The following is a 55,288-nucleotide window of genomic DNA, read 5'->3' on the forward strand; positions in this document are numbered from 1 at the left end:
GGGCTGAAGTAGGTCCCAAGGGTTTGGCTGTTCGCCAATTAAAGCGGTACGCGAGCTGGGTTTAAAACGTCGTGAGACAGTTTGGTCCCTATCTACCGTGGGCGTAGGATACTTGAGAAGAGCTGTCCTTAGTACGAGAGGACCGGGATGGACGTACCTCTGGTGTTCCAGTTGTGCCGCCAGGCGCAGTCGCTGGGTAGCTATGTACGGAAAGGATAACCGCTGAAAGCATCTAAGCGGGAAGCCTCCTTCAAGATTAGGTATCCCTGGGTGTAACAACCCCTGTAGGCCCGTTGTAGACCACAACGTTGATAGGCCGGGTGTGTAATCACAGCAATGTGTTCAGCTTACCGGTACTAATCGGCCGTGAGGCTTGACCATAAAAATAAAATACGGTCAGGGGGAAGGTTCTCCTTCCCCCGGGCCGGATATAAATCGACAAAACAACAAACCTAAACCACAATGCAATTGATAACGATTCGCATGGACGCATGAGAATGCATCCTTGCCAACGATTTCTCGGTGGCTATGCCGAGGGGGTCACACCCGTTCCCATCTCGAACACGGAAGTTAAGCCCCTCAGGGCCGATGATACTGCACGGGTAGCTGTGTGGGAAAGTAGGTCGCCGCCGGGAATAAATAGCAACGAGCCCTTCAGGAACAATCCTGAAGGGCTCGTTGCGTTTATACACTCCAAGCTCCATAAGACTCGACACGAAAAGGCTGCCGCTGCTTTACTCCCCCCACACCACGGAGGACACGGAGGACACGGAGGAAGCCACAAGACGGTACCGGATGCCGTTGTTCCCGCCGCTCCCCTCGTTGTGATTCTCCTCCGTGTACCTCCGTTAAAACACCTGTCGAAAGAACGCTTCAGTAGATGATGATGTAACCGTGGAGCTCCGCTATGCCACGTACCTCGTCCTTGTCCTTGAGCGTGTAGCTTTTCCCCTCCAGCGTAAAAGTATAGCCGCCCGTGCCGTCAGGAACCGCGTCCGCCAGGAGCGCCTCGAATGTCGCCGTCTTCACCATGATTCCCTCCTCCCATGTGTCCTTGCCGTTACCGTTCCCCACACGTTTGCCGGACCGCTGACACCAAATTTCGTACATCCTGCTCCGTGGTCAGCCATGAGCACATGAAGCGGGCGCCGCCGGTGCCGATGAAAGAATAAAAGTGCCAGCCGGCTGCGCGCAGCGCCGTAGTGGCCTGTTCCGACATCTCCGTGAAGACCGCGTTGGCCTCGCAGGGGTACATCAGATTTACCCCGGGGATCTTGGCCAGTTCGTCGGCCAGAAGCCGGGCCTGGCGGTTGGCGTTTGCTGCATTGCGCAGCCAGGCACCGCTCTCCAGCATCCCGATCCAGGGCGCGGAGATGAAGCGCATCTTGGAGGCCAGTTGCCCCGCCTGCTTGCAACGGTACTCGAACTCCTCGGCCAACCCACGGTCGAAGAAGACCACCGCCTCGCCGATAGCCATGCCGTTCTTGGCCCCGCCCAGGCAGAGCACATCCACACCGGCCTGCCAACTCGTTTCCGCCGGCGTTACCCCCAGGGTTGCCACGGCGTTGGCAAAGCGCGCCCCGTCCATATGCACCCGCAGGCCGTGGGAGTGGGCCAGGTCGCAGGCGGCGCGGATCTCGCCGGGGGTATAGACGGTCCCCAGTTCCGTGGATTGGGCCATGCTCAAGACCCGCGGCTTGGGGTAGTGGATGTCGCTGCGCCGGGTGATGGCGAGTTCCACCGCATGCAGATCCAGCTTGCCGTTGGTGCCGGGCGTGTGCATGATCTTCGTGCCGTTGGAAAAGAACTCCGGGGCGCCGCACTCGTCGGTCTCGATGTGGGCCATGTCGTGGCAGACAACGCTATGGTAGGAGCGGCACAGCGAGGCCAGTGCCAATGAATTGGCCGCCGTGCCGTTGAAGACGAAAAAGACCTGGCAGTCGGTCTCGAACAGGCGGCGGATGCTCTCGCAGGCGCGTTCGGTCCAGCAGTCATCTCCATAGGACGAGACAAAGCCGTGGTTGGCCTCCTCCATGGCGCGCCATGCTTCCGGGCAGATGCCTGCGTAGTTGTCGCTGGCGAATTGGTTGAAGATCGGTTGCGAGGTATGCTGGTCGTCCGATGGCATGGATGCCCTCCTATATAACCGCTTGTTTGGTGAACTAAATAGCATGGAGAACCGCCGTGCCGCCAGATATTTATTGTCCAACGGGCAGCAAGGGGTTGAATATCTGACGGTAAGCGAATATTATAGTTATTTTACGTTTCTAGAATGGAAGGATTTCCCATGCGTCCCAGCCGAATGCGGCTTTCCCACAAAATAGTGCTGGTATTCCTGTTTACCTCCCTGCTGGTAGGATTCACCGTGTTGCGTACCCCGTCAGAAACCAGCGAACCGGGCGCTTCGCCGGCGGACAAGGCGATGGAGGACCTTTCCCGGGTGGAGTACCCCAGCCTCAAGGCCATCAAATGGCACCCCCATTTCATTCAGCCGAACCAGACCCTGGAAACGCTCTTCGGCAACGACTGGACCTGGGTTGCGCGTTTCAACCGCATCGACCGGCGTCACGTGTACCCCGGCATGACGATCAAGGTGCCGGACAACATGGCCGATATCCGCGGCTATACGCCGCTGCCGCGTTTCTACGAACCGGCCCGGCGCCACGACAAGTATATCCTGGTGGACCTCACTGAGCAGTGGCTGGGGGGGTATGAGCACGGCAAACTGGTCATATCCGTTCCCGCCGCCACCGGCAGGGCCGAAGCGCCGACCCCCACGGGGCAGTTCCGCATCAGCGCCCGGGATCAGAACCATACGTCATCCCTCTACAAAACCCAGGACGATTCGGAGCAGTATCCCATGGACAACGCCATGCGCTTCCATATCGACGAGAAGAGCGTCGGCTACTGGATCCATGCCCGGGATCTGCCGGGCCGCCCCGCCTCCCACGGTTGTATCGGGCTCTATGACGAGGCGATGCAGAAGCGGGTTTTCGGGTTCCCGGACAAGCCGGTGTTGCTGGATTCGGAAAAGGTGTATGCCTGGGCCGTGGGGGAGGCGGATTACGAGGACGATAGCGGGAACCTGGAGGAGTTGGAAGATGCTCCGGAGGTCGAGGTCCGCGGGGAGTTGCCGCGGTATCTGCCCCAGAGTCCGTTCCGGCGGTAACGCCGTGGCGGAAGATAATCCTGAATGCGGGGGGTAATATGATGCGGATGATTATTGCGGCTCTGATGTTGTTGGCCCTGGCGACGCCTTCCCTGGCGGCCAGGGTCTACCTGAAGGATGGCGGCAGGATCGACGCACAATCGGTCTGGCGTTCCCCGGGGAAGGTTCATGTGCTGGTCAACCGGGATACCCTTACGGAGTATGCGCCATCGGAGATCGACATGAAACGGACCTTCCCCAAGCGGCATCATCGCGCCGTGCGTCGGCAGCCCCATGCCGCGATACCGCACAAGGGCACGGCAGCGGCGCCAACGCCCGCAGCACCGGTGCAGGCGGCCGCCGCGCAGAAGCCCGCCGGCAGGGGCCTGTCGCTTCCCAAGCTGCCGTCGAAGCTGCCGGAGATGAGCCCCCCCTCTCTTGGTGGAAGAGAGGAGGGGACCATCAGGAAGCAGAAGAAGGAGATGCAGGAGCGGCTTAACGACAGTAACTAGTTGTAGTCGTTCTTGCTTACCGCTGCTTCAGCCAGCGGGCCACATCCTTGGCGTGGTAGGTGATGATGATGTCGGCGCCGGCGCGTTTGAAGCCGAGCATGGTTTCCATGACGACCCGCTCTTCGTCGATCCAGCCGTTCAGGGCGGCGGCCTTTATCATGCTGTACTCCCCGGAGACGTTGTACACCGCCAGGGGCAGGTTGTAGTCGTTGCGCAGGTCCCGGAGGATATCCAGGTAGGGGAGGCCCGGCTTGACCATGATGATGTCGGCCCCCTCCTCGATGTCCGACGCCGCCTCGCGCAGCGCCTCGAGGCGGTTGGCCGGGTCCATCTGGTAGGAGCGGCGGTCGCCGAACTGAGGGGTGGAGTCTGCCGCCTCCCGGAAGGGGCCGTAATACCCCGAGGCGTACTTCACCGCATAGCTCATGATCGGGATGCCGTCGAAACCGTTGTCGTCCAGGATCTCGCGAATGGCCGCAACCCTGCCGTCCATCATGTCCGAGGGGGCCACCATGTCCGCGCCCGCCTTGACATGGGAAAGCGCTTCCTTGGCCAGGAGTTCCAGGGTGGCGTCGTTGTCCACGTCGCCGTCCTTGATGACGCCGCAATGGCCGTGGTCGGTGTATTCGCACATGCACACATCGGTGATGACCGCCAGCCCCGGCACTTCCTTCTTCAACGCCCGAATCGTCTCCTGAATGATGCCCGTATCCGAGTAGGCGTCGCTTCCCACCGCATCCTTTGTCTCCGGGATCCCGAAGAGAATCACCGCCGGGATGCCCAAGGCGTACACCTCCCGGGCCTCCGCAACGATATCCGCGATGGACTGCTGGTAGATGCCCGGCATGGAGGAAATCTCCTTGCGTGGCCCGTTGCCGAATGCCGAAAACATCGGGTAAATCAAATCGTTCACCGACAGGCTCGTCTCGCGGACCATCCGGCGGAATATCTCGCTGCCGCGAATCCTGCGTGCCCTGAACTGGGGGAAAAACATGGTTGCCTCCCTTTCCTCGACAAGATGTATCCAAAAATAATACTGCAACGCCCGGGCATAATGCAAGCGGCACGACCCATCACCGGGGCCGGCAGCGAAAAATAATCCTCCGCTTGCCATGGGGTGATTTCGCGTTACACTTAATGATAACCCCGGTGTGGTGTAAGGGATTGAAATTGTCTTTTGGGTTGCGTCGCACCGCAGTTAGTGGTAGATACTATTCTTTTATTAATTAATGCCATGAAAGGAGAGCACATTTATGATGAGGAAAAGACTCGCATTGATCGTGGCCGGTTCCATCGCAGCGATGGCAACGGCTGCGTCGGCCGGAAACAAGGAGGGGACGTTCTCCCTCTCCCCCGTGATCGGCGGCTATACGTATGACGGGGTACAGCATCTTGAAACCAGCCCGGTGTACGGCGCCCGGGCCGGCTACAATTTCACCAAGGCGTTCGGCGTGGAGGCGCTCTTCGATTACGCCCATACCGAGGGGACCAAATCGACGAAGAAATACGACATGTACCGTTACGGCGGCGAACTGCTGTACCACTTCTTCCCGGACAACACCCTCGTTCCTTACGTGGCAGCGGGTTACGCGGGGCTCAACTTCAACGACAACAAGCCCCAGGGGGCCTTTGACTACGGTGCCGGCCTGAAATACTTCCTGACCGACAACTTCGCGCTGCGGGGCGATGTCCGCCATATCATCTACAAGTCCGGCGGCGTCAACAGCACGACCGACAACAACGTCGAATACACGGTCGGCGCCTATATCCCCTTTGGCGGGACGGCACCGGTCGTCAAACCGGTCGAGGCCCCGGCAGCACCTGCGCCGGCTCCTGCTCCGGCGCCCGAGCCTCCCAAGGCGGTGGAGCCTGCGCCGGCTCCCGCTCCGGCACCTGTCGCCCCTACGAGCACCTTGGCGGTTGCCCCAGCAGCCGTCACCAAGGGAGAGCCCGCCACCCTGAGCTGGACCTCCCGCAATGCCACGGCCTGCGATATCCAGCCCGGCATCGGGGCGGTTCCGCCCCAGGGTTCCATGAGCATCACGCCTGCCGATAACACCGACTACACCCTGACCTGCAACGGCGAAGGGGGCAGCGTCACGAGCGCGGCCAAGATCGCGGTCACTGCGCCGGTGGTGGTGCCCAAACCGGTTGCCAAGCTGTGCAGCCCCACCACCCTGGAGATTCAGTTCGACACGGCCAAGTCCGACATCAAGCCCAAGTATCACGACGAGCTGAAAAAGGTGGGGGATTTCCTCAAGGAAAACCCTGGTGCCAAGGGTGTCATCGAAGGGCATACCGACAACGTAGGTGGCCTGAAGATGAACATGGATCTCTCCCAGCGCCGCGCCGAGAGCGTACGGGCGTACATCATCAAGAACTTCGGCATCGCCGCGGAGCGGATCAGTGCCAAGGGGTACGGCCCCACCAAGCCGGTCGCCAGCAATAAGAACGCCGCCGGCAAGCAGAAGAACCGCCGCATCGACGCCAACTTCACCTGCAACGGCCAGTAATTCCAGAGCCTGCGGCCATGACCCGGCCGCTGCATGAACGCACAAACGCCCTTCCGGGATTTCCCGGAAGGGCGTTTGTGCGTTTGCAGGCTGAAAACCGCGGGGCGGATCAGAATGGTGCCACCGGGAGCACGCTCCCCCCCTCGGGCATGACCAGGGCGCGCCATGGGGACGGCAGCAGGGCTTCGGCCTTTTCCATGGCCGCCGCCAGCGAGGGGGCGGGCACCAGGCCCATCTCCTCAACCTGGCGGTCGGGAAGCCGGGACACCAGGATGATGGTGAAACGCTGCGCCTTCTGCAGCAGGGAATAGGCGGTCTGGCCGTTGATCTCGTACCGTTCCCGCAGGGCGGCCTCGAACCGGTCCAGGGTACGATGGCGGAACCAGTCGAAGAACGTGGCATTGCCGAAACCGTCCCGGCATTCGGCCAGGAGGATCATCACCCCACCCGGCTTGAGAGCCTGGGAGGCGTACTCCATGGCTTTGTGAGCCTGGATGAGGTTGATGTCCTTGGGGAAGCCACCGCAGGAAACCACGACCAGATCGGCCCTGGCCGCCACCGGGTAGGAAAACTGCTCCCGATAAAAGCGGCAGCCGCGTTCGTGGGCTTCGCGCCACTGCCCGGCAAAGGCGGCAATGATGCGCTTGTCCGGGGAGAGGACCGTGTTGAGGAGCAGGTCCGGTTCGACCATGGCACAGGCCTCGACCATGGCCTGGTGCACCGGGTTCCCCTCCAGGTTGCCGGTGGTCGCCAGCGGGTTCTTGCCGCTGCCCGGCTGGGGGTTGAGCACGCAGAAGTGGCTCGCCATGCAGGCCTGGCGGCTGGCGATGCCGGGCAGGACCGCCTTGCGCCCCCCGCCGAACCCCGCGAAGTAATGGAAGCCGATCACCCCGGTAAGGATGAGCCGGTCGGCCTCCACGGCCCGGCGGTTGATACTGACCTCGATGCCGGCAGAGGTTTTTCCCACCACGACCAGGCCGGCGGGGTCGTCGCAGTCGTGGTCGCTGACCTTGATGCGGCCATGGAGGGATCCCAGAATCTTTTCGTGCTCATGGGCGCTCTGCTTGCGATGGATGCCGAGGGCGATGAGGATCTCGATGGTGCGGTCCGGTATCCCCCGGCGGTTGAGCCGTTCCACCAGCAGGGGGAGATAGATCTCGCTGCCGGTATAGCGGGTGATGTCGGACGTGATGATGACGACCCGGTCCCCCGGCTCAAAGCCCGCAAGCGTGGGCTCGCAGGCGTCGAGCGCCGCGGAGACGGTCTCTTCGGGGGGGTGGGCTGTCGGGGGGATGGCCGGTTCGATGATGCCGGCCAGGCGCTCCGGCGGGAGTTGGAGCGGGAACGAGGTTGAACCGTACTTGAGATCCACGGTAGGGGCCTCCTTTGCAGGGAACCGTCGTCGAGAGGGGATGAATCCCCATAATCAAACGGGGATGAACGGGAGAACGGGACGTCTGCACATCCCCCTCATCCGGTTCATCCCCGTGGTGTCGTTCCCCTCCGGCGCAGAGGCCGGAAGGAGGCTCAGATCCAGGCGTCGCCGCCGTCGTACTGGAAGTCCCCGTTCTTTGCCTTGGGCGAAACCTTGAATTTCGCCTCCCGGGCGAGGCGGCGCATCTTCTCGGCAGCGCTTTCCCCCAGGTCGGTCAGTTTCTCCCGCACCTCGCGGCCCGGTTTCGGGGTGAGGAGAAGCGCGGCGGCAGCGCCGATGACGGCGCCGGAGACAAAGGCTATGACGGCTGCTGCGGCATTATCGTTGTTGTTTGACATGGCAGGCTCCTTTATCGTGTGGCAATCGTGATTGCGGAAATAGTCAATGGATCGACTCCATATCTAGCACAGTGGGCGTTGCAACATAAAGCAAAATTTTCCGGTGCCGCGAAAAAGCGCATCCCGGAGCCGCCCCCCTCGGATCGCTTGGGAGACGGCTTTCACAACGTCCGTGCCAGGTGCCTTCTCACCATCTCCTCGAAATCCGTGTCCCGGTTGCCGGTGTAGACCAGGGACGAGCCGATCTCGGCGGCCAGGATCGCGCAGAGGTATTTGCGGGGCAGGTTCCTGATGCGCTTCCGAAAGGCCGGCGTCTCCCGCAGGAGCTGGGGCAGATGGTTGAGGACCGCTTTCCGGAAGGGGGGCTGCAGGCAGAGTTCCGGCCGGGCGGAGAAAAAGTCGAACAGCCGGGTGTAGAAGCTGTTGATGTTCAGGCTGATGGTATCGGAAATCTCGGTGTAGAGCAGGCTGTCGCCGGATTCGCGCCGCCGCCGCAGGATCAGGCGCGCCTCGTCCTCGGTCCTCTTCTCCAGGATGGCCAGCACGTCCCTGACGTACGCCTCCTTGTGATCCAGGAACTCCTGCTCGGACAGGAGCAGGTTGGCGATGATCTCGTAGGAGGAGGAGATAACGCCGCACTTGTTGGCCGCTGCGTCGCGCATGATCACCACCCCGCTCTTCTGGAGGTTGACCCGGGCCTCGGGGGTGATGAAGGAGTTGGCCCCCTCCACGATCACCCGGGCCGAAGGCGCTCCGGTTGCGTCGAGGAAGGAGCGCCAGTTCTGGCCGTCGATGGTCTCGGGCCGTCCTCCGGCTGGGATGAAGAGATCGGTTTTTACCGTAAAGACGAGGCTGTTGTACTCGCGGTGGAAGTCATCCACATCGAGCCATTCCTCCACGAGGCCACCCGTGGTCCGTGCCACCTTGCGGTGGGTCTCCTTGAGTCCCTCGATCCGCCGGCCGGTGCGGTAGATGATGAAGCCCCCTTCGCCTAGGGCATTGGGGTTGAAGGCGTCCAGATCGTGGGCCAGGACGATGCGCCCCAGTTCCTTGCGGTCGATGCCGCTGGGGTCGTACAGGGCGGCGGTGCCGTCCAGGATCAGGCGCACCTGCATGAGCGGGCAGCGCTCCAGCATGATGCGCAGGGCATTGCCCGCCACGTCGCCGCCCGGGCCGCCGGTCATCTTTAGGGAGAAGGGGGCGGCGTCCAAAGGGATGCCGGCCGCCTCGGCCATGGTGATCTCGGCGAATTTGACCACGCCGGTGGAGGTGACGCCGTACTCCTTGTGGTTGATGCCGATCCGCTTGCTGGACATGATGCCGATGCCGAGCAGGTACCCCCGCTTCTTGGACAGGCTGGCAATGGCTTCGATCATGCCGTCGTGCATATTCTCGTCCGGGCCGATCTCGATCGGCTCGTCGTCGCCGTAGTAGTCCACCACCCGCGGGTCCCGGGCCCGGCCGTCGTCGGTCACGAAGATGTCCAGAAAGGCGTTGGCGATGCCGTATTGCAGCTTGTAGAGCCGGCAGTTCTCCGCTTCGCCCCCCGCCTGCTCCAGGTCGGAGGCGTCCAGCACCAGGGTCATCTTGGAGCCCCCCTCGTAGATGTCCTTGTTCTTGAAGTGCTGGGTGTTGGCCAGGACGTACACCTCGCGGAAGAGGGTGTTGGCGGCGGTGATGTAGTCGTCGGCGCTCCGGGCGATGACCGTGCGCCACCCCCCCGGGCGATGTCCGAGAACCCCACGTGGTAGCCGGCGCCGTAGCGGCTGAAAAAGAACGTCACCCGGAAGGGGAGGGCCTCGGGCAGGTCGGCGGTGAATTCGTGCCCCAACTCGCGCAGGTAGGCGGGATCGAGGCGGAAGGCCAGGGCCTGCTTGGCCACCACGAAGAAGTTGGTCTTGAGGGTGTGGGTGACCAGCAGCAGGCAGCAGCGGTAGACGGCCCGGCGGATGTCGTCCAGCCAGCGGTGGCCGGTGTTGTATTCCTCGGCCGCTTCGCGGGTCTCGGCCAGGAGGTGGTTGTAGACCGCCTCCCGCCCGGCCAGGTCGGGGTCGAAGCGCGCCCGGAACAGGCTGATGAATCGCTGGGCCATCTCGGGATGGTCGTAGAAAGCCTTCTGTACGTCATCCAGGCCGAACCGGTCCGGCTGGCTGTGGGCCAGGCTGGTGTGGCAGAAGGCGATGCAGGCGTTGACCAGGGCCGCATCCTCGCCCGACATCTGCCCTTCGGTGACATAGTCCCGGTAGGCGGGCGAGGAGGTGGCGATGATCTGGGTGGTGCACAACTCGCGCGTCAGGCGCGCCGCCAGTTCGCCGTCCGGCCTAAGGGGGGTGCCCTGGCGGTTGATGACGAAGAAAGCCCCCAGGAAGTACGGATGGATGCCGTTGGAGATGGTGTGGCAGTAGGCCCGGCGGATACCGATATCCAGGCGGTTGAAGATTTCCAGCACCTGGAGCAGGAACTCGTCCTGGGGCGGGTTGCCCACGGCGAACAGGACCCGGGTTTCCGGGCGCTCTTCACGCATGACTTCGCTGATGTCCAGGAACAGGCCGCCCGCGGCGTTGCCCCGTTCGAAGAGCCAGATGAGCCAGGCCAGCCGCGCCGGCGGCGTCATGCGGACAAACTCCTCGTCGTTGAGCCAGAGAATTTTCAGCAGGGGCTCGAGCTTTTTCGGGTCGAACTCCGGAAAGGAACAGCGCAGTTCGGTGCGGATCTTGCGCGTCAGCGCCGGGGGGATTGTCACCTGACGGTTCAGGTCGATCTCGTGGTTCTGGCGGCGGTCGAACTCGAAGCGCTGTATTTCCAACTCGTGTTCCATGCCGGGCATGGGGGCGTTGGAATGGGAAAACATGGCATAGGAAATCTCCTGCTCGCCCACCCGGCGCAGGGTCTCGTAGAGGGAGCCGGGCTGGTTGACGCAGGCGATCACCAAGCGTTTTTGCCGATCCGTCAGGATCAGGCTGCGGTTGTCGCGCAGTCTGCCCATCTCGCGGGCCAGCAAGGTCAGTGCCTCTTCCTCGTCGGCCATGGACTGGAAGAAGTAGGGACTCATGTGCCGCTGGAGCCAGTCGGCGTTTTGCCCGGCGATTTCCCGTTCGGACCTGGCCGAGCGGCGGATAACGGAAGGAAGGTTCATGGGGGTGCTCCTGGTGCGTGGGATGGTGGGCCGTGCCCCATAGTATACCGTTTCCGGGCCTCCGCGCAATGCCCTGGCCGCAATTGCCGCGGCAATCCTTTGCTTGACCGCGCCGGGCCGAATTGCTATAGTCAAACACCGTTGTTTTATTCTGCTGTAATCGCAAAGAGCCCGGCACCAGCGGGGCTTGGCGGGATTCGAACCGGGAGCGGCGCATGATGTTGGAGCGGGGCTGCATACAGGTGTACACCGGCAACGGCAAGGGTAAGACCACCGCGGCTCTCGGCCTGGCCCTGCGGGCCATAGGCCGCGGGCTCAATGTGTGCGTCTTCCAGTTCATCAAGGGAGGCGGCCCCTACGGCGAGCACTTGGTCGCTGGCAAGCTGGCCCCCCTGTTCACCATCATCCAGACCGGCCGGCCCGGCTGGGTCAACACCAAGGATATCGCCGAGGACCGCAGGGCGGCCCAGGAGGCGTTGGAACGGGCCAAAGAGATCCTCGCCTCGGGCGAGTACGATCTGGTGGTCCTGGACGAGATCAACGGCGCCGTGGGCTTCGGCCTGGTGGATGTGGAGCAGGTGCTGGAACTCATGAGCCTCAAGCCGGAAAGGACGGAACTGGTCCTGACCGGCCGCAACGCCCATGAAAAGGTGATCGAGGCCGCCGACCTGGTGACCGAGATGCGCGAGGTCAAGCACTACTACAAGGCGGGGGTGCCGGCCCGCACGGGCATCGAGATGTGACCACGAATCAGGGAGATGTCCATCGAGCTTTTGCGAATTCTTAATCTATGCAGATCCTGGCGCAGGGGCGCATTGCATGCGCCCTGTGTTTCATGCGCCCTGGTTGGGCGAACGGCAGTTCGCCCCTACGATTCAGATATGTAGCCACCACAACAATAACGATGAACGGCTTCTGTTTATAAATTTCAAGTCGGAGGTACCTTTCATGGCTTCAAGAACATTACGCGTGCTTGTGGGCAAACCGGGGCTGGACGGTCACGACCGGGGGGCGAAGATCATCGCCCGCGCCTTCCGCGACGCCGGTTTCGAGGTCATCTACACCGGCCTGCACCAGACGCCGGAGCAGATCGTCTCGGCCGCCATCCAGGAGGACGTGGACTGCGTCGGCCTGTCGATCCTGTCCGGCGCCCACAATACCCTGCTCCCCCGCGTTTGCCAGCTCTTCAAGGAAAAAAACGCCGACGACATCAAGGTCTTCGGCGGCGGGGTCATCCCCGAGGACGACATCCCGGGCCTCAAGGCGGCCGGCATCTGCGAAATCTTCACCCCCGGCACCTCCACGGACGACATCGTCTCCTGGGTGAAGGACAACGTGATACCGCGGGCATAACGGTCGCTGGAACTCTTTTGTGTGAAAAAGCCGCCCTGGATTGCCGGGGCGGCTTTTTCGTCGAACGGGCCGCGCTCATGCCGCTTGATGTTGTCGTAAAAGACTACTATAGTCTTATTATGATGCATCACCGATTCCCATGTCCATGATCGGAGGAAGACATGAAGCTCGAAAACAGAACCATTCTGGTAACCGGAGCCAATAGAGGCATCGGCAAGGCCCTTGTTGAAGCGCTGCTCAAGCAGCCGGTCGGAAAAATCTATGCAGCGGCCCGCAAGACTGAAGAACTCCCGGCATTTGGCGACAGCCGCGTGGTACCGCTGAAACTGGACATCACCGACCTGGATCTCGTCAGAAAGGCGGCCGCCCTGGCGCAGGATGTGGACCTGCTCATCAACAACGCCGGTGTTGCCACCTTCTCGTCCGTGGTTTCCGCCGAGCCGGCCGCGCTGAAACACGATCTTGAGGTGAATTATCTGGGCACGCTCAACGTGGTGCGTTCCTTTGCGCCGGCGCTGGAGAAGCGGGGCGGCGGCGCCATCGCCAATGTCCTCTCCGTTCTCGGCCTCGCCAGCATGTCCGCCGTAGGCGGCTATAGTGCTTCAAAGGCGGCGCTCTTTTCCGCAACGCAGGCGATGCGTGGGGAGTTGAAGGCCAAGGGCATCTCCGTCCACGCTATCTTCCCCGGCCCGATAGATACCGACATGTCCCGCGATTTTGACATGCCGAAAACCAGCGCCCGGGAAACGGCGGAAAACATCATCAAAGGCATCCTGGCGGATCATGAGGATATCTTTCCCGATCCCATGTCCGCGCAGGTAGGCGAATTGTGGGTGAAGGACCCGAAAGGACTCGAACGACAGTTCTCGGCCATGTAGCCGGCGGCCGGTTCATACATAAAAAAACGCCCTGGATCACCGGGGCGTTTTCTTTCGAGTGCATACCATACACGCATGGCAGCCCACGCGGGGCCCTTCTGATCATTTTACAAAACCACCCGTTCGGACTTCTCTAAGACATCCTTGATAAAATACCAAAATATGTTGCAGTGAAGAGCCCTCAGTGTATGTCCATTCTACATATGGCTCCTTTTTCAGCCAGGCATACGGTTCACCACTTTTATAGCAAGGGTTCACTTCCGGATTAAAATGCATCGGGGCACTCATGTCATTAGTTTTGAAAGCTGGTGGATCGCATTTAGCTTCCACGGTGGTGATTTTGTCTCCGGTCGAGACAATATTGTCGTTGGGGCAGCTAAAGTTGTCGGCATAGGCCTGCAAGACTGAGAAATAGAAAACAGCGGCTACAGCAATACTTGTCCATTTCATGCTTTCCCTCACACTATTGTCACCAATGTATGATTTGACTGCCCATCAGCAATCATATACCATAAGAAACAGTTACGACATATTTTGTCCAATCTGAGGTCTCCTCAAAGGGTTGTTTCGGTGATGAATCGTTGGTGCGAACGGCTCTTCGCCTAATCAGGGCGCATGCGATGCGCCCCTACACCGGGATTTGCATTATGTAATTGCGAAGCATCACCTAATCAAACGTCTTCCTCAGCAAATGGGCGAACAACGCCAACAGCAGCATGGCCGAAACCACAGCCGCCCCGGCGATCTTCCGTTTCTGGCGCGATGCGTCCAGGGCCGTGAGCTGGGCCTGGATCTTCTTCAGGTCCGCCTGTATCCCGGCCGACTCTTTCTTCACCATGTCCACGTCCACGTTGTGGAACAGGGTGTGGAAGCGGTTGCGCACGGCAAACAGCCCCTTTTCCAGCTTCTCCGTATCGGTCCCTTCACCCTTGTAGGCCGCGATCCGCTTATCCATGGCGACGATCATGGCCTCGGTTTCCTGCATGGCGCCACGGATCACCTTGGCCCGCTCGAAGCTGTGGCACTGGCTGCAGCGCTTCTCGTTGATGATCTCCAGGGACGCCTTGACCACCAGATGATTGCTGTGGCAGGTGACGCAGGTCGGTCCGCCCTTGCCCAACGCCTTGCCGTGGGCGCTGGCCAGATAGTCCTTCAACACCCCCACATGACAGCGGCCGCAGAAGGCCGGGATGGCCGCCTCCTTGGGGGCGCCCAGGAAACCCCGGGCCGGGCTCATGGCGTTGGCCGCGTCCTTGGGGTCCCCGCCGTGGCAGGCGTTGCAGGCGATGCCGTTTTCCGCATGGATGCTCCCCTTCCAGAGCTTGACCGGTTCGCCGATCTTGCCCGGCATGGCGCCGTGGCACTGGATGCAGACGATCTCCTGCGGTTCCGCAGCGAAGGAGGCCACCGGCGGCAGGGCGGCCAGGGGCCAGAGCAGGATGAGCAGGCTTCCCAACAGATTCATGACAGTCTCCCGGTGTCTCATGAGTAGTGCCCCCAGATGCCGAGTCCGATCCAGAGCAGGATTCCCCCTACGGCGCAGACCATGAACAGGGGGCGTTTCAGGGGGTGGCGCTCCTTGCTTCTGTCGATGAAGGGGAGCAGGGCCAGGAAGGTCATGGCGGCCCCCTGCACCGCGAGGCCGATGAACTCGCTGGGGAAGATCTTCAGGGTCTGGTAGTTGGCCAGGAAGTACCATTCCGGCTTGATGTGGGCCGGGGTCTGGAGCGGGTTGGCCGGGAGAAAGGAATCACTGGTGAAGAACAGGTTGGGGGCGAAGAACACCACCGCCAGGAAGCAGGCCAGGTAGATGAAGATGGAGCGCAGGTCTTCCAGCGCATAGTTGGGGAAGAAGGGGATGCCCCCCGGATGGCTCTCGTAGCGGTAGCCGTCCCCCTGCCATTGGTTGGCGGTCTCCTGCCGGCCGAAGGGAGGGGTGGAGACGCCGGTGCGTTGCAGGAGGAACAGGTGGGCGCCCGCCACGGCCGCGATCCCCAGGGGGATAAGGGCCACGTGCAGGGCGAAGAAACGCCCCAGGGTCGGCGGGCCGACCAGTTTGCCCCCCCGCAGGAACTCCACCAGGTACTGCCCCACCACCGGGATGGCGCTGACGCTGTTGGTGGCCACGGTGGTGGCCCAGAAGGAGAGCTGGCTCCAGGGGAGCAGGTAGCCGGTCAGAGAGATGCCCTGGACCAGGGTGAACAGGATGAAGCCGGTGACCCAGTTCAGTTCCCGCGGGCTCTTGTAGCTGTTCATGAAGAGCACGGAGAGCATGTGCAGCAGGAGCACCAGCACCATCATGTTGGAGCCGATGGCGTGGCACGCGCGGATGAGCCAGCCGAAGGGGACCTGGTTCATGATGAAGGCCACGCTTTTGAACGCCTTGTCCGCGTCCGGCACATAGTAGATCAACAGCAGGATGCCGGTGACCACCTGCATGGCGAAGATGAAGAGCAGGATGCTCCCCATGGAGTACCAGGCGTTGATGTTGCGGGGCAGGAGATAGCCGGTCAGTTCCTTCGCCACGATCTCCCGGGCGCCGATGCGCACGTCGATCCAGTCCGTAAGCCGTTTGAAGAGAGCCATGCAGCCTCCTGGTGTTTCAGCCGACGGTGATGGTGCCGTTGGCCACGCTAAAGGGAAGTTTTGTGAGCGGTTTGGGCGGGGGGCCGGCGGTGACCGCCCCCTCGGGGCTATAGTGGCCGCCGTGGCAGGGACAGAGGAAGTCCTGCTTGTCCTTCTCCCACTGCACGATGCATCCCAGGTGGGTGCAGACGGCGGAGAGGGCGATCAGGCCGCCCCCCCGTTTCCGCACCACGACCGCCGATGCGCCGTTGAATTCGAAGAACCTGGCCTCCCCTTCCGGGACATCCTTTTCCGGGATATCGACCCTGGCGGCCGTGGCCCCGGTGGAGCGGGGCGCCAGGTAGCGGTACACCGGCCAGGCGGTCACGGCGGCAACTGCCGCCGCCAGGCCGCCCAGGCAGACTCCCAGGAAGGTTCTCCTGCCGTTACGTTCCATAGCTTCCTCCCGAGTGAGACATGGATGATTACTTATAGCAATCCTGTCGTTTTTTTCAAGGCGAGAGTTGCGGTACCGGCCCGATTTTGCCGCGTTGGCGGTGCCGCCGGGGAGGAGAGGCAAAAATGTTTACATAAAATTGCGTGTCGGACACTTTACAATTGTGAGCCTATATTGTTTATGCTAGAATTATTTATATTAAAATCATTGCAATGTTAACTGTTTTTTATGAGCGAAGGGAGAAGTATGGTCAAGACGGTCAAAGTGGCAGAGATCATTAATAATATTCGCAGGGTATTCCAGGTTTTCAACGACTACTCCAAGAAGGCCAAGCGGGAAACCGGCCTGACCGGGCCCCAGCTCTGGGCGATCAAGATGATTGCCGAGAACGCGCCGGTCAAGGTGTCGGACCTGGCGCGGCTGATGTTCGTTCAACCGGCCACCGTGGTGGGCATTCTCGACCGCCTTGAAAAAAAGGGGCTGGCAGAGCGGACCCGCTCGCGGGAAGACCGCCGGGTGGTGACCATCGAGTTGACCCAGGCCGGCAAGGACCTGGTGGAACAGGCCCCGGAGGTCGTCCAAGGGCATCTGGTCAAGGGGCTGGAAACCCTGTCGGCTCACAAGCTCCTGCTCATCGAAGACGGCATGGAGCAACTGGTGAAGATCCTGGGAGCACAGGAGATTCCCCCCAGGCTGATCCTGGCGCGGGAGGAGGAACTGCCCCAGGCGAAAAAGGAACACAAAAGCTGACGATGCAGAGGGGGATGTCCCCCGCGGGACAGGGAGCAAACCGGCGGTACCTTGAGCCACGTCCCTAAAATCAATTCGAGAGGGAACCAGGATGAAAGGGAAGAGGATTTACCAGCATCTTTATTTTCAGGTTCTGGCGGCGATTGCCGCTGGCGTGCTGCTCGGCTACTACTACCCGGAAAGCGGCGTGGCCATGAAGCCCTTCGGCGACGGGTTCATCAAGCTGATCAAGATGATCATCACCCCGGTGATCTTCTGTACGGTCGTCACCGGCATCGCCGGCATGGAGGACATGAAGAAGGTCGGCAGGGTCGGGGTCAAGGCGCTCTTCTATTTTGAGATCGTCACCACGGTGGCCCTGGTCATCGGCCTGGTCATCGTCAGCGTGATCCAGCCGGGGGCTGGCTTCAACGCCGACGTCAGCAAGATCGACACCAAGGCCCTGACCGCCTTCACCACCCAGGCCCACTCGGCCTCTACCGCGGATTTCCTCATGAACATCATCCCCACGAGCGTGGTGGACGCCTTTGCCAAGGGTGACATCCTGCAGGTGCTCCTCTTCGCCATCCTCTTCGGCTTTGCCCTTTCGGCCCTGGGCGAGCGGGGCAAGGTGGTGTGCAAGCTCGTGGAGCAGATATCCCATATCCTGTTCGGCATCGTGGGCATCATCATGAGGCTCGCCCCCCTGGGCGCCTTCGGCGCCATGGCATTCACCATCGGCAAATTCGGGGTCGGCTCCCTCTCCAAGCTGGGGATGCTCATGGGGAGCTTCTACCTCACCTGCATCGTCTTCATCTTCCTGGTCCTCGGCACCATCGCCAAGGCCACCGGTTTCAACATCTTCAAGTTCATCCGCTACGTCAGCGAGGAGATTCTCATCGTACTCGGCACGTCGTCGTCCGAATCGGCGCTGCCGCGCATGATGGCCAAGCTGGAGAACCTGGGGTGCCGGAAATCGGTGGTGGGGCTCGTCATCCCCACCGGCTACTCCTTCAACCTGGACGGCACCTCCATCTATCTGACCATGGCGGCCCTGTTCGTGGCCCAGGCCACCAATACCCACCTGACCATGACCCAGACCCTGACCATGCTCGCCATCCTCCTCTTGACCTCCAAGGGGGCTGCCGGGGTTACGGGGAGCGGTTTCGTGACCCTGGCGGCCACCTTTGCCGCCATCCCCACCATTCCGGTGGCCGGCCTGGCCCTGATACTGGGGATCGACCGCTTCATGTCCGAGGCGCGCGCCATCACCAACCTCATCGGCAACGGCGTCGCCACCGTGGTGGTTTCCAAGTGGGAGAACGAACTGGACGTGGAACGGCTGCACTGCGTCCTGAACCGGGAGGCGTGCCCGGAGGCCGACGAGGACGCCCTTGCGGAGGAGGATGCATCTTTTCTTGAGCAGGTGCCGGTTAAAGAGTAAGATGGGGCCGGAGCCGGCATTCAGTGGCGCGGAAAGGGCGCCTTGAAACTTCTGTCCGGCAGGGAAAGCGGAGCGTACATGAATATTCTGACCCTGAGTTGCCGGACCCATTCCATAAAATACCATCTCTTCACCTGGGGGGGCGGGGCGCTCCTCGCGGCGGGGGACGTGAAGCGGGTCGGGCTTGGCGGAACCTCCATCAGCCTGAAGGTGCCGGGCCGGGAGGAGGAGACCCGGAAGGTGGAGTTTGTGGATCACCGGGGGGCCGTGTCCCAGATCCTGGCCATTCTGAACGATGCCCGGCACGGCGTCAGGGAGCAGGCGGCGCAGATCGGGGCTGTGGGCCACCGGGTGGCCCACGGCGGGGAAAAGTTCAATCGTTCCATGGTGATCGACGACCAGGTGCTGGACGCCATCCGGGATCTCCAGCAATTGGCGCCGCTGCACAATGCGGCCAACATCGCCGGCATCGAGGCCGCCAGGGAGTTCCTGCCCCGTATCCCCCACGTGGCCATCTTCGACACCGCCTTCCACGTCACCATGCCGGATTACGCCTACATCTATCCCCTGCCCTACGAATGGTACAAAAAATTCGGCATCAGGCGCTACGGCTTCCACGGGCCGTCCCACATCTATCTTTCCCGGCGGGCCGCCGGGCTTCTGGGCAAGCCGGCCGACGCCTGCAACCTGATCACCATCCATATCGAGAAGGGCGTGTCCCTGTGCGCCATCAAAAACGGCAGGTCCATCGATACCAGCATGGGGCTCACCCCCCTGGAGGGGGCGGTCATGGAGACGCGCAGCGGCGATTTCGATGCCGGCATCACCCCTTTCATCATGCAGCAGCTGAATCTCTCGGCGCGGGAGATGGAGAGCATCCTCAACCAGAAGAGCGGGATGTTGGGCATCACCGGGTTGAACAAGGACCGGCGGTATATCCTGGAGGCCGCCTCCACCGGCCACGCCCGCTGCCGGCTGGCCCTGGAGATGGAGGCCTACCGCCTCAAGAAGTATATCGGCGCCTACCTGGCCGCCGTGGGGCCGCTGGATGCCGTGGTTTTCACCACCGGCGCGGGCGCGGAGGAGTGGTTCGCCCGGGAGCTGACCCTGGCGGGGCTGGAATGCTTCGGCATTCTCCCCGACCCGGAGAGAAACCGCGCCGCCCGCCCGGAGCGGGAGGAGGCGCTCATCACCACCGACGCATCGCCGGTCAAGGTCTTCGTCATGTCCACCGATGAAGAGTTGGTCTTTGCCCAGGACGTGACCGCCATCCTTGCCGGGGAATACAGCGACCACCTGCACTACGACTATTCCTTCACCCGCCCCGATTTCGTCCCCGTCCGGCCCGCGGCATAGCCGCGAGGCCGGTGCCCGGCTTCCTGCCCCCTGCTATGTTTTCCGTTTTTTTGCGCTATAATTAACACGTCGATAAGCAGCGATCTCCCGTTGAACCCTTCTCCCAGTGGGAGAAGGTGGCCGAAGGCCGGATGAGGGGATATCCGTCCCCCGCCCCTCTCCCCGGGGCGGGGAATTTGCCTGCAGGAAAGCCCCGGCCGCGGCCGCCCAAGGATGGATGCATGTCGAACGTTCTGATCATCGACAACGACGACGGGACCGGCTCTTCGCTCTGCCGGGCGGTGACCGGCCTGGGACACGACGCCTCCTGGAGGAAGAGCCTGCGGGAAGGGGTGCCGCTGGCCGTCTCCCGCCCCTTCGACGTGGTGTTCCTCGACATCCACCTGCCCGACGGCAACGGGCTCGACCTGCTGCCGGTCATCCAGGCGGCCCCCTCCAGCCCGGAGATCATCATCATGACCGGGGCGGACGAGCCGGACGCCGCCGAAACGGTCATCAGGAGCGGGGCCTGGGATTACGTGACAAAGGGGGCGCCCCCGGAGGAGATCAGGCTGCCGCTGGTCCGGGCGATCCAGTACCGTCAGGAGAAGCTCTTTTGCTCCCGGAAGAACGTGACCGCCCTGAAGCGGGACGGCATCGTGGGGAGCAGCCGGAAGCTGACCGCCTGCCTCGATCTGGTCGCCCAGGCGGCGGTGAACGACACCACCGTCATGATCACGGGCGAAACCGGCACCGGCAAGGAGCTTTTTGCCCGGGCCATCCACCACAACAGCGGTCGGGCGGGGGGCAATTTCGTGGTGGTGGACTGCGCCGCCCTTCCGGACACCCTGGTGGAAAGCCTCCTGTTCGGCCACGAGAAAGGGGCCTTCACCGGCGCGGAACACGGCCGCGACGGCCTGATCCGCCAGGCCCACGGCGGCACCCTGTTCCTGGACGAGGTGGGGGAGCTTTCCGTCTCCGTGCAGCGGGCTTTCCTGCGGGTGCTCCAGGAGCACCGTTTCCGTCCCCTGGGGGGGAGCGGGGAGGTGGAGAGCGATTTCCGGCTCGTGTCCGCCACCAACCGGGACCTGGACGCCCTGGTGCAGGGAGGGCAATTCCGCAGCGACCTCCTCTTCCGGCTCCGCTCCTTCACCATCGAGATCCCGCCGCTCAGGGACCGGCTCGACGACGTCAAGGAACTGGTGCGCTACCACATGGACCGGCTATGCGAGCGCTACGGCCTGGCCCATAAGGGGTTCGCCCCCGAGTTTCTCCAGAGCCTGGGCGCTTACGCCTGGCCCGGCAATGTACGGGAGCTGATCAACACCCTGGACCGGGTCATCGCCTCGGCGCGCTACGAACCGACCCTCTTTCCCAAGCATCTTCCCAGCGACATCCGCATCCAGGCGGCGCGGGCCGCCGGCGGCCATGTCCGGCAGGGCGACGCCTCCCCGGCTCCCGTGCGCGGACTCCCGCCGCTGCACGATTTCCGGGATGAGGCGGCGCACCGGGCCGAAAACAACTACCTCCATGAACTGATCGCCATCACCGGGGGGAACATCACCGAGGCCTGCCGCATCTCCGGGCTCTCCCCGTCGCGCCTCTACGCCCTGATGAAGAACCACCATATCCACCGCCGCTATTTCGATCCCGATGCCGAGACCGAATGACACGGTGATTTCCTGCCGGACAACATATTTTCCTGTCTCGCAGTAATTTTCCTGTCCCGCAGGAAAAGACTTCCCCGCCTACCCGTCACCCCTGCCTGCAACAATCCGGAATCATTCGAGATCGTTCTCCCGGCGCCTGCGAATTTTTCCGGTACGCCTGATGCTAGGGCTCACGGTAGCGGGCCTGCGCCCCTGGCATGCCGGGCGGGGGTGCCGCGACAAACGGATCACGGTTACATGCGGAGGGGCTATGGGAACCAACGGCAGAGGTCTGGCGCGGGGGTGTTTCCTGGCGGTACTGGCGACGCTGTTTTTCGGGCACGCCGCCTTCGGCGCGCGGGACAACGGGGAGTGCCTCGAATGTCACGGCGAGCAGTCCATCATCCGGCAGGGGGGCGCGCGCCTCTATATCGACCCGCTGCAATACGCCGACACCAGCCATAAGGTCGTGGGCTGCACCTCGTGCCACGATGCGGTGACCGACCGGCATCCCGACGATGGGACCAAGCCGTCCCGCGCCACCTGCACGGAGTGCCACGGCGCGGTCGCCAGGGAGTATGCCCAAAGCCTGCACGGTAAGAACGCCACCTGCGCCGACTGCCACGACCCGCACCGGGCAAGGAAATCGGCCTATGTGTCGGGGGTGGAGATCAACGCCGTCTGCTCCCGCTGTCACCTGCCTCCGGCAACCCTGAAAAGCCATGAAAAATGGCTCCCCCAGACCGGGCTCCACCTGGACAGCCTGCCCTGCATCACCTGCCACACCGGGTCCAAGGGGTATTACATCAATCTGTTTGTGGAAAAGGGGGACCCCAAGGGCGGGTTCCGCCTGGCCACCTACGACGACCTGGCGCGGCTGACCGGCGAGAACGGCCCCGCCTCCCTGATCGATACCAACGGCGACAATTACATCTCGCTGCAGGAGCTGCGGCGATTCAACAAAAAGGCCCGGGACGACGGGATGCGCCTGCGGGGCATGATGATGCCCGAGGTGGTGACCCACAGCTACCAGATCCTGGACAATCGCTGGGATTGCACCTTCTGCCACGTCTCCGGGACCCGGGCCCTCCAGACCGGCTTCGTCTCCTTCCCCGGCAAGAGCGGGGCCTACAGCCGGGTGGCCGTGGAAAAGGGGGCGGTCCTGGACGTTCTCTACGGCACCCCGGATTTCTACATGACCGGCGCCACCCGTAGCAAAGCGTTCAGCATCATCGGCGGCCTCATCATCGCCTGCGGCATCGTCATCCCCCTGGGCCACGGGTTCATCCGCTTCCTGACCCGCAGGAAGCGGGAGCACGGACACGACCCGGCCGCCCACGAGGTGATCGTCTACCTGCAGCCGACCCCGGTCAGGATCTGGCACTGGATTCATGCTCTCAGCATCGTCACCCTCTGCGTCACCGGGGTCCAGATCCGTTTCCCCGAGGCGGTCAACCTGTTCGGCAGCTACCGGGCAGCGGTGACGCTGCACAACGTGGCCGGGGTCGTGGTGGCGCTCTCCATGGTGTACTGGGTCCTCTATTACGTGGTCATCTCCCATGCCATCGGCAGGATCTACTTCCCCACCGGGGACGAGGTGAAGCACGGACTCATCCGGCAGGCGGTCTTCTATGCCTTCAACTACTTCCGCGGCAAGCCGAACCCCTTCCACGCCACCCCGGAGAACAAGTTCAACGCGCTCCAGAAGATGGCCTACCTGGTGATCATGCTCGTCTTCATGCCGCTGGTGATCGTCACCGGCTTCCTGCTGCTGGATATCCGGCCCCTGCGGGACATGCTGTTCCTCTTGGGGGGGATCAAGCTGATCGACGGGCTGCACTTCTTCACCGCCTGCTGCCTGTGCGCCTTTACCTTCTTCCATTTCTATCTGACGACCCTTGGTCCCACCCCATTCTCCGAGATCAGGACCATGTGGACCGGGTGGGAGAAGGAGGAGGAAGCGGAGGAGGGCGGGGCGCCAACGCCCGAGTGATTCCGTAGAGAGGAGGTCGAGTACTATGGGAACGACCAGCAGGAGACAGTTTCTCAAACTGCTCGGGGCGACCGGCGCCGGGCTTCTGACCGGCCGGCCGTGTGCCGCCCGGGAGGGGCGGAGTGTCAACAACGACGAGTTGGGCATGCTCTACGACGCCACGCGCTGTGTGGGGTGCAAGGCGTGCATGGCGGCCTGCAAGCGGGTCAACCGCGATTCCGGCGGCCTCGCCTACGAACGGGCCCCCTTCGATCAGGACAAGCTGTGGGACGCGCCGGCCGACCTCTCGGGCAACACCCGGACCCTGATCAAGCTGTACAAAGGGCTGCAAAACCGCTGGTCGTACATAAAATATTCCTGCATGCACTGCCAGGAGCCTTCCTGCGTATCGGTCTGCCCGGTGAGCGCCATGACCAAGGACGAGGCGACCGGCATCGTGGATTACGACAAGAACAAATGCATCGGCTGCCGTTACTGCCAGATCGCCTGTCCTTTCAGCATCCCCCGCTTCCAGTGGGAGCGGAAGGCCCCCGGATCGTCAAGTGCGACCTGTGCCGCAGCACCAACCTGCGGGGCAAGGGGGTGCCGGCCTGCGCCGAGGTCTGCCCGACCGGGGCCATAGCCTTCGGCAAGCGCGGCGACCTGCTGCGGGATGCGCGGGGCAGGATCGACGCCAATGGCGGCCGGTACGTCAACTACATCTACGGCGAGCGTGAGGTGGGAGGGACCAATCACCTCTACCTGGCGGGGGTGCCGTTCATCAGGCTCGGCCTGCCCCGGCTGCCGGCCGAGGCGCCGGCCGAGTTCTCCGAGCGTATCCAGCACACCATCTACCGGGGGTTCATCGCCCCGGTGGCGCTCTATGCCATGCTCTGCGCCATCGCGCTCAGGAACCGGAAGAAACGGGAACAGGCCGGAATCCGGGAAGAGGAGGAGTGACCATGAGGGAACACGAACACAGCAAGGAATTCGTCCGGGTACACCGGCCGCTTTTCACCAAGCCCTTTTACTTCTTCCTGGCGCTCTCCCTGGTGGGGGTCTACTTCATCATCCTCAGGTTCGTCAAGGGGATCGGCGCGGTTTCCAACCTGAGCGACGGCTATCCCTGGGGGATCTGGATCGCCTACGACGTGGCCACCGGCACCGCCATCGCGTGCGGCGGCTACGCCATCGCCATCCTGGTGTACATCCGCAACCGCTGGCAGTATCACCCGCTCATCCGCTCCGCCATCCTGACCAGCCTGTTCGGCTATTGCCTGGCCGGCTTTTCGGTCATGGTGGACATCGGCCGTCCCTGGAACGCCTACGGTTTCTTCATGCCGTCCCGCTGGCAACCCAATTCTGCCATGTTCGAGGTGGCGCTCTGCATCATGGGGTACTGCATGGTGCAGATCATCGAGTTCTTCCCCTCGCTTTTCTGCGTTCTGGAGCACAGCAAGATGACATGGCTCCAGAAAGCGATCTACCATTTCCATCCGCGCCACACCCCCCAGGACGAGACCCTGGTGCGGACGACCGTGGCCTGGGTGCACTCGGCCGTGGCCTGGTTCCATCCCAAGTTCAACAATATCCTGATCTTCATCGTGGCGCTCGGCCTCGTCCTGCCGACCATGCACCAGTCGTCCCTCGGCTCCCTGATGCTCATCGCCCCCACCAAGCTGCACCCCCTCTGGCATACCGGGTTCCTGCCGCTGCTCTTCCTGATCAACTGCATGTACATGGGGTATGCCATCGTGATTCTGGAATCCCTGGTCTCATCCTACCTGCTCAAGCGGGAGTACGAGGTGGATGAGTTGTCCGGGCTGGCCCACATCATCCCCTGGCTGGCCGCAGTCTGGCTGTCGGTCCGGCTGGGCGACCTCATCCAGCGCGACCAGATCGCCCTCATCTTCAAGGGGGACAAGTACTCCCTGTTCTTCCTGCTGGAATTCCTGCTCCTGGCCGGCGGCTCCCTGCTGCTCTTCGAGAGCAAACGGTGGCGCTCGCCGCGCTGGCTCTTCGCCACTGCGGTCATGATGCTCCTGGGAGGCGCCCTGTACCGTTTCAACGTCTACCTCATCGGGTTCATCCCGGGTACCGGCTGGCGCTATTTCCCCTCCTTTGCGGAGTTGATGATCTCGGTCGGCATCGTCTCCATCGAAATCCTGGGCTACCAGGTGCTGATCAGGTATCTGCCGGTGCTCCCCAACCCCCACATGCACCGCGATATCGCCCATGTGAAACCCGTCAAGAGCGCCGGGGCCGTTGCCAGGGCGTGATGGGCGCCTGTGTGAAAGGACCGCGCCATGCAGATACTCCTGTTCGCACGGGACGGGGTCGCCGACCACATCCGCGACGCCGTGACCCGGACCGTACCCCAAACCGAGGTCATAAGCGCCATGGACGACCTGGTCGGCCGGTTCCGGCGCCCCTCCGGGGAGCCGGTGGTGGCCGTGCTCATCGCCGGCTCCCTGGGCGAGCTTGCCGCCCTGCGGCAGATGAAGGGGATGCTGCACGATTGCCGCACCGTCCTGATCCTGCCCGATAGGGAAGCGGAGACCGTGGCGGCGGGGCACCGCCTCCACCCCCGGTTCCTCGGCTGCCTGGATGACGCCGGGGAGGAAATCGCCGCCGTGCTGTGCAAGATGCTGAACCAGCAGAAGCGGGACCGGGCGGAATACCACGCCGGGTAATGACGTGTCCGCAGGGGAGCCGCCATGGAACAGGACATCCTGAATACGGTATTCGAGGTGGAGCGGGAGATCCGGGAGACGGTCGCCGCCGAGCAGCAGCGAGCGGATGGGGCTCTGGCCGCCCTGCGCCGGGAGTGCGCGGAGCTGGCGGCAGGGGAGGAGGCCCGGCTGCGGGAGGAGATGGCTGCCGGGGTGGCGGCCGTGGCTACGGGCGAGGCACGCCGGCAGGCCGACGTCGCCGTGGGGCAGGCCGAGGCGCGGGCCGGGCGGCTGGCCCGGCTGGGGGACGACCGGCTCGCACGGCTGGTGCGGCACGGGATCGGGACCATACTACCGGGTGAATGACATGATCGTCGCCATGTCCAAGGTTGAAATCATCGGCCCCATGGAGTTTCTGCTCCCGGTGCTGGACCGTGTCCGGGCCCTGGGGCTGTTCCAGGTGGAACAGGAGATGCGCGGTTTTGTGGGCCGGGAGGACGAAAAGGCGTTTCGGTCGGTACGGCTGGACAAGAAGACCCTGGCGGAACGACTGTACTTCGACGATCTCCTGGCAAGGATCGGCCAACTGGCCGCATTCCTCCCCAAGCTGCCCACCCGGTGCAGCTACCTTGAGCCGCACAGCGCCGTGGGGATCGTGGCCGATGTGGTGGACAAGCATACTGCCCTGTGCAGCGGGCTCTGCCGCCGGCGGGACGCCCTGGAGGAGGAGCGGAGTGAACTGCTTCGGCAGACCTCTTTTCTCGACGCCCTGGAGCCGCTCTTCAAAACGGCCGGGGAGGGGACCGGGCTGGATTTCATCGGGGTATCCCTGAAAAACGGCGAAGCGGTGGATCACCTCTACCAACTGATCGCCCGCCTGACGGGCGACACCTTTGAATTCGTCACCACCAGCGGCCCGGAGGGGGCGATCATCGTGCTCATCACCCTGCCGGCCGAACTGGGGGGCAAGGTGCGGGACGTACTGAACGGGGAGCGGATCCCGGAGTTGGCCTTCCCGGCCTCCCTGGGGCAGCTCCCGTTTCCGGACAAGGTGCGCACGGTGCGCCGCCGGATCGGCGACATCGGGGCCGAACTCGACCGGGTGAACGCCGAACTGCACCGCTTCGCCTCCCGCTGGTGGCCCACCTACCACAGCGTGCGGGAGTGGCTGCTGGACCGTCTGACACTGCTCACCACCACCGCAGCCATCCACAAGACCGACCTCTGCTTCTTCATCCACGGCTGGATGCCCTCCCCGGACGTGGCCCGGCTCAGCTCTCTGCTGAACGGTGAATTTCAGGGACGGGTGGTGGTGGTGGAGCAGGAGGCGCTGGAAGAGGAGATGGAGACCGTTCCCATTGCCATCAGGAATCCCCCCTATTTTCGCCCCTTCGAGCTCTTCACGCGCATCCTGCCGCTCCCCGCCTACCGTTCCTACGACCCGACCCCCTTCATCGGCATCTTCTTCCCGATCTTCTTCGGCATGATCCTGGGGGACGTGGGGTACGGCCTGCTGCTTGCGGCCTGCGCCCTGGTCATGCTGAAGCTGTGCCGCACCAGGCGCGACCTGCGCGATGCCGCCCTGATCCTGCTGGTGTCCTCCTGCTACGCCGTGGTGTTCGGTTTTCTGTACGGCGAGTGCTTCGGCGGCCTCGTGGGGTGGGCGCTTCTGGAGCAGACCTGCGTCATCGAGCGCAGCCGGGCGATCATGCCCATGCTGGCGTTTTCCCTCTCCATCGGCGTCGCCCACGTCACCCTTGGCCTCTGTCTCGGCCTCTGGTCGGCCCTGCGAAGGGGGGCGGTCAGGGAAGCCCTGACAAAGCTCGTGAACATCCTGCTCCTGCTCTGCCTGGCGGCCCTGGCCGTCTCCCTGTTCAGCCCGTTTCCGGTCCCGGTCAGAAGGGGGCTCAACGTGGCGGTGGTCGTCGCCATCCCGCTCATGCTCCTCACGGGGGGGCTCCTGGCGCCGCTGGAGATGATGAAGAATATCGGCAACATCGTATCCTACGCCCGGATCATGGCCATCGGGCTCGCCTCGGTGCTCATCGCCCAGGTGGCGAACCGGTTCGCGGGGTTGACCGGGGATGTGCTGACCGGGGCCGTGGCGGGCGGGTTGCTCCATCTGATCAATATCGTCCTTGGGGTGTTCTCCCCCACCATCCACAGCCTGCGGCTCCATTACGTGGAGTTTTTCGACAAGTTCATGGTCTACGGCGGCCGGCGGTTCGAGCCGTTCAAGAAGCCGTCCGGATAGCCGCACACCGGGCGGTCCGCGGGTTCCCGCGTTCGAAAGGAGGGAAGGAAATGGAAAAGGTATTGCTCGGTTTTGCCGCCGCCCTTGCCGTCGGGCTCTGCGCCATCGCCACCGGGTGGGCCCAGTCCCGGATCGGCTCGGCCGGCGCCGGCACCCTGGCCGAGAAGCCCGAGTTGTCGGGAACGATCATCATCCTGCTGGCCATCCCCGAAACCATGGTGATCCTGGGCTTCGTGGTCGCCGCCATGATTCTCTATCTCTAGGGGGAACGCCATGGGATACCATGAACTCGTCGCATCGCTTCGGCGGGAGGGTGAGGAACGGGTCGCCGCCATCCGCACGGCGGCAGCAACGGAGGGTGACCGGATCAGGGGAGATGCGGCGGCGCAACTCCAGGCGCTGCGTGATGACTACGCCCGCCGCCGGGCGGATGCCATTGCCGCCGCTGCCGGCAAGCTGGCGGCAGAGGGGCGGCGCCGGGCCGAGCGGATCAGGCTCCAGGCCGAGAGTTCCCTGGCCGAGCGGCTGTACGCCGTGGCCCGGGCCTCCCTGGCCGAGTTGCGGGGTGACGACTATGCCGGGCATTTTGCCCGCCTGGTGGGGGAACTGCTCCCCTGTCCCTGGGAAACGGTGTGGGTCAATCCGGCCGATGTGCCCTTGGCCCGGCGGCACTTTCCCCAAGTCCGCATCGAGGCCGACGACGCCATCTCCGGCGGCCTGCGGGTGACGGGGGAGGGGGGGCGGCTCACCATCGACAACACCTTCGAGAAGCGCCTGGAACGGTGCTGGCCCGAACTGGTCTCCCAGGTCGTGGCGGCGGTCCTCCCCCAGGTGTGAGCCATGGGGCTCCTGGCGGAACATGGGGGGAGCGGCGTACCGCTCTCCTACCTCCTGGCGCGCATCATGGGGCGGCGCGCCTACCTGGTGACGGAGTGGCAGCGGCTATTGGCCACGGCCGACCCGCTGGCTTCCCTTCCGCCATCCCCCTATCGCCAGGCCCCGGACGGGGGGGCGGACGAAGGGCTGTGGGGTAGTCTCCAGCAAGAGCTGGCCTGGGTCCACCGCCAGATGGGGCGCAGCCTCCAGGCCATCTTCGAGCCGTTCTTTCTCACCCTGGAACTGCGCACCCTCTTCATGGCGCTGCGCCTTCGTTCCCGGGGGGAAGAGGGGCGCACCCTGGGGAGCCTGCTCCGCTTCAGCCTCCTCTGCGCCCCGGTGAAACGGCTGCTCCGGGAGGGTGACGACCTGCCGGCCATCATGGCCGGGGTGGGGCTGCACGCGGCGTTTCTGCCGGACGGGGGGCGAGCCTTGCCGGAGATCATGCGGCGGCAGGGGATGCGGGGGTGCGAGGAACACCTGGTGGACGCCTGTCTGGAACACGCGGCCGCAAACCGCCTCCATCCCGCTGTCGCCGCGTTTGTGATCCGGCTCATCGACATGGAAAACATGGTTGCCCTGGCCAAACAGGTGCGTTGGAGGATGGGGGAGCCGGGTTTTGTGGCGGGGGGGAGCATCGGCGTGGCGCTCCTCAGGGAGGCGGCCCGCGACCGGGAGGGGCGGTTGGCCCGTCGCCTCATGGGCCGCGTGTTGGGGGGGGAGGCGGACCCGGCCGCACCGGAGCTGGTCCCGCTCCTGGCGGCCCGCCTGGCTCTGGCCCTGCGCAGGCAGGGGCGGGAGCCCGACGGAGTCGGCCTGATCCTGGACTATCTCTGGCGGCGTTTGGCCGAGACGCGCAACCTGTCCCTGCTCCTCCACGGCGCCGACCTGGAGCGCGAGACCCTGGGAAGGGAGCTGTTGTGAAGAGGATCGTCTTCATCACGCCCGGGGATGCCCGGCCCGGTTTTGCCCTGGCCGGTTTCCAGCAGCACACGGCCACCATCGCCGGGGTCGAGGAGGCGTTGCGTGCCGTGCTGGCCGACCCGGAGACCAGGGTGGCGGTGGTGGACGAGCGGCTTCTGCCGGGCATGACCGAGGAGCGGTTCAAGGAGATGGACGCCCGGTGGCCCGGGGTGCTGGTGGTCCTCCCGGCGCCGGAGCGGAAAGGGGCGGAGAGCGAGGAGGATTACGCCCTGCGCATCATCAGGAAGGCCATCGGCTATCATGTGCGGTTGCAGCGATAGAAAGCTGTGTTGAAAGTTCAGGTTGTTCAAAAATAGTCAGATCGTCGCACCTGCAAAAAGCCCCGCGGAGGCGTAGAAGGCCTACTCCGCCGAAGCGGCTTTGGCTGCGAAGGCCGGGCGCTACGCCGCACAAGGCGGCTTTTGAGGACGGTGGAGAGCGGGCTGTTTTTCAACAACCTGCCAGTGTGAAAGGACCTCACCATGGACGGAAGAGTCACCGGCATATCCGGCCCCACGGTCACCGCACGGATCGGCGGCGTGAAGCTGTGCGACATGGTCCTGGTGGGCCATGCCGGGCTGGTGGGCGAGGTGGTGCGGCTGGATGGCGAGCAGGCCGTCGTCCAGGTCTACGAGAATACCCTGGGGCTGGGGGTCGGGGAACCGGTCGTGGGGACCGGGGGACAGCTCACCGTTACCCTCGGGCCGGGACTGGTCTCCACCATGTACGACGGTCTGCAGCGGCCTCTGGAACGGGTGCGCGCCGCCGTGGGGCCCTTTATCCGCCCCTGCCGGGATATCCCCCCTTGGACACCGCCGTGGAGTGGATATTCGAGCCGGACCGCAAGGCTGGGGATGACGTGGCGGCTGGCGAGGTCATCGGGCGCATCAGGGAGGGGGCGTTCGTCCATCTGGTGACCGCCCCGGCCCCCGGCAGACTGGGGCAGGTGCGGTCGGGGGCCGGCACCCTGGCGGAGCCGGTGGCCCGCTACGAGGACGGTGGCGGGATCTTTGCCCGGCAGCAGTGGCCGGTGCGCCGGCCGCGCCCCTTCCGGCGCAAGCTCCCGCCGGTGCTGCCGCTTGTCACCGGCCAGCGGGTCATCGATTTCCTCTTCCCCTTGGTGCGGGGCGGCACCGCCATCTTCCCGGGCGGCTTCGGCACCGGCAAGACCATCCTGGAACAGACCATCGCCAAGTTCGCCGACGCCGACCTGGTGGTGTACGTGGGGTGCGGTGAGCGGGGCAACGAGATGGCCGAACTGCTGGAGGAGTTCCGCACCCTGAAGGACCAGCGCAGCGGCGCCCCGCTCCTGTCCCGCACCATCGTGGTGGTCAACACCTCCAACATGCCGGTGGCCGCCCGGGAGGCGTCCATCTACACCGCCGTCACCATGGCGGAATACTACCGGGACCTGGGACTGCACGTGCTGCTCCTGGCCGACAGCATCTCCCGCTGGGGGGAGGCATTGCGGGAGATCTCATCCTCCCTGGAGGAGATGCCGGGGGAGGAGGGGTATCCCACCTATCTGTCGTCTCGGCTGGCGGCCTTCTTCGAGCGGGCCGGGGCGGTGGAGACCCTGCACGGCGCCATCGGTTCCCTCACCATGATCCTCTCCGTCTCGCCGCCGGGGGGGGACTTCTCCGAGCCGGTCACCCAGGCCTGCCTCCGCACCACCGGCGTGTTTCTGATGCTGGACGCCGCCCTGGCCCACAGCCGCCATTATCCGGCCATCAACTGGGCCCAGAGCTATTCCCTCTACGCCGCCGGGGTGACGGGGCACTTTGCCGCCCGGGTGGCCCCGGCCTGGGGGGAGATGCAGCGGCGCTGCCGGGAACTGCTGCAGCGGGAGGAAACCCTGCGGGAGGTGGCGGAGATCGTGGGGGCCGAGGGGTTGCAGGATGGGGACCGGCTCCTGATGATGACCACGGAGCGGATCAGAAACGAGTTTCTCTGCCAGAACGCCTACGGCGACGACGCCTTCTGCGCGCCGGAACGGACGGCGGCAAAGATGGCCGCAATCTTGGCGTTTCACGACCGGGCAGAGGCAGGCCTCAAGCAGGGGCTTTCCCTGGACGAGGCGCTGGCAGGTGGGACGTAAGCGTCCCTGACGACACGAGGTGGCTATGAGGCTGAGCGAACACCGATACCGCAGTGTCGCTTCCGTGGGGGGGCCGCTCCTGTTCGTGGAGGGGGTCGTGAACTGCCGCATGGGGGAGATGGTGAGGATCGTCTACCCGGACGGCACGGCCGTGGCCGGCGAGGTGTTGAAGATCTCCGGTCGGACCGTGCTGATCCAGGTGTTCGGGGAGACCGCGGGCATCGACCTGGGGGCCGAGGTCATCTTCAGCGATGCGGTCCGCCGCGCCCCCCTGGCCCGCGCCATGGTGGGGCGGGTCTTCAACGGCTCCTTCGACCCCATCGACGGCCTCCCCCTGTTTATCCCGGAGCAGTGGGGCGGGGTGAACGGCCTCCCCATCAACCCCACGGCCCGGGCCTGCCCCGAGGAGTTCATCGAAACCGGCTTTACCGCCATCGATACCCTCAATACCCTGGTCAAGGGGCAGAAGCTCCCCATCTTCTCCTGCGCCGGGCTTCCCTCCCGGGAGGTGACGGCCGGCATCCTGGGCAACGCGCGCCTGGCGGGCGGGGGGGAATTCGTGGTGGTGTTCGTGGCCCTGGGGCTGACGCACCACGACTACTCTTTTTATATGGATGCGCTCGAGGAGATGCGCACCGGGTTCGTGGCTTTCGTAAACCGGGCCGACGAACCGGTGGTGGAGCGGCTCCTGGTGCCCCGCTTCGGCCTGGCCTGCGCCGAGTACCTGGCTTTTTCCTGCGGCATGGACGTACTGGTGGTGGTGACCGACATCACCAACTACTGCGACGCCCTGCGGGAGGTCTCCACGGCCCGCGAGGAACTCCCCGGCCGGCGGGGCTATCCCGGCTACCTGTACTCCGACTTGGCCTCCCTGTACGAGCGGGCCGGGCGGATTCAGGGGACAGCCGGGTCGGTCACCATGCTACCGGTGGTGACCATGCCGGAGGACGACATTACCCACCCGATCCCGGACCTGACCGGCTACATCACCGAGGGGCAGATCGTGCTCTCCCGCGAACTGCACCAGCGGGGCGTCTTTCCGCCGGTGGACGTACTCCCCAGCCTGTCCCGCCTCATGCAGCGCGGCATCGGCCCCGGCCATACGCGGGATGACCACCGCCGGATCGCCGACGCCCTGTACCGGCACTATGCCAAGGGGCGCTACATGCGCGGCCTGGAGGCGGTGGTGGGGCGGGAGGGGATGATGGCGGCCGACCGGGTGATGCTGGATTTCGCCGATGCCTTTGAGACGGAGGTCGTCGGCCAGGGAAGGGTGCGCCGGGGGATCGGCGCGAGCCTGGACGCCGGCCTGGCCCTGTTGCAGCGCTTCTCTCTGGAGCCGCCATGATCCACCCGACCCGCACCAACCTGCTGTTGCTCAAGGAAAAGGCCCGCTCGGTGGCCGGGAGCGTCGGCATCCTCACGGCCCGCCGCCTGGCCCTGATCCGGGAGATCCTGGCCATCTCCACCCCCTTTCTCCAATCCCGGGCAGAGGTAAAAAGGGCCTACACCAAGGCCCTGACCGAGATAGCGCTGGCCGGCGGCCTGGAAGGAGACGACTTTATCGGGTCGTTGCCCATGGAGGCCGCCCAGGACGTGGGGGTGGAGGTCGGAGAGCGGAACGTCATGGGGCTCCGTTACCGGGAGATCCAGATTCAGGGCGAGGTGCGCCGCCCCCCGGACGAGCGGGGCTACGACTGCCGTTTCACCACGCCGCATCTGGAGGAGGCCATCGGCCTCTTCGAAGAGATCGTGGCGGAGATGCTGGAGATTGCCGCCTTCGAGGTGCGGATGAAGCGGCTGGGGGAGGAGGTCGTGCGGGTGACGCGGCGCATCAGGGTGCTGGAAGAGCGGGTGCTCCCCGGACTTAAGAGCGAGATCAGGGCAATCGCCCACTATATCGGTGAGCGGGAACGGGAATCCTTCTACCGCCTCAAGCGCTTCAAGGAGCAGCGGAGCGAATGAACCGGAGCAGGGACAAACGGCATGATATCACCGGCTTCCGCCGCAGTCGGTGGGCGCAATTTTTTTGCAGACATTTTGAGTTGACACGGGAAACAATTCCGTGGTAAAAACTCGGCTCTACACCGCTATTCCCCAATAGCTCAGTCGGTAGAGCAGGTGGCTGTTAACCACCTTGTCCCTGGTTCGAGTCCGGGTTGGGGAGCCAAACAAATCAAGGGCTTACAGAGATGATCTGTAGGCCCTTTTTGTTTGTGTGGTCTCTGGTGTGGTCTGTTGTGATCTTGCTGGACTTTTCAGATCAAGTATACATGCGGTGGGCATTCGGCTACTGGGTCTGTGTTTACAATATCGACACATTCAATTTCGTCTGGGTTGTGGCACACCCTAACATCCCCCAGTTTTGCCCTTGCTTCTTCCAGTTTTTCGATCAGCTCTGTGATAGTCATGCTAACGCCTCCTAGTTTAGTTGGCAATGCCGAAGAGTTTTTACCACTCATCTGTATCAGTCGTCAATATAAAATTAAATAAAAACATATAGTTACATTCAAGTTGGATGATGCTGACACCCAACTTGAATGACAAGACCCGGCACCACTACCCCTACACCCCGTCTGTAGCCCCCCGGTCGGTCAATGCGACCCACCCCCTTCGCAAACCCGCCCAGTTTTCAAGATATTGGGTCGGTTTGACAACCTCATGGTTCTATGGGAGAATGAGCTCGATTATTGCCCACAACTTTACCGAAGATTACTTGTATGGGCACCTCTGCCTTGATGATGGATGAACTGCTGCGCCGGTCAGGGATACATCTCGACGCCACGAAATACCTTGCAGCCAATCTCCCTCATACCCAGAAGGCTTTTGATATTGAGATCGAAATGGCCGCCATGCTCCTGCACCAGGCACGGAAAAAGGCGCTAACGTACCCATTCTCGCCCGGCTTAAAAGAACGCTACCTGGCCGCCACACGGGAGATGCTGAGTCAGGCGGGCGAGTTTGTCTTGTACCGAAAAATGGCTGAAATATAACTGATGGGCGGGAGGAAGCAGGAAATATGAAACAGATAATCGCTGTGCTTGTAATGGTAACAGGACTTACCGCATGTGGTGGCGGCAGCGGATCGGGCGGATTGAACACGGCAAGCGTGACAACCCCGGTCGGCACCACAGTTGATCTGACAAAAATCAATGGTGCTTTCCTTGGCACATCTTCGGGGGTGCAATTCAACTTCCCCTCCCTGTCAGGGTATGACGCTTCGGGCGCCCACTGGACGGGGGCGATGTCCTTCACCGGGGACGGCTCCACCACGTTCGAGGGGCAGAGCGTCACAAAGTCAGTTTCCACCGTCACGCTCCAGGCGGCCAACGGCAGCCCGGCCACCACCACCATTACCAGCTACTATCTCGCCTTGGATGGGAGCCTTTACAAAACCGTGTACGATAATGGCGCCACCTACACTCCGGCCTCCCAGGTTGCTGCACCCACATCAGCCAAGGTGGGCGACTCCGGAGACCTGGCTGCGGCTACCAGGAGCGACGGGACTACCAAGACAGTGCATTGGGCTCTCAACCCAGACTTCGACGGTGCGGTGCAGTTGGTTGTCACAGCCGTCATCAAGACGGGGGCGGTCATAACCTCCAATGAGGTTGACACGATATACCTCAACTCCAGCGGCACCCCAACGCGCATTGCCGTAAGCATCGCCACCTATGGGACCACATCGGGGCACCCGTTGCTCACCTCCTTAACGATCTACGGTAACGCCCAATAAGACCAAAGCCCCTTGGCATTTCGCCTTGGGTAACGGTATACCGACAGCGCAAGCACGGAATCGCCGGAGACAAGCCAGCCGGAAACACCGTAGGCATAACGCGAACCGAGGCGCCGGGCACACTGAAAGCGCAGAGCAATCCGGAAACGGAATAGGAACTTTTCAACGAAATGTCATGTGAGGCCAGTATGTTAAGAACGATGGTCTGTTTGCTCTTTGTAATGGTTTTGAATGGTTGTGCTGCTGGCAAGTTGGTGGGGGGAGTTCCTATGGTTGATGGTGATAATTTTGCTACGGTTCATATTGCACGGCCGTCAGGCTACTCTGGCTGTGCCGTGAGGATGACGATACAATTAGACAACGATGATTTTTACTGGTTGGCTTGTGGAGAGCATATTTCTTTCCGTGTGCCGGCTGATAAGCAAATTATCGTGTCACAGACAACATCACATGTTGCTGACCATGTTGAGATTGATACAGATAAGGGCGAAGAGTTTTTCTTTGAGAACGATTGTAACGGTTTTGCCTGTTGGTTACAGGAGGTTAAAGAAGCCCGTTTCACAAAACTACTTAATAGGTGCGGCCCAGAAATAAAGATAGGCTATTGATGGTAAAATTGTAGTGACAGCGGTCCTGTTGGATGGCAAAATCCTGTGAAAGATGAATAGCACTGTATCACAGGAGAAGAATATGGCAGGGTTAATCGGTAGCGGCCAGATCATGGGCAACAATGCCCTTCAGTCAATGCAGAGGTATTCTAGCCTCGACGCCAAGATGAAGGCCGAGCAGGACATTGCCAATAAACAGAACGCGATGGCGGAGAAACAGCAGAATACCGCGCTTGGCGGGGCCGCAGGGATGGCGGCCGGGGCGCTTGCCGGGGCGATGTATGGAAGTGAGGCCGGGCCTATCGGCATGGCTGTTGGGACACTGGTTGGTGGCATTGCCGGTTCACTGTTTTAAGGAGTCGAGATAAAAAGTATCAACTGATGATGGCAATGACTTTGCTTTTGTATATATGTGTACCTTTCTAATGCTACAGCATTTAAAGACTCTGCTTTTATTAGGTTATATAGGGCATGAAAAGAAAAAGGGGAGACGGCCAGCCTCCCCATGTGTTTACTCTGCCCCGGATATTTCAGCCCCGATTATGGGCGCGAGCTTCTTCCATACGTCCATCTCTGCAATAAAGCCCTTGGTGGTAGGCTGGGCCTCGTCTCCGGTCCCCTTGAACTTCCGCACGTCAAGGTAGAACTTCCCCCGGTAGTCCTTACGGATAAGGCGGATTTCTTCGTTTTTGTTGACGGCGATGGTCAGCAGGCTTGTTTCCATTGTACCGTTCTCCATGTGTTCTCTTGATTGTCGTTACGCTTCATCTAACCCTATAGGCCCAGGTGCCCTGTGGAAGCCATCTGGGAGTCTTTTTCTTTACCCCCCCTGTCGCTACCTTCACCACTGCTGTTCCACTGGCAAAATTGCTTCAGAGGGCATGTTGGGACCGTGCATGGTTTGGTGTCTTCCCCGCCAACACATTCAAAACATTTGGCCTTGATGGCCGCCTGCCTCGTTAACCGTTTGCCGGAGAGATGTTTGATGAGATCGGCGCGGCCTGTCTTTTGGGGCATGGCCTTGACCTGCTTGATAAGGTCTTCATTCCTGGTGGTCATGGTGTGTATGCCTTTCGTAGTTGGTTGTTATGATTTTGCCGGAATATTTTCCAGACACGGGTCTGGAGCGAAGTGGAAGACTAGGCCGGGGTGTGGGGTCGGCTATGAGACCCCACGGTTTACCCCAGTACCAGCAATCCGGACGAATAGCCCCCCTTTAAGGGGGGGGGCGAATCCGTCCGTTTTTGTGCTGCGGATTAATCCGGATTTTTCCGTTGATCGTCCGTTTTTAGAAAAGCTGCAATCCCTTTACTGGTAAGCATTCGTGAGCCCTTTTCATCGGTAACATGTCCGGATTCTATTAATGAGGCGCGAGCGGTACGAAAATATTTACGGATTGTGTCGGAATCCGTTTTTTTGCCCTTCCGTTGTGTATAGGCTTTGACGAAAGCGGCCTGCCACTCCCGATCAGTGGCCTTAACGCCAAGATGTCCCAGAGTCTGCCCGGCAAGGACTGCTTTGGCGTCAAGGTCTGTGCCCGTAGATTCTGGATTTTTTGTCGTGTCATATTCTGGAACACACGATGTTACGATCTCCCCGTTGTCGTCTGCCCCAAGCTCTACCTCTGACAGTTCAAACTTGAGCTGCGCGGGCCGACGACCGTCCTTCATTTTGCCGAAACTAAGGTACCCGTCATGGCAGCGCATCACAAAATCCATTGCAGCAAACAGGGCCGACGACCCGCGCATACGTGACGTATCGTTTCCGGTGTGGTGAATGATTATGGCGCTGCTGCCCGGAAAAGCGCGCCGGAGGGCGTCAACCTGGTTGGTCCATCCCTGCACAATATGGGCTGCGTTCTCGTCACCTTCAATATGCCGGGCGAGTGTGTCAACAACGATCAGTCGAATAGGTCGGCCGCATTGGGCTTGAAACGCATGGGCCGCCTCTATGAGGTCTTCCGTTGTTGCTGGGTTCAGTGGCATCGGGTGACTTGTGACTGTGATTTGGTTGCAAGGGTCAAGCTCTCGATCATGCTGCCAAGCGGAAAACCTCTGATGCTGGCCGGAATGTGCTTCTCCCCACAGATACAGCACGGCACCCTGCTGGCATTGGTGCCCGGCCCATGTGCTGCCTGTTGCGACAGAACATGCCAAATCAACACCGATGAAGGTTTTACCCGATCCAGAAGGACCGAACAATACGCCGGTGGTGTCCTGCCGGATCAGGTTCCCGATCAGCGGCCGGGCTTGAAGTGGCTCCTTCATAATCTCTGCAAGAGGCACTAATAATCGTGGGCGGGCCTGGTGGGTGGTCATGCCTTGTGTAGGGCTGGCTGGCCGTGGGGCGGTGGCCGCCTTCGTCCGGCTCGGAGGTGGTTGCGTGCTAACACGATATTCAGGCCGCTCGCCAGTCATGAGGAAGTGCACAAGGTCAGATTTTTTGGCCTGGATCGCTCCTGTGCCTTTCCAGCCATTGCCCCGCACCAGTTTCCGCAGCTCGTCCACCTTCAACGTGTCCAGATAGGTGGCTTTGAATTTACGGTTCGTCTCGGGATTGATTGGAATTGGAGGGCTGCTCATCTGGTACCCCCTTGGCGATGGGCCTTGATCTTCTCGCCGATGAACCGGCATGCGGCAACAAACGACTGAACAGGTACGCCACGGTTGCCGGTGTAGTCCATGCAAGAGTGGTCCAGGGCTTCCGACCACGGGAAAACTGCATCTAATTCAGACGTGCCGGGCCGGGGGGCGAAGGTGCAGGTGAAGCCGTTTGCCAGTAAATAGGCTACAAGATTCCGGTCTTTTATTGTCTTGGTCATGGTCATGGTTACACCTCCATGGCTACCCTGGACGGCACCTTGCAAGGCCGCCCCCGTCGTTTGCCTTCGCCCGGTACGGCTACCGGCAAAGGTTGGTCAACCGTTTGGAGAGACTGTAGCCAGCAAAGCAGTTCCGACAATCTCCAACCGACAGCGCCGGGGCCGATTTGGACCCTTTTGGGCACTCGGCCTGCCTGCTCGTCCCGCCACCAACTCACCTTACTGCGGCCTGTTATCAGTCTGCGTTCCTGTTCCCTTACAATGCGATCTGTTTCCATGCGTGCTCCAAGATTAGGTAACCAAAAAAGCCTGCACTGATCCCCCTCCGGTTTGGAGAAGATCAACGCAGGCCCACGATGATTCCGGCCGGGCATGGCCGGGGTCGTTTGGTACCTGATTTTATTTGTCGGAGCCCGCGTCCACCGTCATACGTCTGCTGCTGATGACGGCCTTCGAACCACCTAAACGCTGGACAGCTAGCCCATACGCTTCAACCATCTTTGTTGTTGTCGGTATCCGTACAAGCGACTTGGAATAAGTGGCTAAACGTCCATTCTGTATGTTGCATATAACTGTGCCCGTGATATCGGACTTTTTACGACAGAAATATTCGTAGCAAGGGACTAATACTTCCCTGACCAGTTTTTTTTCCTCATTAGTGGCATTGTGGTTTTGCAGCCCGCCCTGGTTAAATTTGAGTTCGACCTTCGCGCATGAGCGCCCTCCTGCAATCGCGATAGCGATTTTTTCCAAGGTGTTGTGCTCGAGTATCCGATGTTTTTCTTGGGCCGACGTCATGAATAAGAAAATACACCACGTTTCAAATGAAATCAATAAATTTATTCAAGTAAATCAATCTGTTATAACTATCGTTGTTTATGGGGAAATCGAGGGTGTGGATGCTTTATGCTAATTTTCGTTTCGCTCTCTCGGTTCCCAGGTCAACTACCTTCTCTCCGGCCAGAATAATTTTCAATCTCCTTTCCAGTGCCTCCAGCGCCATTTGCTTTTCTTCGTCGTAATCGTGCAGGTTGTACGTGCCGTCCAGGCGCTCAAGGGTATGGTTCAGGACGCGCTCCCGGTGCTCCTTGATGATCTTGGATGCCGCCATGAGGGTATTCGCGGTCCGGCGGAGATCGTGGGGCGTGAACTTGGCAACTCCCAGGCGGTTCTCGGTGGCCGGCGAGCCGTCCTTATTGAAAAGTTGGTTGCCCTTGTCGTCAGCCAGTGGATGAGTGAGGTTCTTCCCAACGGTCACGGCAAGCGCGGTATCGCCCATGGGCTTGTTGCCTGATTTCTTAACAGGGGAGGGGAATATATACCCCATTGGCTCCATCTTCCCCTCTTTTTCATTCATGGCTTCCAGCGGCCCGATCAGTTCAAGAGCCGTCTTTGTCAGGTATACGCGATGCGCTCGCCCGTTTTTCGCCCGCTCCTTTGGGATTATCCACCATTGACCGTCAATCTCATCGGTGTGCATCCCGATCACCTCGCCGGGGCGCTGGGCTGTAACCAGAATGAGTTTCAAGGCGCGGCGGGACTCTAGGGACATGCAAAGGTCGTCTCGCTCCAACGATTTCCATAAGGTTCTGATTTCGTCGTCCGATAATGCCCTGTCTTTGATGTTTTTGGGCGCGGGTAGTTTGGCGCCTAGGCAAGGCGTTGTGGTGAGAATATCCTTTTCTACAGCCCAATTGAACATCTTGCGGATAATCTGAAAGCAGTTGTTTGCCATCCCCGGCGCGTCGCGGTCGATGATGCTATCAAGCAATGCGATCACGTCGCGCTTCACAATGTCGGCAGCTTTGCGCTTGCCCCATGCCGGGATAACGTCACGGTTCAAAATGGCTTCATCCTTCGCCCATGATCGTTTGAACTTCTTGGCGTGCTTCTCGATGTAATCGGTAACGAGTTCGGAAACGGTGGGGGCTTTGCGGCGTTCTTCTCGTTCGCAGTCGGCCAGCGCCAAAGGGTCCTTGCCTTGCTCAAAAAGGCTGTAGGCGTCCCGATACCGCTTGTTAGCCTCGGCAATGCTGACACTGGGATAATGGCCGAGATTCATGAAGCGCCTACGGCCATCGAAGCGGTAAAGGAAAAACCACGTCTTGACGCCGCCAGGTGTCACGCGGATACCAAAGCCTTTGCCTTCCCTGATATCCTGAATCTTGTCGGTCGGCTTCAAATTCAGAATGAACTTGTCGGTGAACTTCATGGCGTGGCCTCCCTTTTTTTGAGACCACATGAATCTCGTATGGTCTCTCGTGTGGTCTCAAATATGTTATCTAGGGTGAAATGAAGTGAAATGGTGTGATGATGGGTATAGCGCTTAACTTGTTGTTTGTCAATGGTTTTTGTGTTTGAGTTGAAAACGGTAGAAATATATTTAAAAGATATGAAATGATTAGATTAGGTTGCTGTTAACCACCTTGTCCATGGTTCGAGTCCGGGTTGGGGAGCCAACTACTAGATGATCTGAGTACTCCAGCATGAGTGCTCAGATCATTTTTTTTATCCGCCACCCGTATCACCCCGGCCAGTTCCGCATACCCTCCGATAATTTTCACCTCATCGTTCTTGAACACCACTTCCTTTACCAGCTTCTTGAGATATTGCTTGGCCAGTGGCGTTTGCTGATCGAACAGCCGTTCGCGGAGCAGGGTGCAAAATTCGGTTATGGCCTCCGGGTCTATGGTGTCGGTTTGTAATTGCTGCCTGTTTTGCAGCACCTGCATTTGAGCTGCAACCACTTCCTTCTCCTTGGTCAGTGTCAAAGTCCTCTCTTTGAGATCAGCGTCCAAGGGGACCAGCCCTTCTTCAATGGCATTGTAAATCCGCTGCATGCGGAGCTTGACCGCTTCCAGTTTCAGGGAGACCTCTTTCATGATATCGGCATCATTCTGGTTGCCGCTTTTTCTCTGCAATTCGCGGAGCATGGCTGCCACCCGTTCCGGAGTCACAAAATTTCGGCACATGACGTCCAGAATCACGGCATCCAGTTTGTCCAGCCGCACCATGCGCGACTGGCAGAGGTCTTTATGTTTGTTGTTCTTGGTGGTACAGCGGTAGTAACGGTACTGATTGCCTAACTCTTTCATTATACCCTGTGATGCTCTCCAAAATAAAATGATGAAATTCAAAATCGTCCTCATATGCGTTTTTGCGCTCCTAAGTGCCTGTATCCCTGTTAAATACACGGAGGCACCGAAGCTATCTGGTCGCGTGATTGACTCGGAATCTAAGAATCCAATTTCTGGTGCGGATATTTATTTCAAAGAACATCCTGATAAAAAGGTTCAGTCAGACAATCAAGGTAGATTTATTTTTGATCCAATTACGAAATGGATTTTGATTCTCATCGGACCATCCGATTTCATGCCGCCGCACGGAGATTTACTAATTGAAATGGCGGGGTCTGAAAGACTAGAAAAAAAGCTGTACGGGCCGAGAGAAATTGAGGGTGAGTTTGAATTGAAGAGAAGGTAGTGCTGGGAGCGCGTCGGTATTTTTCATTTTGTGTAGTATGTGGACCTGCCCCTTGTGATGCTCCTTTTGTGTGTCTGGCAGCGTGCGAAAGCACCTGCCCGATGGGTGCGTCAAGGCGATTGCGGGTCGCAACGTGAACGGTCTCGGCGTGTTCAAAAGCTGGAATTATCCGGGAAGCGCTCCGTTCGGCGGGGGCTGGTGCCCCCGTCGAACGGACGCCGCATCAAAGGTTCGAAGAGCGGGGTATCAACGAACGGCCCAGATGTAGTAAGAATTGCCCATGTCGAAGTTGCCCCCGGTGCCGCTGCCCATGTCAGCCTCCCAGATATTGCCGCCGCCGATGCTGTAGGACGACCAGTAGTAATCGCTCTGGATGTTGGTAAAAAACATTGGCGTACCGGCCAATACCGGTTCCGTACCGATGATCAATGCCGCAAAATCGCCTATCGTCGGCAATCGCCAGTCCATGGCGTGGGAACCGTCGCTCAGGCCGCAACTGCCGCTCGCGAGATAACTGCTCCAGGTCAAGGCGTCAAACCACGTATTCCCCCCCCGGACGTCACGCCGCCGAGGGTGGCCGCGCAGTTGGCGTTTTTCAGCCAGAGCAGGCCGGTGGTCATGTCCCGGACCGTGCCGTCTCCGTTGTCGCACCAGCGGCCGAGCGGGCTCAGGGTGCCGCTGCAACTGTAGGCAGCCGTGACGACGTCGGTGAAGTTCCGTCCGGTGACATTGGTGTTGCTGACCGTCACGGCAAGGGAGGACGGCTTGAAGCTGTATCCGGACCGTGACGGGGTTACGGTGTAGGTGCCGTTCTGCAGCCCGGCAAAACTGTAATTGCCGCTGGCGTCGGTCATAACGGCGGCTGTGGCGGCTCCGGTCAGGGCGACGGCCACGTTCTGCAGCCCCGTTCCGTTCAGGGCGATGGTGCCGGACACGGTGTAGGTGGGCGCGGGAGCTGCCGTTATGGTCACTATCGCGCCGCCCGCGTGCAGGCCGTCCACCACATAGATGTTGAACGTGCCGGGGGCTGTGGAGCTGAAGGTCGTCGAGGCGGTGTTGCCGGCAATGGTCACGTTAGCCGGGGTCGTCAGCAGGTTGCCGCCCGTTGCCGCGAAGGTGGCGGTTTTACCGTTTTCCGTACTGGGGAAGGTGGCGGTGACGGTAATGGCGGTGGAGACGGCGGCGGTCAGGGCGCTTGCGCTCATGGCTACCGGGGTGGCGACCATGGCGCTGATCTGCGCCTGGAGGGTCGATATGGTGCTGTTGAGGGAAACGATGGTCGCGTCCTGCGTTACGATGGTGTCGTTGGCGTTGGCGAGTTGCGTCTGCAACGTAGCTATCTGATTGGTCAGGGTGGTCGCCTGGGCGTTGGCGGCGGCCAGTTGGCCGGACAAGGCGCTGTTAGTGCTTTCGCTTGCCGCCAGTTGTGCCGTCAGGCTGGCTACCTGGGCGTTGGCGGCGTTCAGTTGTGTCGTCAGGTTGGCGATGCTCGCCTGCGCGGCGGCGTATGCGGCCGACAGGGCGGCGCTATCCGACGAGAGGCTGGCGGCCAGCGACTGGAGCACGAGGACCTGGTTGGCGGCGGTCGTCAGGGGCGTGGCGTTGGCGTTGGCGGGCTGCCCGGCCAGCGTGGCCAATGCGCTTTCCGTCTGTTTCAGCGAGGCGATCGCGGTGGTGATCCCGGCGCTGTACACCGAGCCGTCCGCCTTTGCGCTGGACAATTGCGTCTGCACGGCGGATAGCTGGGTTTGCAGGGTCGCTATCTGCGCCTGTTGCGATTGCGTCTGCGACGGGGTGTCGCCGCTGCAGCCGGTACAGGCAAGCCCCGCGAAGAACAGCGTAACCACGAGTAAAGCATGTTTCATGTCAATCCCCTCCTTGTTTGATACGAATATGTTTCTAGTGCATGAACTAACTCTGAAGCCGGTTCGGCTGCTCCGTTTGCAGGTGCGCTCCGGCCGATCCGCAGATCCGCCCGATGTCGGCTGCCGTTTCAGAAGAAATCCGCTGGACGGCCGCTGGCCCAACCGCGTGGCCGTTTCGGATACACCTGCTTACGGGTAGCCGCCGGTCCGGCACAGCCCCGGGTCCAGCCGCTCGGCGAGTTCGGAGATGCGCTGGAATTCCAGACTGCCGGACAACAACCGCAGCTCTCCCGGAGACAGGCGATACCCCGCCTGAATGCTGGCCGCCTCAAGGGATTCGGTCGCCAGACGGCGGAACCGCCCGTCGGTGATCAACCGCCCCAGCACTTTTTCGACCGCTTCCTGTGACATTGGCGCCTCCCGTCGCACATCTGTCCCCTGCGGGACAATTGCGCCCCGGAGCAGATCTGCTGCCCGAGTAAGTGGCGAAATCCGTGCCGGATATTTTTTTTTGTTTAAATTCGGTGTGTTATGAAAATGGGATGGAATGTTTCTGTCCGGAGGGGGACATGTTGTCCCGTTTGGGACAACTGGTGGAGCGGGCTGGCCGGAAGGTCGGCGGACGGGCGCTTTGGGGGGTCAGTAGAACAGCTTGCGGGAGGCTTTCAGCAGGCGGGCGGCGGAGGATTTGTTGTTGTTGCTCCTGACCAGGGCCCATTCGACAACCCGGCGGGTGACGGTGTCGAGAGAGAATTCGTCGAGGGAGAAGGTGAGGTTGAGGGAAATCCGGTCGCCGGCCACCTCCCCGGTTTGTGTCTGAAAATGCTCCTGCAGGCGCAGGTGCTCGGGCCGGATCAGGTCCCCGCCGGTGACGATGGTGGCATATTCCAGTTGGTTGCGCAGTTCGCGCACGTTGCCGGGCCAGTCGTAGGTCATCATCAGGTCGAGCGCCATCTGGGAAAGTCCGGGGAGCTGTTTGCCCTGGTGCTGCCGGAATTTCCTGAGGTAGTGTTCCGCAAGGTGCGGGATATCTTCGCGTCTCTCCCGCAGGGGCGGGATGGTGATCGGGAAGATGTTGAGCCGGTGGAAGAGGTCCCGGCGGAAGGTCCCCCGGTCGCAGCATTCCTCCAGATTGCGGTGGGTGGCGACGATGACCCGGAAGTCGGCGTTGATCTGGCGGTCGGAGCCGACTTTCTCGTAGGTCCGCTCTTCCAGCAGGCGCAGCAGTTTCGGCTGGAGCGACAGCGGCATGTCGCCGATTTCGTCCAGGAACAGGGTGCCGCCGTGCGCCCGGCTGCATTTTCCCTCGCGTTCGCGGTCGGCGCCGGTGAAGGCCCCCCTGACGTGGCCGAACAGCTCGCTCTCCAGCAGGGTTTCCGGGATGGCGGCGCAGTTGACGGCTATGAAGCTGGCCATGTTCTGCCCGGATGCCACGTGGATGGCCCGGGCCATGACCTCTTTTCCCGCCCCGCTCTCGCCGGAGATGGTAACGGTGGTGCGGGGGGAGGCGGCCACCTGCCGGGCTGCGGCGAGAGCCCTGCCCATGATCGGCGAATGGCTGGTCATGTTCTGGAAGCTGAACTTTTCCCGCTCGAAATCCAGCATCCGGTCATAACTGTGGCGTACCCTGGCGTTTTCGAGCAGCCGTTCCACCACCACCAGCAGTTCCTCCCGGTTGAGCGGCTTCAGCAGGTAGTCGCCGGCCCCCTCTTTCATGGCCGCCACGGCGCTGTTGACACTGCCGTGGGCGGTGACCAGCACGAAAGGCAGGTCCGGGCGGACCTCGTGCACCCGACGCAACAACGCCACCCCGTCCATCCCCGGCATGACCATGTCGGACAGCATCAGGTCGAAGCGCCCCTCTTCCAGTTTTGCCAGGGCCTCGGCCCCGTCGGCGGCGCAGGCCGTCCGGTATCCGGCATCGTCCAGGTATCCCTTGACCATGAAGCGAAAGCTCTGCTTGTCGTCAACCACCAGTATCCGTGCGCCACTGTTCATGGATAGCCACCCTTCATCCGTTTCATGAGTTTCTCGACCACCGGCTGCAGGTGTTCGGGCCGGGCCGACGGGGCGTGCCGCTGCAGCCAGGCCGCAAGTTCGGCCGGCTCCCGGTTTGCCAGGTGTCCGCACAGACCTTTCAGGGTGTGGGCGGCCCGGACGAGTCCGCTGCGGTCGTCGCGTTCGAGGGCGGTTTGCAGGCTCCGCAACTCGCCGTCGATATCCTGCAGCAGCATCTCCCGGTACTGCCGGGCGCGCTCCGGGTCGCCGGCCAGGTCGTTCCGGGTTTGTGCGTCCAACTGCGGCTCCCCGCCGGGCGGCGCTGCGGCGGTTTCCCCTCCGCACGCGGCCATGGCCTGGGCCAGCTGTTCGGGGACCACCGGTTTTGCCAGTACCCCGTTGATCCCCGCGGCATGACAGGCGTCGCGGGTGGACGCATCGGCATCGGCCGTAATGGCGATGACCGGTACGGGGATTTCGGCCCGCTCCTCTTCCCGGCGCCTGATGCGGCGGGCAACCTCGATGCCGTCGATATCCGGCATGCGGATATCCAGCAGGACCAGGTCGAAACGCCGCTGCTCCATGAACCGCAACGCCTGCAAGCCGTCTTCCGCCAGCGTAACCTCCTGGCCCCAGGATCTCAGGATCTCTCCCAGCAGCCTGCGGTTGAATCCGTTGTCCTCCACCACCAGGACCGCACGGGGCGCCGGGGCCGCGGCCGGTGCAAGACGGCCGTCCGGCGCCGGTTCCGTTTCCCGGAGCGGCAGTGCGACGGTAAAACAGCTTCCCGCGCCGACCCGGCTGTCGACGGTGAGGCTTCCCTTCATCAGTTCCGTCAGGTTGCGGACGATGGCCAGGCCGAGGCCGGTGCCGCCGAATTTGCGGGAAATCGTCGGGTCGAGCTGGCGAAAGGGCTGGAAGAGCAGGGCGCGGCCGTTTTCGGGGATGCCGATGCCCGTATCCCGCACCTCGAAGCGGACCAGGGGCCGGTCTCCCTCCGCCGGTCGTCCGGCCTGGCTGACCGTGCAGGATACCGCGCCGCTTTCGGTGAACTTGACGGCATTGGCCAGCAGGTTGGCGAGGATCTGGCGCAGGCGGAGCGGGTCGCCGAGGACCCAGGCGGGCACATCGTCGGCCACGCCGACCTGAAAGGCCAGCATTTTCCGCTCCGCCAGGGGGCGGTACTGCTCCTCCAGACCGGCGACGAGCTGCCGCAGATCGAACGGTACGGTTTCGAACTCCATCCGCCCCGCCTCGATCTTGCTCATGTCCAGGATATCGTTCACGAGCTCCATCAGGGAGCGCGACGATTGTTCGAGGATGGCGAGGTACTGGTTGATCAGGGCGGGGTCGGTTGCCGTGCGGGCCATGCCGCTGAATCCGACCAGCGCGTTGAGCGGGGTGCGGATTTCGTGGCTGACCAGGGCGAGAAACTCCGATTTCGCCTGCGACTCCAGGGCGGACCGCTGCGCCTCCTGTTGCAGCCTGCGGGAACGCGTGTTCAGGATCATGGCGAATATGCTGCCGATGATCAGGCCGTTGATGATCAGCACCTGCCTGCCGTAGCTCGTGTTTCCCCGCAAGCTGGCGGGGGTGCTGCGGTTGGCAATCCAGAACAGGGTGAAAATGAAGGCGACGGCAACGAAGAAGAGTCGCAACGAACGGCGGCTCGGGGTGCTTTCGCTCCGCAGGGTAAAGGTCGTGGCGACAAAATACCACCAGGTCACCCTGACCAGCACCAGGTTGGAAACCATGGCGAAAAAGATATGGCCGGAGACGATCGCCGCAAGCTGGAGGGGAAAGGCGCACAGCAGGAGATCGAGTCCGCGCATCATCAGCGGCGGGGGCTGATAGGGTTTGAACAGCTCGCGGCAGAACAGAATGGTTGCGAAATTCGATCCGCAGTAGGCAACGACGGTAATCCAGTCTATCGTGCCCGGAGGAAGACCGGCAGGGATAAAGGGGGCCAAATAGCCGGTAATGGCCACGCCATACAGGGTGTACATGGCTTGATGCAGGGCAAACAGGCCGATTACCGGCAGCCGGTCCAGCAGATAACTGTGGAGGGCCCAGGACAATAGCAGCAGCATGGCGGTCACGAAAAACACCGCCATCAGGTCGAACCGGTCGTCCACGCGCTCGGCCTCCGCCGGCTCCAGGGCTTCCACCGTCAACTGCGACGAACTCCTGGTCTTGAGGCGCAGATAGTAGGTCGCCCCGGAGGGCGCCACGTTGACGACAAACCCCAGGGAATTTCTGGCGCGATCGCGCGTGTCGAAAGCATAGTGATTGCCGGTCAGGCGTGTCTTCCAGCCCGACGGGGCCCCCGCGTCCGCCTCGTAAAGACGGACCTCGTTGAGAAAAGGCTGGCGAATGAACAGCACCACCTCGTTCCCCTTGGCGGGCGCCCGGACCCGCAGGCGCAGCCAATGCGCGGAGTCGGTCAGCCCCCGGGAAAGCGTCGGACCGATCGGGGTAAACTCGCGCCCGACCACATCGGTGATCGTCAGGGTGCCGGCCGCGTCTTCCAGCGCGGCACGCGAAACGATCAGGTCACTTGCAACGGCGGGGAGAGCAAGGGCACATCCGGCGATCAGGATGAACATGCCGAAAATGTATTTCATAAAAGAGTGCTCGGTTACCGGGAGATGGGGGATCGGGTCGCGCCCATTGGGATCACGTCCGGGACATCCCGGTTTGCACGACATTCGGACCATGACCGTTGTTTACTATCAAAACTGCAACGGACGTGTCCAGGGTTTTGTGCAAATTTTGTGTAAATAACTTTTCGGGTTCCAGAAGAGAGCGCCAGCGCCCCCCAGAAAGGAAATGATCCGCATTCCCATGGACATCTGTCGAGCTGTGCTGTTGGTATCGATATCGAAGTGAAGGGCATATTGGTTGAACAAATCGGCATGATAGGCGGCCACCAGTTCTCTCTGCTCTGGCAACAGATGCAGAATCTCCTCTTTCTCCAGAGTTTTAATCCGAATTTTCATGGTTCTGCGCATGAGACGCGCATCGTGTCTCTTTCTGGCGGCACCTGGGCGGGCCAGCCGATCACAAGCATCAGCAGACCAGCCGCGACAAAGGAAGCAAGCCGCTCCACCGTGCCGTGACCGGCAAGATTCTCCAGAATAGTTTGTCCGCCACTATACCCGGCAGTCGCCCCTCTGTGATCCTGGCAATGAACATATCGATACCAGCGCGCCCACGGCAGCCCCGGCACAATGGGCCTGCCAGACGGGGGCCACGCCCGAAGCGCTTATGCCGAGCCATTCCAGACAGATCTTCATCAGCATGGCTGCAAGCAGCACGATTCCGGTCCGGGCGTCACGGACGATCAGGCGTATCGCGGCAAAGCTGAGAAGCCCGGCCGTGATGCCCGAAAGGCCGCCATAGACATCCACCGGATGTAAGGTCAGCAACTCCACCGATACAACAGTGGCCGCACACAGTGCGGTGCAGGAGATGGTCCCGACGCCTGAGCCCAATCGGCTGCAGAGAATCAGCACCAACCCCAGCGCCAGCAGGTCGTACCAGTAGTGCTGCCAGTTCAGATGGACGAGATGTCCGCTGATGAGCCGCCACCATTCGCCCTGCCGGGTTCTGGCAATGTCCAGTGCCCAACGGTCGGGGGCGCCGGTTGCCGCTGCGGCAGCCAGCGCCGTGGCCAGCCAGGCTGTCAGCAGCACCGTTTGCGTTTGTTTGCTGCACATAGCAACCCCACTCCCGCCATGGCGATCCAAGCCGCGTCGAATGAACCGCCTCCGGTTGTCTTGTACTCATTGACCCTGCCCCAGTAGTTCTCGCGTGAGGTGTCTTCTCCGGAAGGCGCCGAGCCCATGGGCCGAATTTCCGCAGCCTTTGTTGCGTCGAAATGTTCAAACTTGACCAGTGATTCGGCCAGGGTGGCAACCAGCTTTTTGGTGGCGTCCTCGATGCTGGAAACCGTGTCTTTCTGGGCCGCCCCCGATGACGCGAACAGCGTGGCACGCGACCTTTTTTCGTCAGAACCGTCAGCGCGGAAGATGAGGGCTCTGGATGGCACGTGGTAGACCGCCGCCTCAAGCACCGTGTTGGTATCGACAGTATTCCCGGGAATGACGAAGCCGCCGATGACGGTAATGTCCAGAAAGGCCGCGAGCGAATTCCGTTCATGCTTTTGGAACTGGTTCGCCGCCATGAGCACGATGACGTCCACGTCGAACTCCCTGGCCACCTGTTCCAGCTCGGCAACGCCGCCTTTGGGACGCAGGTATGTGGAAGGTATGGCGTAGGCCGCAGTAACGTACTTCTTGTGGGATGCCAATTGGGAGCGGACGGACTCGATGACCTGCTTCTTGGTGGTTTCGGGGATGTCGAGATGTCTTTCGTCTTCCGGGACAAAGGTCACCCCGACCTTTATCGGCAGAACCAGCGGTTTTTTCTGCACCACAGGCGCGGTCGTTTCCTTGCCGGAGTAGAGGTAGGTGGCCAGACTGCTCTGCCGCTGTACCACGCGGATATTTCCGTCATAGGCACAGGCGGTGAGCGGGATGAACATCAGGACGATAACGAGGTGTTTCAACATGGCAGATCGCTCCTTTCGTGGTTGGGTCCATCTCATGGTTATCTCCCGGAAAAAAGGTTGTCCATAACGGCGCCGATGCTGTTGCCGAGCATTTCCGGGGCGGGTTCGGTCCTGACCATGGCCTCGGCCTGCAGCCGTTCGACCCTGTGGGCAATGCCGTTGGATACCGTGACGATGGTGGTCAATGCGATGAAGGGGATGATGACTGTTGTCAGTTTGTGAATGATGGTTTTCATGGCGTCCTCCCTTGGTGAGGTGCTTCTATGAATCATGGGGCCAACCGATCCTTCAGCGCAGCATCACGCCGCCCGCCAGAGCCCGCAGAATGTTGTGCAGTGTGCGGTGCCGGGCCAGCGGATGGCGGGTATGCCGTGTTGAAAGGCTGGAGATGGTAGTGACGGAGGCGACCAGGATAACCAGGGGGATGGCGGCGAGTGCCAGTTTGATGATGAAGGTTTCCATGACTGTCTCCCTGCTGCGTTCGTTCGTGTTTCACTGAACGTATTACAGGGAGTGTGCCAAAAGGCATCTTTCGGTATAACTGTATGATATTAAAAGTATAAATTGTGTAGCAATGGTTTGAGGGCTATGTTTGGTGCAGGTGCGTATGAACATTTAATGATATGCTGATATGCATTGGATGAATACTTGAGTCCGTTTGTTTCAAAAAAGCGGCTCCATCTCTGGGGCCGCTCATGGTCGTATGTAATCGCGTTACCCAGCGAGCGCCGCCAGGGCGATCTCCTTGATCCCCTTCAGGTCCAGCTTGCCGGTCCCCAGGATCGGCAGACTTTCCACCTCCACGTAGCAATCACGCCCCGGCTTCCAGAGATTGGGCAGGGGGCTTTCGGCCATGTGCCGCTGCAGGGTCCCCGCGTCGGCCGCCTCGCGGGCAAAGAGCACCACCAGCCGCTCCCCCTTCTTCTCGTCCGGCACGGCAGTCACCGCCACCACCCCGGTCTGGCCCAGGCGGTTGTGCAGTTCGTCCTCCACCACACCGTGGGGCACCATCTCGCCGCCGATCTTGCTGAAGCGCGACAGGCGATCGGTGATGCGGATGAAGCCGTCGTCGTCCATGACGCCGATATCGCCGGTGACGTACCATCCCCCGCGAATCGCCTCGGCGGTCTTGTCCGGCCTCCCCAGGTAGCCGAGCATGACGTTGGGCCCCTTGACCAGCATCAGTCCGGCCTCACCCGGTTTCTGCTCAATACCGCTCTCCGGATCGACCACCTTGATTGCCACGCCCGGTATGGGGTGCCCAACGCTCCCTTCCTTGGAGCCGTACTGGCGCACGCCACCCACCTCCACATCCGGCAGGGAGAGGGTGATGACCGGGGCCAGCTCGGTGGCGCCGTACCCCTCCATCGGCCTGACGCCGAAACGCTCCTGAAAGGAGTCGGCCACCTTGGCCTTGAGTTTTTCAGCGCCGGTGACCACCAATCGGAGCGAGGCAAAGTCCTCCCGCTTGGCGCGCCGCAGGTACGCCAAAAGGAACGTAGGCGTGGCCAGGAGCAGCGTGGACTTGTGCTCCCGCACCATCTGGGCGATCTTCTCGCCATCCATGGGGTTGGGGTGATAGGCCGCCGAAAAACCGGAAACCAACGGAAACCAGAGCGTGCCGGTGAAGCCCAGGGAGTGGAAGAACGGCAGGGCCGAGCACACGTTGTCGGCGGCACTGACCCTGAAGACCATGCGTAGCGCCTCGATGTTGGACATGATGTTGTGGTGGCTCAGCATGACCCCCTTCGGTTCGCCGGTACTGCCGGAGGAGAAAATCACCGTGGCCACACTGTCGGCGGAGAAGCCTTCACGGCCGCACAACAGCCGGGGCGGCAGGATACGGGCTTTCAACATGGCCAGCAATTTGTCCGCAGCGCCGATGGTGGGCAGGATATCCTCCAGCAGGATCATCCCTTCCAGCCGCGGCAACGAGGGGACTTTCTCGAGAAAGGCCTTCGAGGTGACGATGGTGGTGATGCCGCACTGCTCGACGGCCGAGCGCAGCGACCCTTCGGCGGCGGTGTAGTTCAGGTTGACCGGTATCCTGCCCAGCAACATCAGGGCAAGGTTGGCCAGTACGCCTCCCACCGACGGCGGCAGCAGCAGCCCCACGTGCCCTGCCGTGCCGATGGTGCCCTCCAGCTTGCCTGCCAAGGCCACGGCGCCTGTCAGGGTATGGCCGTAGGTGAGGGTCCTGCCCGAGGTGTCGGCAACGGCCTTGCGTTTCCAGTGCAGCCGGGCGGACTGGATGAAGTATTGTTCCAACGGACGACGGCGCGGTTTGCGCGAGTCGAAGTAATCGCAGGAAAGTTCGGATACTCGCTGGCGCACCTCCATGGCCGTGCTGGTCGAAGGCATTGGTTTCCCGAAGATGATGGTCATGGGATAGGGGGAAAAAGCCGGTAGGCGCGACAGCAGGCGGCCATGGGCGTAGGAGAGGATGCTGCCCCAGGCGCCGCCGATGTAGACCGGGATGATGGGGTAGTCGCTGCCCTTGACGATGCGTTCGAACCCGCCGCGGAACTCGCGCAACATGCCATTCCTGGTGAGTTGCCCCTCGGCGAAGATGCAGACCAGGTAGCCGTCATCCAGCGCAGCCCGCGCCTGCTTCATGAACTCCAAGAGTCCCTTCCTGCCGTCCTCAGAGGAGACCGGGATTACCCCCATGAGCCGGAACAGGCCGCGCAACAGCGGGGTGTTGTAGATGCTGCGCTCCATGACGAAACGGATGCGGCGCTGGTTGGTGGCGGTCAGGAGCAGGGCATCGACCCAGGTGACGTGGTTGGGGACCAGCAGTGCCGGCCCTTCCACCGGCAGATTTTCGCCGCCGATGACATTCAGGCGGTAGAAGATGCGCATAGTGGCCAAGGCAATGAAGCGGAGCAGGAAGTCGGGCAGTATCCAGAAGGATGCCAGGGTCAGAAGCAAGGTGATGACGCCGACGATGCTGAAGCCCTGGGCCGCCGAAAGTCCCATCGGCCCGCTCAGGAACCAGGTCAGCCCCGAGGCGATCAGGATCGCCACCCAGTTGATGAAGCTGGCTGCGGCCAGCACCTCGCCCCGTTTGGCCGGTTCGGCCTGAAACTGGATGAAGGTTTGCAGCGGGAGGCTGAACAGACCGGCGGAGAGACCGAATAATGTCAGAATCGCCAGGCAGGAAGCAAGGGCGGAGGGCACAACGTGCAGCAGGATCGGGGCAATGGTCAGGCCGGCTGCGCCGATCGGTACGATGCCGAATTCTACGTCTCTCCCCGATAGTTTGGCCGCCAGCAGCGAACCGCCGCCGATACCGAAGGCTGCCGCCAGAAAGAGGTAGCCGCTGTGGGCCTCGGAGAGATGCAGCGCCTGCATGCCGTAGGCGATAAGGTTGAGTTGGGCATAGGCTCCGACAAACATGAAATAGGCCTGGCCGATCACCGCCAGCATCAGGTGCCGGTCACGGCGGATGCTTATGACGGTACGCAGGATCTCGGTCGGCAACAGGGCGACATGCCGCTTGGCATCGGCGCGTGGGGTGGCGTCCATGCCGCCGGCCGCCAGCAGTCCGGCCAAGGCCACACCGAGACAAAACAGCGCCGCCAGCCAGTAGCGGCCCTGTGCGGCCTGGGTCAGGGCCGAGGCGAGCGTGGTGCCCAGGATGATGGCCAGGTAGGTGAAAGATTCGATCAGGCCGTTGGCGCGGGAAAGCTGTTCGCGATTGGCCAGTTCCGGGATCACGCCGTATTTGGCCGGAGCAAAAAAGGCGCTGTGGGTAGCCATCAGGAAGATCACCACATACAGGCCGTTATGCCATCCCATGAAAAACGCCGCCACCGCCAGGGCGGTCACCACGACCTCAACCGTCTTGACGAGCACGATGATGCGCGACTTGCGC

58 protein-coding genes, 1 tRNA gene, 2 rRNA genes and 2 pseudogenes (2 of these 63 cut by a window edge) are annotated in these 55,288 nt (G+C 61.7%); 33 read left to right on the top strand and 30 right to left on the bottom strand.

Annotation, left to right across the window (positions count from 1 at the left end; genetic code table 11):
• A 23S ribosomal RNA gene (locus tag FO488_RS03210) occupies window positions 1-381 on the top strand (it extends 2,574 nt beyond the left edge of the window).
• Window positions 382-518: 137 nt separating this feature from the next.
• Window positions 519-635: ribosomal RNA gene (gene rrf / locus FO488_RS03215) — 5S ribosomal RNA — on the top strand.
• Between the two features lie 238 nt (window positions 636-873).
• On the opposite strand, the gene FO488_RS19270 is transcribed toward rrf, so the two are convergent.
• Entirely contained in the window at window positions 874-1,032 is a 159-nt protein-coding gene (locus FO488_RS19270) for a hypothetical protein (RefSeq protein ID WP_168205849.1), read from the bottom strand.
• Between the two features lie 28 nt (window positions 1,033-1,060).
• Window positions 1,061-2,128 carry a low specificity L-threonine aldolase gene (locus FO488_RS03220; RefSeq protein ID WP_149209225.1) on the bottom strand — a complete coding sequence of 356 codons (1,068 nt, stop codon included), beginning with the start codon at window positions 2,126-2,128 and terminating at the stop codon, window positions 1,061-1,063.
• Between the two features lie 159 nt (window positions 2,129-2,287).
• Between FO488_RS03220 and FO488_RS03225 the strand changes: the two genes are divergently transcribed.
• Together FO488_RS03225 and FO488_RS03230 are read left to right on the top strand one after the other, a co-directional pair.
• A complete protein-coding gene (locus FO488_RS03225; RefSeq protein WP_149209227.1) occupies window positions 2,288-3,169 on the top strand; it encodes a L,D-transpeptidase in 882 nt (293 codons plus the stop codon).
• A 38-nt stretch (window positions 3,170-3,207) separates the two neighbouring features.
• Complete coding sequence (locus FO488_RS03230) at window positions 3,208-3,660, top strand: hypothetical protein (protein ID WP_149209229.1); 453 nt, start codon at window positions 3,208-3,210, stop codon at window positions 3,658-3,660.
• Window positions 3,661-3,676: 16 nt separating this feature from the next.
• Here the strand turns inward: FO488_RS03230 and hemB are convergent, their stop codons facing one another.
• Entirely contained in the window at window positions 3,677-4,654 is a 978-nt protein-coding gene (gene hemB / locus FO488_RS03235) for a porphobilinogen synthase (protein ID WP_149209231.1), read from the bottom strand.
• A 259-nt stretch (window positions 4,655-4,913) separates the two neighbouring features.
• Here hemB and FO488_RS03240 point away from each other — a divergent pair, with 259 nt between their 5' ends.
• Window positions 4,914-6,173 (top strand): OmpA family protein, encoded by a 1,260-nt coding sequence (locus FO488_RS03240; protein WP_240732159.1) that lies wholly within the window; start codon window positions 4,914-4,916, stop codon window positions 6,171-6,173.
• A gap of 109 nt (window positions 6,174-6,282) precedes the next feature.
• Here FO488_RS03240 and larA read toward each other — a convergent pair whose 3' ends face one another.
• The 3 genes and pseudogenes from larA to FO488_RS03255 form a co-directional block, all read right to left on the bottom strand.
• On the bottom strand, window positions 6,283-7,545 hold the full coding sequence (larA, locus tag FO488_RS03245; protein ID WP_149209233.1) for a nickel-dependent lactate racemase: 1,263 nt from the start codon (window positions 7,543-7,545) through the stop codon (window positions 6,283-6,285).
• Window positions 7,546-7,700: 155 nt separating this feature from the next.
• Entirely contained in the window at window positions 7,701-7,946 is a 246-nt protein-coding gene (locus tag FO488_RS03250; RefSeq protein WP_149209235.1) for a YtxH domain-containing protein, read from the bottom strand.
• Between the two features lie 161 nt (window positions 7,947-8,107).
• Window positions 8,108-11,082, bottom strand: a pseudogene (locus FO488_RS03255) (NAD-glutamate dehydrogenase domain-containing protein).
• Window positions 11,083-11,291: 209 nt separating this feature from the next.
• Between FO488_RS03255 and cobO the strand changes: the two are divergent.
• The 3 genes and pseudogenes from cobO to FO488_RS03270 form a co-directional block, all read left to right on the top strand.
• Window positions 11,292-11,825: pseudogene (cobO, locus tag FO488_RS03260) on the top strand (cob(I)yrinic acid a,c-diamide adenosyltransferase); the annotation flags it as partial.
• 205 nt (window positions 11,826-12,030) lie between these two features.
• Window positions 12,031-12,435, top strand: a complete 405-nt coding sequence (locus tag FO488_RS03265) for a cobalamin B12-binding domain-containing protein (protein ID WP_149209239.1) — start codon at window positions 12,031-12,033, stop codon at window positions 12,433-12,435.
• A 161-nt stretch (window positions 12,436-12,596) separates the two neighbouring features.
• Complete coding sequence (locus tag FO488_RS03270) at window positions 12,597-13,313, top strand: SDR family oxidoreductase (RefSeq protein WP_149209240.1); 717 nt, start codon at window positions 12,597-12,599, stop codon at window positions 13,311-13,313.
• A 102-nt stretch (window positions 13,314-13,415) separates the two neighbouring features.
• On the opposite strand, the gene FO488_RS03275 is transcribed toward FO488_RS03270, so the two are convergent.
• The 4 genes from FO488_RS03275 to FO488_RS03290 form a co-directional block, all read right to left on the bottom strand.
• On the bottom strand, window positions 13,416-13,763 hold the full coding sequence (locus FO488_RS03275; RefSeq protein WP_149209241.1) for a DUF2845 domain-containing protein: 348 nt from the start codon (window positions 13,761-13,763) through the stop codon (window positions 13,416-13,418).
• A gap of 217 nt (window positions 13,764-13,980) precedes the next feature.
• Window positions 13,981-14,778, bottom strand: coding sequence for a cytochrome c3 family protein (locus FO488_RS03280; protein ID WP_149209242.1), 798 nt, complete (start codon window positions 14,776-14,778; stop codon window positions 13,981-13,983).
• Between the two features lie 17 nt (window positions 14,779-14,795).
• Entirely contained in the window at window positions 14,796-15,899 is a 1,104-nt protein-coding gene (locus FO488_RS03285) for a cytochrome bc complex cytochrome b subunit (protein WP_149209243.1), read from the bottom strand.
• 16 nt (window positions 15,900-15,915) lie between these two features.
• Entirely contained in the window at window positions 15,916-16,335 is a 420-nt protein-coding gene (locus FO488_RS03290) for a ubiquinol-cytochrome c reductase iron-sulfur subunit (RefSeq protein WP_149209244.1), read from the bottom strand.
• A 246-nt stretch (window positions 16,336-16,581) separates the two neighbouring features.
• On the opposite strand from FO488_RS03290, the gene FO488_RS03295 reads away from it, so the two are divergent.
• The 20 genes from FO488_RS03295 to FO488_RS03385 all read left to right on the top strand — a co-directional run bounded on the left by FO488_RS03295 (window position 16,582) and on the right by FO488_RS03385 (window position 34,497).
• Window positions 16,582-17,085, top strand: a complete 504-nt coding sequence (locus FO488_RS03295) for a MarR family winged helix-turn-helix transcriptional regulator (protein ID WP_149209245.1) — start codon at window positions 16,582-16,584, stop codon at window positions 17,083-17,085.
• A 91-nt stretch (window positions 17,086-17,176) separates the two neighbouring features.
• Window positions 17,177-18,508: a dicarboxylate/amino acid:cation symporter gene (locus FO488_RS03300; RefSeq protein WP_149209246.1), complete on the top strand. Its 1,332-nt coding sequence runs from the start codon at window positions 17,177-17,179 to the stop codon at window positions 18,506-18,508.
• 78 nt (window positions 18,509-18,586) lie between these two features.
• Entirely contained in the window at window positions 18,587-19,864 is a 1,278-nt protein-coding gene (locus FO488_RS03305) for an acetate kinase (protein WP_149209247.1), read from the top strand.
• Window positions 19,865-20,085: 221 nt separating this feature from the next.
• Window positions 20,086-21,513, top strand: coding sequence for a sigma-54 dependent transcriptional regulator (locus FO488_RS03310; protein ID WP_149209248.1), 1,428 nt, complete (start codon window positions 20,086-20,088; stop codon window positions 21,511-21,513).
• A 250-nt stretch (window positions 21,514-21,763) separates the two neighbouring features.
• Entirely contained in the window at window positions 21,764-23,485 is a 1,722-nt protein-coding gene (locus FO488_RS19800; protein ID WP_240732160.1) for a cytochrome b/b6 domain-containing protein, read from the top strand.
• 25 nt (window positions 23,486-23,510) lie between these two features.
• Window positions 23,511-24,107: a 4Fe-4S dicluster domain-containing protein gene (locus FO488_RS03325; RefSeq protein ID WP_240732161.1), complete on the top strand. Its 597-nt coding sequence runs from the start codon at window positions 23,511-23,513 to the stop codon at window positions 24,105-24,107.
• Window positions 24,068-24,424, top strand: coding sequence for a hypothetical protein (locus FO488_RS19805; RefSeq protein ID WP_240732162.1), 357 nt, complete (start codon window positions 24,068-24,070; stop codon window positions 24,422-24,424). Before FO488_RS03325 ends, FO488_RS19805 begins: the two co-directional genes overlap by 40 nt.
• A 2-nt stretch (window positions 24,425-24,426) precedes the next feature.
• A complete protein-coding gene (hybB, locus tag FO488_RS03330) occupies window positions 24,427-25,743 on the top strand; it encodes a Ni/Fe-hydrogenase cytochrome b subunit (protein ID WP_149209249.1) in 1,317 nt (438 codons plus the stop codon).
• A 27-nt stretch (window positions 25,744-25,770) separates the two neighbouring features.
• Entirely contained in the window at window positions 25,771-26,157 is a 387-nt protein-coding gene (locus tag FO488_RS03335) for a hypothetical protein (protein ID WP_149209250.1), read from the top strand.
• A 24-nt stretch (window positions 26,158-26,181) separates the two neighbouring features.
• The gene (locus FO488_RS03340; RefSeq protein WP_149209251.1) at window positions 26,182-26,502 is read left to right on the top strand and encodes a hypothetical protein; all 321 of its coding nucleotides are present in this window, start codon (window positions 26,182-26,184) and stop codon (window positions 26,500-26,502) included.
• A gap of 13 nt (window positions 26,503-26,515) precedes the next feature.
• The gene (locus tag FO488_RS03345) at window positions 26,516-28,390 is read left to right on the top strand and encodes a V-type ATP synthase subunit I (protein WP_149209252.1); all 1,875 of its coding nucleotides are present in this window, start codon (window positions 26,516-26,518) and stop codon (window positions 28,388-28,390) included.
• Between the two features lie 50 nt (window positions 28,391-28,440).
• Window positions 28,441-28,653, top strand: coding sequence for an ATPase (locus tag FO488_RS03350; RefSeq protein ID WP_149209253.1), 213 nt, complete (start codon window positions 28,441-28,443; stop codon window positions 28,651-28,653).
• Window positions 28,654-28,663: 10 nt separating this feature from the next.
• The gene (locus FO488_RS03355; protein WP_149209254.1) at window positions 28,664-29,227 is read left to right on the top strand and encodes a V-type ATP synthase subunit E; all 564 of its coding nucleotides are present in this window, start codon (window positions 28,664-28,666) and stop codon (window positions 29,225-29,227) included.
• A 3-nt stretch (window positions 29,228-29,230) separates the two neighbouring features.
• Window positions 29,231-30,190, top strand: coding sequence for a V-type ATPase subunit (locus FO488_RS03360; protein ID WP_149209255.1), 960 nt, complete (start codon window positions 29,231-29,233; stop codon window positions 30,188-30,190).
• Window positions 30,187-30,510, top strand: coding sequence for a V-type ATP synthase subunit F (locus tag FO488_RS03365; protein WP_149209256.1), 324 nt, complete (start codon window positions 30,187-30,189; stop codon window positions 30,508-30,510). The genes FO488_RS03360 and FO488_RS03365 overlap by 4 nt, the downstream gene beginning before the upstream one ends.
• A gap of 201 nt (window positions 30,511-30,711) precedes the next feature.
• Complete coding sequence (locus FO488_RS19810; RefSeq protein ID WP_240732163.1) at window positions 30,712-31,146, top strand: hypothetical protein; 435 nt, start codon at window positions 30,712-30,714, stop codon at window positions 31,144-31,146.
• Window positions 31,047-32,327 (top strand): V-type ATP synthase subunit A, encoded by a 1,281-nt coding sequence (locus tag FO488_RS03370; RefSeq protein ID WP_240732164.1) that lies wholly within the window; start codon window positions 31,047-31,049, stop codon window positions 32,325-32,327. Before FO488_RS19810 ends, FO488_RS03370 begins: the two co-directional genes overlap by 100 nt.
• A gap of 25 nt (window positions 32,328-32,352) precedes the next feature.
• Window positions 32,353-33,675 carry a V-type ATP synthase subunit B gene (locus FO488_RS03375; protein ID WP_149209257.1) on the top strand — a complete coding sequence of 441 codons (1,323 nt, stop codon included), beginning with the start codon at window positions 32,353-32,355 and terminating at the stop codon, window positions 33,673-33,675.
• Window positions 33,672-34,292: a V-type ATP synthase subunit D gene (locus FO488_RS03380; RefSeq protein WP_149209258.1), complete on the top strand. Its 621-nt coding sequence runs from the start codon at window positions 33,672-33,674 to the stop codon at window positions 34,290-34,292. The genes FO488_RS03375 and FO488_RS03380 overlap by 4 nt, the downstream gene beginning before the upstream one ends.
• Before the next feature lie 129 nt (window positions 34,293-34,421).
• Window positions 34,422-34,497: transfer RNA gene (locus FO488_RS03385), tRNA-Asn, on the top strand.
• Window positions 34,498-34,585: 88 nt separating this feature from the next.
• Here FO488_RS03385 and FO488_RS19275 read toward each other — a convergent pair.
• The gene (locus tag FO488_RS19275; protein ID WP_168205850.1) at window positions 34,586-34,738 is read right to left on the bottom strand and encodes a hypothetical protein; all 153 of its coding nucleotides are present in this window, start codon (window positions 34,736-34,738) and stop codon (window positions 34,586-34,588) included.
• 327 nt (window positions 34,739-35,065) lie between these two features.
• Between FO488_RS19275 and FO488_RS03390 the strand changes: the two genes are divergently transcribed.
• From FO488_RS03390 to FO488_RS03405, 4 genes are all read left to right on the top strand, one after another.
• Complete coding sequence (locus FO488_RS03390) at window positions 35,066-35,320, top strand: hypothetical protein (protein ID WP_149209259.1); 255 nt, start codon at window positions 35,066-35,068, stop codon at window positions 35,318-35,320.
• 188 nt (window positions 35,321-35,508) lie between these two features.
• A complete protein-coding gene (locus FO488_RS03395) occupies window positions 35,509-36,063 on the top strand; it encodes a hypothetical protein (protein ID WP_149209260.1) in 555 nt (184 codons plus the stop codon).
• Window positions 36,064-36,332: 269 nt separating this feature from the next.
• Window positions 36,333-36,671 carry a hypothetical protein gene (locus tag FO488_RS03400; protein ID WP_149209261.1) on the top strand — a complete coding sequence of 113 codons (339 nt, stop codon included), beginning with the start codon at window positions 36,333-36,335 and terminating at the stop codon, window positions 36,669-36,671.
• A gap of 52 nt (window positions 36,672-36,723) precedes the next feature.
• Window positions 36,724-37,026, top strand: coding sequence for a hypothetical protein (locus FO488_RS03405; RefSeq protein WP_205743339.1), 303 nt, complete (start codon window positions 36,724-36,726; stop codon window positions 37,024-37,026).
• 156 nt (window positions 37,027-37,182) lie between these two features.
• On the opposite strand, the gene FO488_RS03410 is transcribed toward FO488_RS03405, so the two are convergent.
• The 8 genes from FO488_RS03410 to FO488_RS03445 all read right to left on the bottom strand — a co-directional run bounded on the left by FO488_RS03410 (window position 37,183) and on the right by FO488_RS03445 (window position 42,587).
• Window positions 37,183-37,395 carry a PC4/YdbC family ssDNA-binding protein gene (locus FO488_RS03410; protein ID WP_168205853.1) on the bottom strand — a complete coding sequence of 71 codons (213 nt, stop codon included), beginning with the start codon at window positions 37,393-37,395 and terminating at the stop codon, window positions 37,183-37,185.
• A gap of 50 nt (window positions 37,396-37,445) precedes the next feature.
• On the bottom strand, window positions 37,446-37,730 hold the full coding sequence (locus FO488_RS19600; protein ID WP_149209264.1) for a hypothetical protein: 285 nt from the start codon (window positions 37,728-37,730) through the stop codon (window positions 37,446-37,448).
• Between the two features lie 197 nt (window positions 37,731-37,927).
• Window positions 37,928-39,253 carry an AAA family ATPase gene (locus FO488_RS03420; protein ID WP_168205854.1) on the bottom strand — a complete coding sequence of 442 codons (1,326 nt, stop codon included), beginning with the start codon at window positions 39,251-39,253 and terminating at the stop codon, window positions 37,928-37,930.
• On the bottom strand, window positions 39,250-39,498 hold the full coding sequence (locus tag FO488_RS03425) for a hypothetical protein (protein ID WP_149209266.1): 249 nt from the start codon (window positions 39,496-39,498) through the stop codon (window positions 39,250-39,252). Before FO488_RS03425 ends, FO488_RS03420 begins: the two co-directional genes overlap by 4 nt.
• 2 nt (window positions 39,499-39,500) lie before the next feature.
• Window positions 39,501-39,866, bottom strand: coding sequence for a helix-turn-helix transcriptional regulator (locus FO488_RS20575; RefSeq protein ID WP_370514311.1), 366 nt, complete (start codon window positions 39,864-39,866; stop codon window positions 39,501-39,503).
• A 25-nt stretch (window positions 39,867-39,891) separates the two neighbouring features.
• Window positions 39,892-40,290, bottom strand: a complete 399-nt coding sequence (locus FO488_RS03435; RefSeq protein ID WP_168205855.1) for a hypothetical protein — start codon at window positions 40,288-40,290, stop codon at window positions 39,892-39,894.
• Between the two features lie 106 nt (window positions 40,291-40,396).
• On the bottom strand, window positions 40,397-41,704 hold the full coding sequence (locus tag FO488_RS03440) for a site-specific integrase (RefSeq protein ID WP_240732165.1): 1,308 nt from the start codon (window positions 41,702-41,704) through the stop codon (window positions 40,397-40,399).
• Between the two features lie 205 nt (window positions 41,705-41,909).
• Window positions 41,910-42,587, bottom strand: a complete 678-nt coding sequence (locus FO488_RS03445; RefSeq protein WP_205743340.1) for a zinc ribbon domain-containing protein — start codon at window positions 42,585-42,587, stop codon at window positions 41,910-41,912.
• Between the two features lie 124 nt (window positions 42,588-42,711).
• On the opposite strand from FO488_RS03445, the gene FO488_RS03450 reads away from it, so the two are divergent.
• A complete protein-coding gene (locus FO488_RS03450) occupies window positions 42,712-42,975 on the top strand; it encodes a hypothetical protein (RefSeq protein WP_149209271.1) in 264 nt (87 codons plus the stop codon).
• 246 nt (window positions 42,976-43,221) lie between these two features.
• Here the strand turns inward: FO488_RS03450 and FO488_RS19280 are convergent, their stop codons facing one another.
• The 11 genes from FO488_RS19280 to FO488_RS03505 all read right to left on the bottom strand — a co-directional run.
• The gene (locus FO488_RS19280; protein ID WP_168205856.1) at window positions 43,222-43,503 is read right to left on the bottom strand and encodes a DUF1566 domain-containing protein; all 282 of its coding nucleotides are present in this window, start codon (window positions 43,501-43,503) and stop codon (window positions 43,222-43,224) included.
• Window positions 43,500-44,840 (bottom strand): carboxypeptidase regulatory-like domain-containing protein, encoded by a 1,341-nt coding sequence (locus FO488_RS03460; protein ID WP_149209273.1) that lies wholly within the window; start codon window positions 44,838-44,840, stop codon window positions 43,500-43,502. The genes FO488_RS19280 and FO488_RS03460 overlap by 4 nt, the downstream gene beginning before the upstream one ends.
• 189 nt (window positions 44,841-45,029) lie before the next feature.
• The gene (locus FO488_RS03465) at window positions 45,030-45,251 is read right to left on the bottom strand and encodes an Os1348 family NHLP clan protein (RefSeq protein ID WP_149209274.1); all 222 of its coding nucleotides are present in this window, start codon (window positions 45,249-45,251) and stop codon (window positions 45,030-45,032) included.
• Window positions 45,252-45,479: 228 nt separating this feature from the next.
• A complete protein-coding gene (locus tag FO488_RS03470; RefSeq protein WP_149209275.1) occupies window positions 45,480-46,838 on the bottom strand; it encodes a sigma-54 dependent transcriptional regulator in 1,359 nt (452 codons plus the stop codon).
• A complete protein-coding gene (locus FO488_RS03475) occupies window positions 46,835-49,462 on the bottom strand; it encodes an ATP-binding protein (RefSeq protein ID WP_168205857.1) in 2,628 nt (875 codons plus the stop codon). The genes FO488_RS03470 and FO488_RS03475 overlap by 4 nt, the downstream gene beginning before the upstream one ends.
• A gap of 108 nt (window positions 49,463-49,570) precedes the next feature.
• Window positions 49,571-49,837, bottom strand: a complete 267-nt coding sequence (locus FO488_RS03480) for a hypothetical protein (RefSeq protein ID WP_149209277.1) — start codon at window positions 49,835-49,837, stop codon at window positions 49,571-49,573.
• A 153-nt stretch (window positions 49,838-49,990) separates the two neighbouring features.
• Window positions 49,991-50,557, bottom strand: coding sequence for a rhombosortase (rrtA, locus tag FO488_RS03490; protein ID WP_149209278.1), 567 nt, complete (start codon window positions 50,555-50,557; stop codon window positions 49,991-49,993).
• Window positions 50,524-51,411 (bottom strand): rhombotarget lipoprotein, encoded by an 888-nt coding sequence (rhlP, locus tag FO488_RS03495; protein WP_168205858.1) that lies wholly within the window; start codon window positions 51,409-51,411, stop codon window positions 50,524-50,526. The genes rrtA and rhlP overlap by 34 nt, the downstream gene beginning before the upstream one ends.
• A 38-nt stretch (window positions 51,412-51,449) precedes the next feature.
• The gene (locus FO488_RS03500) at window positions 51,450-51,647 is read right to left on the bottom strand and encodes a hypothetical protein (protein WP_149209280.1); all 198 of its coding nucleotides are present in this window, start codon (window positions 51,645-51,647) and stop codon (window positions 51,450-51,452) included.
• A 52-nt stretch (window positions 51,648-51,699) separates the two neighbouring features.
• Entirely contained in the window at window positions 51,700-51,873 is a 174-nt protein-coding gene (locus tag FO488_RS19285) for a hypothetical protein (RefSeq protein ID WP_168205859.1), read from the bottom strand.
• 252 nt (window positions 51,874-52,125) lie between these two features.
• A protein-coding gene (locus FO488_RS03505) for an acyl-[ACP]--phospholipid O-acyltransferase (protein ID WP_149209281.1) crosses the window boundary here: on the bottom strand, window positions 52,126-55,288 show its 3' portion. Its footprint extends 245 nt past the window's final position; the window shows 3,163 of its 3,408 coding nt (coding positions 246-3,408); the start codon falls outside the window, past its right edge; its stop codon occupies window positions 52,126-52,128.

This window comes from Geobacter sp. FeAm09 (assembly GCF_008330225.1).
In the GTDB taxonomy this organism is placed as follows: domain Bacteria; phylum Desulfobacterota; class Desulfuromonadia; order Geobacterales; family Pseudopelobacteraceae; genus Oryzomonas.

What these genes read in the sequence shown, in the direction of transcription:
- FO488_RS03340 (WP_149209251.1), top strand. Translation starts at nt 26,182, where the DNA reads ATGGAACAGGACATCCTGAATACGGTATTCGAGGTGGAGCGGGAGATC.
- FO488_RS03275 (WP_149209241.1), bottom strand. Translation starts at nt 13,763, where the DNA reads ATGAAATGGACAAGTATTGCTGTAGCCGCTGTTTTCTATTTCTCAGTC.
- FO488_RS03310 (WP_149209248.1), top strand. Translation starts at nt 20,086, where the DNA reads ATGTCGAACGTTCTGATCATCGACAACGACGACGGGACCGGCTCTTCG.
- FO488_RS03335 (WP_149209250.1), top strand. Translation starts at nt 25,771, where the DNA reads ATGCAGATACTCCTGTTCGCACGGGACGGGGTCGCCGACCACATCCGC.
- FO488_RS03500 (WP_149209280.1), bottom strand. Translation starts at nt 51,647, where the DNA reads ATGAAAACCATCATTCACAAACTGACAACAGTCATCATCCCCTTCATC.
- FO488_RS03420 (WP_168205854.1), bottom strand. Translation starts at nt 39,253, where the DNA reads ATGAGCAGCCCTCCAATTCCAATCAATCCCGAGACGAACCGTAAATTC.
- FO488_RS03445 (WP_205743340.1), bottom strand. Translation starts at nt 42,587, where the DNA reads ATGAAAGAGTTAGGCAATCAGTACCGTTACTACCGCTGTACCACCAAG.
- FO488_RS03465 (WP_149209274.1), bottom strand. Translation starts at nt 45,251, where the DNA reads ATGTCACAGGAAGCGGTCGAAAAAGTGCTGGGGCGGTTGATCACCGAC.
- FO488_RS03350 (WP_149209253.1), top strand. Translation starts at nt 28,441, where the DNA reads ATGGAAAAGGTATTGCTCGGTTTTGCCGCCGCCCTTGCCGTCGGGCTC.
- FO488_RS03400 (WP_149209261.1), top strand. Translation starts at nt 36,333, where the DNA reads ATGGTTGATGGTGATAATTTTGCTACGGTTCATATTGCACGGCCGTCA.
- FO488_RS03325 (WP_240732161.1), top strand. Translation starts at nt 23,511, where the DNA reads ATGGGAACGACCAGCAGGAGACAGTTTCTCAAACTGCTCGGGGCGACC.
- FO488_RS03355 (WP_149209254.1), top strand. Translation starts at nt 28,664, where the DNA reads ATGGGATACCATGAACTCGTCGCATCGCTTCGGCGGGAGGGTGAGGAA.
- FO488_RS03270 (WP_149209240.1), top strand. Translation starts at nt 12,597, where the DNA reads ATGAAGCTCGAAAACAGAACCATTCTGGTAACCGGAGCCAATAGAGGC.
- FO488_RS03345 (WP_149209252.1), top strand. Translation starts at nt 26,516, where the DNA reads ATGTCCAAGGTTGAAATCATCGGCCCCATGGAGTTTCTGCTCCCGGTG.
- FO488_RS19600 (WP_149209264.1), bottom strand. Translation starts at nt 37,730, where the DNA reads ATGACCACCAGGAATGAAGACCTTATCAAGCAGGTCAAGGCCATGCCC.
- FO488_RS03240 (WP_240732159.1), top strand. Translation starts at nt 4,914, where the DNA reads ATGATGAGGAAAAGACTCGCATTGATCGTGGCCGGTTCCATCGCAGCG.
- FO488_RS03470 (WP_149209275.1), bottom strand. Translation starts at nt 46,838, where the DNA reads ATGAACAGTGGCGCACGGATACTGGTGGTTGACGACAAGCAGAGCTTT.
- FO488_RS03410 (WP_168205853.1), bottom strand. Translation starts at nt 37,395, where the DNA reads ATGGAAACAAGCCTGCTGACCATCGCCGTCAACAAAAACGAAGAAATC.
- rhlP (WP_168205858.1), bottom strand. Translation starts at nt 51,411, where the DNA reads ATGTTGAAACACCTCGTTATCGTCCTGATGTTCATCCCGCTCACCGCC.
- FO488_RS03390 (WP_149209259.1), top strand. Translation starts at nt 35,066, where the DNA reads ATGATGGATGAACTGCTGCGCCGGTCAGGGATACATCTCGACGCCACG.
- FO488_RS03475 (WP_168205857.1), bottom strand. Translation starts at nt 49,462, where the DNA reads ATGAAATACATTTTCGGCATGTTCATCCTGATCGCCGGATGTGCCCTT.
- hemB (WP_149209231.1), bottom strand. Translation starts at nt 4,654, where the DNA reads ATGTTTTTCCCCCAGTTCAGGGCACGCAGGATTCGCGGCAGCGAGATA.
- FO488_RS19810 (WP_240732163.1), top strand. Translation starts at nt 30,712, where the DNA reads ATGGACGGAAGAGTCACCGGCATATCCGGCCCCACGGTCACCGCACGG.
- FO488_RS03460 (WP_149209273.1), bottom strand. Translation starts at nt 44,840, where the DNA reads ATGAAACATGCTTTACTCGTGGTTACGCTGTTCTTCGCGGGGCTTGCC.
- FO488_RS03220 (WP_149209225.1), bottom strand. Translation starts at nt 2,128, where the DNA reads ATGCCATCGGACGACCAGCATACCTCGCAACCGATCTTCAACCAATTC.
- FO488_RS19800 (WP_240732160.1), top strand. Translation starts at nt 21,764, where the DNA reads ATGGGAACCAACGGCAGAGGTCTGGCGCGGGGGTGTTTCCTGGCGGTA.
- FO488_RS03300 (WP_149209246.1), top strand. Translation starts at nt 17,177, where the DNA reads ATGAAAGGGAAGAGGATTTACCAGCATCTTTATTTTCAGGTTCTGGCG.
- FO488_RS03360 (WP_149209255.1), top strand. Translation starts at nt 29,231, where the DNA reads ATGGGGCTCCTGGCGGAACATGGGGGGAGCGGCGTACCGCTCTCCTAC.
- FO488_RS03290 (WP_149209244.1), bottom strand. Translation starts at nt 16,335, where the DNA reads ATGGAACGTAACGGCAGGAGAACCTTCCTGGGAGTCTGCCTGGGCGGC.
- hybB (WP_149209249.1), top strand. Translation starts at nt 24,427, where the DNA reads ATGAGGGAACACGAACACAGCAAGGAATTCGTCCGGGTACACCGGCCG.
- FO488_RS03405 (WP_205743339.1), top strand. Translation starts at nt 36,724, where the DNA reads ATGAATAGCACTGTATCACAGGAGAAGAATATGGCAGGGTTAATCGGT.
- FO488_RS20575 (WP_370514311.1), bottom strand. Translation starts at nt 39,866, where the DNA reads ATGCCCGGCCGGAATCATCGTGGGCCTGCGTTGATCTTCTCCAAACCG.
- FO488_RS03230 (WP_149209229.1), top strand. Translation starts at nt 3,208, where the DNA reads ATGATGCGGATGATTATTGCGGCTCTGATGTTGTTGGCCCTGGCGACG.
- FO488_RS19285 (WP_168205859.1), bottom strand. Translation starts at nt 51,873, where the DNA reads ATGGAAACCTTCATCATCAAACTGGCACTCGCCGCCATCCCCCTGGTT.
- FO488_RS03305 (WP_149209247.1), top strand. Translation starts at nt 18,587, where the DNA reads ATGAATATTCTGACCCTGAGTTGCCGGACCCATTCCATAAAATACCAT.
- FO488_RS19275 (WP_168205850.1), bottom strand. Translation starts at nt 34,738, where the DNA reads ATGACTATCACAGAGCTGATCGAAAAACTGGAAGAAGCAAGGGCAAAA.
- FO488_RS03265 (WP_149209239.1), top strand. Translation starts at nt 12,031, where the DNA reads ATGGCTTCAAGAACATTACGCGTGCTTGTGGGCAAACCGGGGCTGGAC.
- FO488_RS03425 (WP_149209266.1), bottom strand. Translation starts at nt 39,498, where the DNA reads ATGACCATGACCAAGACAATAAAAGACCGGAATCTTGTAGCCTATTTA.
- FO488_RS19270 (WP_168205849.1), bottom strand. Translation starts at nt 1,032, where the DNA reads ATGGTGAAGACGGCGACATTCGAGGCGCTCCTGGCGGACGCGGTTCCT.
- rrtA (WP_149209278.1), bottom strand. Translation starts at nt 50,557, where the DNA reads ATGTGCAGCAAACAAACGCAAACGGTGCTGCTGACAGCCTGGCTGGCC.
- FO488_RS03225 (WP_149209227.1), top strand. Translation starts at nt 2,288, where the DNA reads ATGCGTCCCAGCCGAATGCGGCTTTCCCACAAAATAGTGCTGGTATTC.
- FO488_RS03380 (WP_149209258.1), top strand. Translation starts at nt 33,672, where the DNA reads ATGATCCACCCGACCCGCACCAACCTGCTGTTGCTCAAGGAAAAGGCC.
- FO488_RS03375 (WP_149209257.1), top strand. Translation starts at nt 32,353, where the DNA reads ATGAGGCTGAGCGAACACCGATACCGCAGTGTCGCTTCCGTGGGGGGG.
- FO488_RS03440 (WP_240732165.1), bottom strand. Translation starts at nt 41,704, where the DNA reads ATGAAGTTCACCGACAAGTTCATTCTGAATTTGAAGCCGACCGACAAG.
- FO488_RS03295 (WP_149209245.1), top strand. Translation starts at nt 16,582, where the DNA reads ATGGTCAAGACGGTCAAAGTGGCAGAGATCATTAATAATATTCGCAGG.
- FO488_RS03435 (WP_168205855.1), bottom strand. Translation starts at nt 40,290, where the DNA reads ATGACGTCGGCCCAAGAAAAACATCGGATACTCGAGCACAACACCTTG.
- FO488_RS03250 (WP_149209235.1), bottom strand. Translation starts at nt 7,946, where the DNA reads ATGTCAAACAACAACGATAATGCCGCAGCAGCCGTCATAGCCTTTGTC.
- FO488_RS03480 (WP_149209277.1), bottom strand. Translation starts at nt 49,837, where the DNA reads ATGAAAATTCGGATTAAAACTCTGGAGAAAGAGGAGATTCTGCATCTG.
- FO488_RS03285 (WP_149209243.1), bottom strand. Translation starts at nt 15,899, where the DNA reads ATGGCTCTCTTCAAACGGCTTACGGACTGGATCGACGTGCGCATCGGC.
- FO488_RS03280 (WP_149209242.1), bottom strand. Translation starts at nt 14,778, where the DNA reads ATGAATCTGTTGGGAAGCCTGCTCATCCTGCTCTGGCCCCTGGCCGCC.